General features: G+C 46.1%; 46 protein-coding genes, 1 pseudogene and 1 riboswitch (2 of these 48 running past the window's edge). Of the genes and pseudogenes, 17 read left to right on the top strand and 30 right to left on the bottom strand.

Going from position 1 to position 57,671, the window contains the following annotated elements; genetic code table 11:
- Both bchD and QUB68_RS06570 read right to left on the bottom strand, forming a co-directional pair.
- Positions 1-193: the start of a magnesium chelatase ATPase subunit D gene (bchD, locus tag QUB68_RS06565; RefSeq protein WP_332990537.1), read on the bottom strand. It extends 1,961 nt beyond the left edge of the window; the window shows 193 of its 2,154 coding nt (coding positions 1-193); the start codon lies at positions 191-193; its stop codon lies off the left edge, out of view.
- Positions 194-227: 34 nt separating this feature from the next.
- Positions 228-1,511, bottom strand: a complete 1,284-nt coding sequence (locus QUB68_RS06570) for a sensor histidine kinase (RefSeq protein ID WP_332990539.1) — start codon at positions 1,509-1,511, stop codon at positions 228-230.
- Positions 1,512-1,718: 207 nt separating this feature from the next.
- Here QUB68_RS06570 and QUB68_RS06575 point away from each other — a divergent pair, with 207 nt between their 5' ends.
- From QUB68_RS06575 to QUB68_RS06600, 6 genes are all read left to right on the top strand, one after another.
- The gene (locus QUB68_RS06575; protein WP_332990540.1) at positions 1,719-3,056 is read left to right on the top strand and encodes an SLC13 family permease; all 1,338 of its coding nucleotides are present in this window, start codon (positions 1,719-1,721) and stop codon (positions 3,054-3,056) included.
- Entirely contained in the window at positions 3,053-3,214 is a 162-nt protein-coding gene (locus QUB68_RS06580; RefSeq protein ID WP_332990542.1) for a hypothetical protein, read from the top strand. Before QUB68_RS06575 ends, QUB68_RS06580 begins: the two co-directional genes overlap by 4 nt.
- A gap of 82 nt (positions 3,215-3,296) precedes the next feature.
- A riboswitch (cyclic di-AMP (ydaO/yuaA leader) is annotated at positions 3,297-3,490 on the top strand.
- 101 nt (positions 3,491-3,591) lie between these two features.
- A complete protein-coding gene (gene ntrB, locus QUB68_RS06585; protein ID WP_332990543.1) occupies positions 3,592-4,440 on the top strand; it encodes a nitrate ABC transporter permease in 849 nt (282 codons plus the stop codon).
- Between the two features lie 140 nt (positions 4,441-4,580).
- On the top strand, positions 4,581-6,011 hold the full coding sequence (locus tag QUB68_RS06590; RefSeq protein WP_332990546.1) for an ABC transporter substrate-binding protein: 1,431 nt from the start codon (positions 4,581-4,583) through the stop codon (positions 6,009-6,011).
- Positions 6,012-6,307: 296 nt separating this feature from the next.
- A complete protein-coding gene (locus QUB68_RS06595; protein ID WP_332990548.1) occupies positions 6,308-7,150 on the top strand; it encodes an ABC transporter ATP-binding protein in 843 nt (280 codons plus the stop codon).
- A 46-nt stretch (positions 7,151-7,196) separates the two neighbouring features.
- Positions 7,197-7,985 carry a universal stress protein gene (locus tag QUB68_RS06600; RefSeq protein WP_332990550.1) on the top strand — a complete coding sequence of 263 codons (789 nt, stop codon included), beginning with the start codon at positions 7,197-7,199 and terminating at the stop codon, positions 7,983-7,985.
- Between the two features lie 206 nt (positions 7,986-8,191).
- On the opposite strand, the gene QUB68_RS06605 is transcribed toward QUB68_RS06600, so the two are convergent.
- Both QUB68_RS06605 and QUB68_RS06610 read right to left on the bottom strand, forming a co-directional pair.
- Positions 8,192-8,410 carry a hypothetical protein gene (locus QUB68_RS06605; protein ID WP_332990552.1) on the bottom strand — a complete coding sequence of 73 codons (219 nt, stop codon included), beginning with the start codon at positions 8,408-8,410 and terminating at the stop codon, positions 8,192-8,194.
- Between the two features lie 234 nt (positions 8,411-8,644).
- On the bottom strand, positions 8,645-10,621 hold the full coding sequence (locus QUB68_RS06610) for a S9 family peptidase (RefSeq protein WP_332990554.1): 1,977 nt from the start codon (positions 10,619-10,621) through the stop codon (positions 8,645-8,647).
- Positions 10,622-10,800: 179 nt separating this feature from the next.
- On the opposite strand from QUB68_RS06610, the gene QUB68_RS06615 reads away from it, so the two are divergent.
- On the top strand, positions 10,801-11,724 hold the full coding sequence (locus QUB68_RS06615) for a nucleoside hydrolase (protein ID WP_332990556.1): 924 nt from the start codon (positions 10,801-10,803) through the stop codon (positions 11,722-11,724).
- Positions 11,725-11,929: 205 nt separating this feature from the next.
- Here the strand turns inward: QUB68_RS06615 and QUB68_RS06620 are convergent, their stop codons facing one another.
- The 4 genes from QUB68_RS06620 to QUB68_RS06635 all read right to left on the bottom strand — a co-directional run bounded on the left by QUB68_RS06620 (position 11,930) and on the right by QUB68_RS06635 (position 18,052).
- Complete coding sequence (locus QUB68_RS06620) at positions 11,930-12,439, bottom strand: tetratricopeptide repeat protein (protein ID WP_332990558.1); 510 nt, start codon at positions 12,437-12,439, stop codon at positions 11,930-11,932.
- 47 nt (positions 12,440-12,486) lie between these two features.
- Positions 12,487-14,088 (bottom strand): DUF4335 domain-containing protein, encoded by a 1,602-nt coding sequence (locus tag QUB68_RS06625; RefSeq protein ID WP_332990560.1) that lies wholly within the window; start codon positions 14,086-14,088, stop codon positions 12,487-12,489.
- A gap of 288 nt (positions 14,089-14,376) precedes the next feature.
- Entirely contained in the window at positions 14,377-15,186 is an 810-nt protein-coding gene (locus QUB68_RS06630; RefSeq protein WP_442923047.1) for a DUF3038 domain-containing protein, read from the bottom strand.
- A 166-nt stretch (positions 15,187-15,352) separates the two neighbouring features.
- Positions 15,353-18,052, bottom strand: a complete 2,700-nt coding sequence (locus QUB68_RS06635; protein WP_332991152.1) for an endonuclease MutS2 — start codon at positions 18,050-18,052, stop codon at positions 15,353-15,355.
- A 357-nt stretch (positions 18,053-18,409) separates the two neighbouring features.
- Here QUB68_RS06635 and QUB68_RS06640 point away from each other — a divergent pair, with 357 nt between their 5' ends.
- The 3 genes from QUB68_RS06640 (at position 18,410) to QUB68_RS06650 (ending at position 22,122) form a co-directional block, all read left to right on the top strand.
- Positions 18,410-19,654: a sensor histidine kinase gene (locus QUB68_RS06640; protein WP_332990561.1), complete on the top strand. Its 1,245-nt coding sequence runs from the start codon at positions 18,410-18,412 to the stop codon at positions 19,652-19,654.
- Positions 19,655-20,027: 373 nt separating this feature from the next.
- Positions 20,028-21,548: an acetaldehyde dehydrogenase ExaC gene (gene exaC, locus QUB68_RS06645; protein WP_332990563.1), complete on the top strand. Its 1,521-nt coding sequence runs from the start codon at positions 20,028-20,030 to the stop codon at positions 21,546-21,548.
- Between the two features lie 214 nt (positions 21,549-21,762).
- Complete coding sequence (locus QUB68_RS06650) at positions 21,763-22,122, top strand: DUF779 domain-containing protein (RefSeq protein ID WP_332990564.1); 360 nt, start codon at positions 21,763-21,765, stop codon at positions 22,120-22,122.
- A gap of 210 nt (positions 22,123-22,332) precedes the next feature.
- On the opposite strand, the gene QUB68_RS06655 is transcribed toward QUB68_RS06650, so the two are convergent.
- Positions 22,333-22,884, bottom strand: coding sequence for a DUF2854 domain-containing protein (locus QUB68_RS06655; RefSeq protein WP_332990565.1), 552 nt, complete (start codon positions 22,882-22,884; stop codon positions 22,333-22,335).
- A 319-nt stretch (positions 22,885-23,203) separates the two neighbouring features.
- Between QUB68_RS06655 and QUB68_RS06660 the strand changes: the two genes are divergently transcribed.
- The gene (locus QUB68_RS06660; protein WP_332990566.1) at positions 23,204-23,464 is read left to right on the top strand and encodes a hypothetical protein; all 261 of its coding nucleotides are present in this window, start codon (positions 23,204-23,206) and stop codon (positions 23,462-23,464) included.
- A 192-nt stretch (positions 23,465-23,656) separates the two neighbouring features.
- Positions 23,657-23,827: a hypothetical protein gene (locus QUB68_RS06665; protein WP_332990568.1), complete on the top strand. Its 171-nt coding sequence runs from the start codon at positions 23,657-23,659 to the stop codon at positions 23,825-23,827.
- A gap of 268 nt (positions 23,828-24,095) precedes the next feature.
- On the opposite strand, the gene ppk1 is transcribed toward QUB68_RS06665, so the two are convergent.
- From ppk1 to QUB68_RS06690, 5 genes are all read right to left on the bottom strand, one after another.
- Complete coding sequence (ppk1, locus tag QUB68_RS06670; RefSeq protein WP_332990571.1) at positions 24,096-26,279, bottom strand: polyphosphate kinase 1; 2,184 nt, start codon at positions 26,277-26,279, stop codon at positions 24,096-24,098.
- A 170-nt stretch (positions 26,280-26,449) separates the two neighbouring features.
- Complete coding sequence (locus QUB68_RS06675; protein ID WP_332990573.1) at positions 26,450-26,698, bottom strand: hypothetical protein; 249 nt, start codon at positions 26,696-26,698, stop codon at positions 26,450-26,452.
- Positions 26,661-30,881 carry a HEAT repeat domain-containing protein gene (locus QUB68_RS06680; RefSeq protein WP_332990575.1) on the bottom strand — a complete coding sequence of 1,407 codons (4,221 nt, stop codon included), beginning with the start codon at positions 30,879-30,881 and terminating at the stop codon, positions 26,661-26,663. The genes QUB68_RS06675 and QUB68_RS06680 overlap by 38 nt, the downstream gene beginning before the upstream one ends.
- A gap of 77 nt (positions 30,882-30,958) precedes the next feature.
- A complete protein-coding gene (locus QUB68_RS06685) occupies positions 30,959-31,345 on the bottom strand; it encodes a helix-turn-helix domain-containing transcriptional regulator (protein WP_332990577.1) in 387 nt (128 codons plus the stop codon).
- Positions 31,346-31,501: 156 nt separating this feature from the next.
- Positions 31,502-31,720: a helix-turn-helix domain-containing protein gene (locus QUB68_RS06690; RefSeq protein ID WP_265239067.1), complete on the bottom strand. Its 219-nt coding sequence runs from the start codon at positions 31,718-31,720 to the stop codon at positions 31,502-31,504.
- A gap of 162 nt (positions 31,721-31,882) precedes the next feature.
- Here QUB68_RS06690 and QUB68_RS06695 point away from each other — a divergent pair, with 162 nt between their 5' ends.
- On the top strand, positions 31,883-32,353 hold the full coding sequence (locus tag QUB68_RS06695) for a hypothetical protein (RefSeq protein ID WP_332990579.1): 471 nt from the start codon (positions 31,883-31,885) through the stop codon (positions 32,351-32,353).
- Between the two features lie 301 nt (positions 32,354-32,654).
- Here QUB68_RS06695 and QUB68_RS06700 read toward each other — a convergent pair whose 3' ends face one another.
- The 14 genes and pseudogenes from QUB68_RS06700 to QUB68_RS06765 form a co-directional block, all read right to left on the bottom strand.
- Positions 32,655-34,043 (bottom strand): UDP-glucose dehydrogenase family protein, encoded by a 1,389-nt coding sequence (locus tag QUB68_RS06700; protein ID WP_332990581.1) that lies wholly within the window; start codon positions 34,041-34,043, stop codon positions 32,655-32,657.
- Between the two features lie 225 nt (positions 34,044-34,268).
- On the bottom strand, positions 34,269-35,207 hold the full coding sequence (locus QUB68_RS06705) for a UDP-glucuronic acid decarboxylase family protein (RefSeq protein WP_332990582.1): 939 nt from the start codon (positions 35,205-35,207) through the stop codon (positions 34,269-34,271).
- Between the two features lie 353 nt (positions 35,208-35,560).
- On the bottom strand, positions 35,561-36,682 hold the full coding sequence (locus QUB68_RS06710) for a DegT/DnrJ/EryC1/StrS family aminotransferase (RefSeq protein ID WP_332990583.1): 1,122 nt from the start codon (positions 36,680-36,682) through the stop codon (positions 35,561-35,563).
- A gap of 10 nt (positions 36,683-36,692) precedes the next feature.
- The gene (locus QUB68_RS06715; protein WP_332990584.1) at positions 36,693-37,325 is read right to left on the bottom strand and encodes a sugar transferase; all 633 of its coding nucleotides are present in this window, start codon (positions 37,323-37,325) and stop codon (positions 36,693-36,695) included.
- 17 nt (positions 37,326-37,342) lie between these two features.
- On the bottom strand, positions 37,343-37,594 hold the full coding sequence (locus QUB68_RS06720) for a hypothetical protein (protein WP_332990585.1): 252 nt from the start codon (positions 37,592-37,594) through the stop codon (positions 37,343-37,345).
- A gap of 70 nt (positions 37,595-37,664) precedes the next feature.
- The gene (locus QUB68_RS06725; RefSeq protein WP_332990586.1) at positions 37,665-38,300 is read right to left on the bottom strand and encodes an acetyltransferase; all 636 of its coding nucleotides are present in this window, start codon (positions 38,298-38,300) and stop codon (positions 37,665-37,667) included.
- A gap of 471 nt (positions 38,301-38,771) precedes the next feature.
- A pseudogene (locus QUB68_RS06730) lies at positions 38,772-39,059 on the bottom strand (NAD-dependent epimerase/dehydratase family protein); the annotation flags it as partial.
- Positions 39,038-40,168 (bottom strand): glycosyltransferase, encoded by a 1,131-nt coding sequence (locus QUB68_RS06735; protein WP_332990587.1) that lies wholly within the window; start codon positions 40,166-40,168, stop codon positions 39,038-39,040. The pseudogene QUB68_RS06730 and the gene QUB68_RS06735, both read right to left, overlap by 22 nt.
- Positions 40,169-40,179: 11 nt before the next feature.
- Positions 40,180-41,382 (bottom strand): glycosyltransferase family 4 protein, encoded by a 1,203-nt coding sequence (locus QUB68_RS06740; RefSeq protein ID WP_332990589.1) that lies wholly within the window; start codon positions 41,380-41,382, stop codon positions 40,180-40,182.
- A gap of 69 nt (positions 41,383-41,451) precedes the next feature.
- A complete protein-coding gene (locus QUB68_RS06745; protein ID WP_332990590.1) occupies positions 41,452-42,732 on the bottom strand; it encodes a hypothetical protein in 1,281 nt (426 codons plus the stop codon).
- Between the two features lie 71 nt (positions 42,733-42,803).
- A complete protein-coding gene (locus tag QUB68_RS06750) occupies positions 42,804-43,997 on the bottom strand; it encodes an O-antigen ligase family protein (RefSeq protein ID WP_332990591.1) in 1,194 nt (397 codons plus the stop codon).
- Between the two features lie 45 nt (positions 43,998-44,042).
- Complete coding sequence (locus tag QUB68_RS06755) at positions 44,043-45,242, bottom strand: glycosyltransferase family 1 protein (protein WP_332990592.1); 1,200 nt, start codon at positions 45,240-45,242, stop codon at positions 44,043-44,045.
- Positions 45,202-46,590, bottom strand: a complete 1,389-nt coding sequence (locus QUB68_RS06760) for a lipopolysaccharide biosynthesis protein (RefSeq protein ID WP_332990593.1) — start codon at positions 46,588-46,590, stop codon at positions 45,202-45,204. Before QUB68_RS06760 ends, QUB68_RS06755 begins: the two co-directional genes overlap by 41 nt.
- Before the next feature lie 73 nt (positions 46,591-46,663).
- The gene (locus QUB68_RS06765) at positions 46,664-49,471 is read right to left on the bottom strand and encodes a polysaccharide biosynthesis protein (RefSeq protein ID WP_332990594.1); all 2,808 of its coding nucleotides are present in this window, start codon (positions 49,469-49,471) and stop codon (positions 46,664-46,666) included.
- 549 nt (positions 49,472-50,020) lie between these two features.
- Here QUB68_RS06765 and QUB68_RS06770 point away from each other — a divergent pair.
- The 4 genes from QUB68_RS06770 (at position 50,021) to QUB68_RS06785 (ending at position 55,935) form a co-directional block, all read left to right on the top strand.
- Positions 50,021-52,228, top strand: coding sequence for a GumC family protein (locus tag QUB68_RS06770; RefSeq protein WP_332990595.1), 2,208 nt, complete (start codon positions 50,021-50,023; stop codon positions 52,226-52,228).
- An 882-nt stretch (positions 52,229-53,110) separates the two neighbouring features.
- The gene (locus QUB68_RS06775) at positions 53,111-53,404 is read left to right on the top strand and encodes a hypothetical protein (protein WP_332990596.1); all 294 of its coding nucleotides are present in this window, start codon (positions 53,111-53,113) and stop codon (positions 53,402-53,404) included.
- A gap of 291 nt (positions 53,405-53,695) precedes the next feature.
- Positions 53,696-53,821, top strand: a complete 126-nt coding sequence (locus QUB68_RS06780; protein ID WP_332990597.1) for a hypothetical protein — start codon at positions 53,696-53,698, stop codon at positions 53,819-53,821.
- Between the two features lie 170 nt (positions 53,822-53,991).
- Entirely contained in the window at positions 53,992-55,935 is a 1,944-nt protein-coding gene (locus QUB68_RS06785) for a leucine-rich repeat domain-containing protein (protein WP_332990599.1), read from the top strand.
- A gap of 474 nt (positions 55,936-56,409) precedes the next feature.
- Here QUB68_RS06785 and QUB68_RS06790 read toward each other — a convergent pair whose 3' ends face one another.
- The gene (locus QUB68_RS06790; RefSeq protein ID WP_332990601.1) at positions 56,410-57,255 is read right to left on the bottom strand and encodes a nitrate ABC transporter ATP-binding protein; all 846 of its coding nucleotides are present in this window, start codon (positions 57,253-57,255) and stop codon (positions 56,410-56,412) included.
- A gap of 256 nt (positions 57,256-57,511) precedes the next feature.
- Positions 57,512-57,671 carry the 3' end of an ABC transporter ATP-binding/substrate-binding protein gene (locus QUB68_RS06795; RefSeq protein WP_332990603.1) on the bottom strand. Its footprint extends 1,841 nt past the window's final position, so only the last 160 of its 2,001 coding nucleotides appear in the window; its start codon lies off the right edge, out of view; its stop codon occupies positions 57,512-57,514.

A 57,671-nucleotide genomic window follows, 5' to 3' on the forward strand; every position in this document is an offset into this window, starting at 1 on the left:
CAATTGGTGGGAGTAGGGAATGCAAGGCGCGGGCCATTACTGATTTTGCGGTACCGCGGCGTCCTGCGATCGCAACTCCTCCCAATCCGGGATCGACTGCTGCTAAAAGTAGGGCTAATTTGATGGCTTCTTGCCCGACTACGGCGGTGAGGGGAAAGGCGGTTGTGGAAGGGCTAAGGTTGGCTGCGGGCATAGGATTTTCGGATGTACAAATTTGAACTTAATGTTTAGCTTACTTCTTGAAGAATTTTAACTTCTAGGGGCAGAATCACGGTAAAAGTTGAGCCGACTCCTATTTCTGATTCTAGCTCTATTTTACCTTGCAGCAGTGTAACGAGCCGCGATACTATTGCTAATCCCAGGCCTGTGCTGTCGGGGGAAAAGTGCGGTTTGCCGGCTTCTCCTGCTTGAAAGAAGGGGTCAAATATGCGGTTGGTATCTGCGGGGGCGATGCCGATGCCGGTATCTGTAATTGCGATCGCCCAATTTGCTTCTCCAGCACGGTGGCAACTTAATTCAATGCTACCAGATTCTGTATAGCGAATGGCATTGCTCAGCAGGTTTGTGACAATTTGTTGCAGCCGCTGAGAGTCGGCGATTACTTGTTTTGGGGCGCAGTCGCTGGTAACTGCGAGCTTTAATCCTTTAGCATCAGCCATGGGCTGCATCATTTCTACTACGGTGTTAATTACAGATCGTACATTAGTTTGCCGCAGGTGAAGTTTAATTTTTCCGCTGTCGGCGCGAGAAAGTTCTAGGGCGTCGTTAATCACGCGCAGCAACTGTCTGCCGTTACGCAATACTCGCTCAATGTGTTCGCTGCCGGGGAGGGTATCTTTGATTTCGGATTGCCATTTTTCTTGGCGCAAAAACAGTTCGGAATAACCGATAATTGAGTTGAGGGGAGTTTTGAGTTCGTGAGCTAAATGGTAGACGTTTTCTTGGTTGACGCTGACGAGGCGAGAGAGTTCTTGATTGGTGAGTTTTAACTGAGTTTGGATTTGTTCGAGTTCCCGCAACCTCTGAGCGACGTAGCTATCGAAACACTGGGCAATTGCTTCGTCTACTACGGCATCTATGAGCCGAAAAGCTCTGAATACTTCGGCGGTGGTTCCTGCTAGCAATTCTGCTTCTAAGTGGGAGAATATTACTTGACGCAATAAGTGGTATTCCCGGGCTACTTCTGCGGCGTCGTAGCCTTGTTCTGCTCTGAGAAATCCGTGTTCTAAACTGGCTTCAATTATTACTTTTATGTCGCTGTTTTGATATTGAGAAAGCACTGTGGCCATCGCCGCCAACAGGTGAGGTATGTGATCTTCTATTGCTGAGTGCGGTAAGGCGTCAGCAGTATCAATTTTTCTGTCCTGACGTACTGCTGCAATCCAGTTTTTGACGATAGTATCGGTTTTGTCGGCGAGCACTTGGCTGTAGTCCATGATGTCTGCGTGGGGGTTGAGTTTGGCAGATGTTGCCCATGCTTCATTGTAGTCGAACGATCGCCCGATCGCCATACCAAACTTCGGGCGATCGCGACAGAGCCAAAAGAAGTAGTTTTGATGTAATTTTTTCCCTATGCCGGAGCTCTATTGATGACTAGATCCCAGCTTGTTAGTGCCAAAAATAGCACTTAAACTTATTGACATAATAGCCATAAAGTAGTATAATTCCTCAAACCGAGAGTTGGGAATTTTTAAGTTTTAATTTTGTCAGGGGACTCAATGGAAAACGTGCAAGCTGCGATCGCTGTGGCAACATTTATCGGTGTAGTTTTCTTAATAATTACAGAATGGATACACCTCACAATTGCGGCATTCCTGGGAGCGCTGATTCTGGTGTTTACCCACGTGATGACGTTAAAGGATGCGATCGAATATATCGGTCGCAGTCACGGAACCCTGGGCTTATTTTTCGGAGTCATGGTGATGGTGAGATCCTTTGAACCAACCAAAGTATTTGATTATTTAGCAACTAAAATGGTGTTGTTGGCCAAAGGCAAAGGCAAAAATCTCTTGCTGGGAATTGTCGCAATTACGACGCCTATTTGTGCAGTTTTACCCAATGCTACAACAGTCATGTTGCTAGCACCGTTAATTCCGCCAATGGCGCAAGAAATCGGTGTAGATTTTGTGCCGTTGCTGATTTTAATGGTATTTGTAGCTAACAGTTCGGGACTGCTGACAATCGTGGGAGATCCGGCTACATTCATTGTCGGCGATGCGATTAACATGAGTTTTGCTGATTACCTGGTAAAGTTAAGTTTGGGTGGGGCGATCGCCGTAGGAGTGATATTAGTAATTCTGCCTTGGCTGTTCCGCGAAATTTGGCACAAAGAATTAGATGATTTGGAACATTTGCCGCATCCAACAATTAATCACCCGCGAATCTTAGCAGTGGGTGGCTTAATTATAGCTTTCGTGCTGACATTTTTTGTAGTAGGAGAGTCTCTGCCCATACCAATTTCACCGGCAGCGGTTGCTTTGTTAGGGGCTGCTTTAGCAATGCTGTTGGCTCACCATTCAAAAATTGATTCAGTTAACAATATTTTGCGGGATTTAGATTGGAGTACGCTGTTATTTTTTATGTCGATATTTGTCCTAATTGGCGGCTTGGAAAAAACCGGAATCATCGGCAGTATGTCGGGAATTTTAGCAGCTATTTTAGGTAAAAATATTTTTCTGGGTTCTTTAGCTTTGTTGTTTTTCGTGGGTTTGATGTCGAGTGTAGTGCCAAATATTCCGCTGGTGGTGGCGATGGTACCGCTGCTAAAACAGTATGTTGTGAATGTCGGACTCGCACCGGCAGAGGTGCTGGCTCCAGATTTTGCAGGGCAGTTTCCACCTGCGGTGCTACCGCTATTTTATGCGATGATGTACGGAGCAACTTTGGGGGGAAATGGCACTTTGGTAGGAGCTTCTTCTAATATAGTGGCGGCGGGAGTTTCTGAACTGCACGGGCGTCGGATTTCTTTTCAAACTTTTCTGCGTTACGGGCTTCCTGTGATGGCTTTGCAATTGGTGGCTGCGGCTGTTTATATAACTATTCGGTTTTTGATTTGAAGGAAGAAGGAAGAAGGAAGAGGGAAGAGGGAAGAGGGAAGAAGGAAGAAGGAAGAAGGAAGAAGGAAGAGGGAAGAAGGAAGAGGGAAGAGGGAAAAGGGAAGAAACATTGGTTGGTAAAATCTAAAGTATCTAAAAGAGCCAATATATACTTTTAAAGATATATTGACAAGATTAGAGGCTTGTGATAGTTTAAGTAAAATTGACTAAAAAAGTCAAGCCTAATCCAGTGTTGCGCGATCGCACAAGTTGCAAAGACTAGCGTATCGCTGGAGCGGAGGAACCAATTTTCGGGGCAAATCTCCACAGATTTAACAAGCCAAAGTTAAAAATTGCCAAATTTGAATGTAATTTTTGATTTGGAAATCTAAGGAGAAGGACATCTCTCAGTCCTAGCCCGTCAGCTAACTTCGTCGGCATTGAGAAGAGACTGAAGAGTCAACTTGTCTTCACATAGATAGTTTGACTTCATCAGTGTCTCAGGTTGGTATTGTTCAAGATTCTTGTACCTGCCCTGACTCTGAAGGAGAATAAAATGTCAATACAACTTAATTTAGCTGCGATCGCAGTTGCCGGAGTTGCAGCATGGAAACGAGCAAAACCCGCTGTTATCAGAGATAGTGTATTGTTGCCGGCGGCGGGTTTTTTGGGAATTCTTGGTTTGTGGTGGATTGTTGCCAGCTTCAAAAGCGATTTGATTCCCACCCCGTATCAAGCGTTAATCGCTAATTTAGATTACATATTGCATCCATTTTATCAGCGCGGGCCCGGAGATTTAGGCATTGGCTGGCTGCTGCTAGCGAGTTTGCGGCGGGTGTTGCTAGGATTTTTACTGGGTGCAGTTGTGGCGATTCCAGTAGGATTTCTGATTGGGATGTCGAAACCAGCAATGATGGCGCTGAATCCACTGATTCAAATCTTCAAACCAGTGTCGCCGCTAGCTTGGCTACCCATAGCTCTATCAATTTTTAATTTAGCAGATCCGTCGGCAATCTTTGTCATATTCATCACGTCTTTGTGGCCGACAATTATCAACACAGCCCTGGGAGTTTCTAGCGTTTCCAATGATTATCTGGATGTGGCGCGAGTGTTGGAAATGTCGCAATGGAGGCGGATTACAAAAATAATTTTGCCTGCGAGTTTGCCCTATATTTTTACAGGTTTGCGGATTAGTTTGGGGATTGCTTGGCTGGTGATTGTGGCAGTGGAAATGCTGACAGGCGGTGTGGGAATTGGCTTTTTTGTGTGGGATGAATGGAGTCGTTTGAATCTAAGTTCGGTATTTTTAGCGGTGTTTGTAATTGGCTTAACTGGTTTGTTGCTTGACTATGCAGTTGACAAAGTTCAAGAATTAGTAACGCATCGATCAGTCAAGAGTCATTAGTCAGTTGGCAGTTGGCAGTTGGCAGTTGGCAGTTGGCAGTTGGCAGTTGGCAGTTGGTGGTTGGCAGTTGGCAGTTGGCAGGAATTTTGAGGTCAAAAAAAGACAGCGGATAGTTAACCATTAGAAATTTCAAATTAAATATGAGCAACAAGTTTTCCAATGAATGGAACCGCCGAGAGTTTTTGCAAGGAATCGGAGCGGCGGCGGCGGGAATGGCTTTATCTGGTTGTGCAATTAGCGCGGATCGATCGGCAAAAGGACTCACTGAAGAAGCCGAAGCGGTAAAGCCGATCGTCAATTCCCAAACCTTAGAAAAACCAAATTTAACCGTAGGATACGTGCCCGTTAACGATTGTGCACCATTTGCGATCGCCTGGAAAAAAGGATTTTTCCGCAAATACGGTTTAAACGTCAAACTCAACCGCGAAGCAAGCTGGGCAACCTCCCGCGACGGTCTGATTTTCGGCCGCCTCGACGCCTCGCCAGTCGTATCCGGTGCCGTCACAAACGCCCGCATTGGTGCAGAAGGAGCGCGTCATGCACCCCTGTGCGCTGCCATGACAATTCACCGCCACGGCAACGCCATGACGATGAATAAAGCGATGTGGGATTTCGGTTTGCGTCCGTGGCACGAATACAACGGCAATCTTGAAGAATTTGGCAAACAATTTCGCGCCTTTTTTGACAGTCAGCCGGCAGAAAAAAAAGTTTGGGCAGTGGTTCTGAGTTCGTCGATTTACGAATACTTTGTCCGCTACATATCGGCGGCTGCGGGTGTCGATCCGTTCAAAGAATTTCGGGTAATTATTGTGCCACCGCCGCAGATGGTAACTAATATGAGAATTGGTGCCATGCAGGCTTACATGGTAGCTGAACCTTGGAATACGCGGGCAATTAAAGGCAATTTGGGAGTGGGTTTTACCTTCGCGCAAGGCAAGGAAGTTTGGCAGGGACATCCCGATCGCGTTTTGGGAGTCATGCAATCATTCATTGACGAAAACCCGAAGACTTATTACTCGCTGGTGAAGGCAATGGTGGAAGCTTGTCAGTTTTGCAGCAAGCCGGAAAATCGCAGCGAAATCGCCGCGCTGCTGACTGAGCGATCGTTTACTGGCGCTAAACCTAAAAACGGCGCGATCGACAAATTTACGCGGCCGGGAATAGTTGGGGAATACAACTATGGTGGGTTTGACGAAAAAGACCGCACCATAATATCGGAAGATACAACTATTTTCTATGACATTCCTAAGAATTTGCCCCAAATACCGGGAAATCATTCAACATTTCTGTGGCAGTCTCAGAGTATTTGGTTGATGACTCAAGCCGCCCGCTGGGGACACATTAAGGAGGTGCCCAAAAATGCTGATGAATTAGCTAAACAAGCTTGGAGAACCGACCTTTACCGCAAGATTGTTGCTGAAATGGCGATCGATTGTCCCCTGGAAAACTACAAAGTGGAACCTGCGGAAGTTTTCATTGACAAAAAAGCATTTGACCCCAGCGATCCGGTGGGTTATTTGAATAGTTTTGAAATTCGAGCAAACCGCCCTCAATCTTTCTTTCAGTCTTAATTTATACAGTGCTAGGCGCAGTTATTGTAGTGTCAAAAATTGCCTAAAATCATGAGAAATATCGTTTATAGCTCAGTTTCGATCCCCCTAAATCCCCCTTAAGAAGGGGGACTTTGAGAAGCCTCTTGTCCCCCCCTTCTTAAGGGGGGCTAGGGGGGATCGAGAGCTTAATCGTCAAACACTAGACCGGTACTACATTCGCAGCTCAAATTAACAGGCTTTGCACACCGCACATTACCGCAAGCGCAACCAAAAGAAAATCTAATTAACACTTTACTAATTTTTAGGAGAATACCGTGACTCAATTTACTTCTACATCTACCCCAACCAACGACAAAATTAACAGCAAATCAGCAGATTTCCTGGAAATCAATAACTTGTTCAAGTCTTACAAAAATGCTGATGGCAGCGAGTTTAGCGTTCTAGACAATATCAACTTAAGTATTGGAGAAAACGAATTTATTTCGGTAATTGGTCACTCGGGTTGTGGCAAATCGACGCTGCTGAAAATAGTGGCAGGTTTGGAAAAACAAAGCAGCGGAATCGTGACACTCGAAGGCAAAGAAGTTCGCAAACCGGGAGCCGATCGCATGATGGTATTTCAGCACTACGGATTGCTACCTTGGCTGACGGTGCGGGAAAATATTCGCCTAGCAGTCGATGAAGTTTTGCAAAATCTCAACCGCGCCGAGAAGATTAGCCTTGTCAACGAACACCTAGCAATGGTAAACTTAACAGCAGCAGCCGATAAATATCCCGATCAAATTTCAGGGGGCATGAAACAGCGGGTTGGGATTGCGCGAGCTCTGGCACTTCGCCCGAAAATGTTATTAATGGACGAACCGTTTGGAGCGCTGGATGCTCTGACTCGCGGCAAGTTACAAAAACAGGTGCTGGATATCTGGGAAAATCACAGACAAGCTGTGATGATGATTACCCACGATGTGGACGAAGCTATCTATATGTCCGATCGCATTGTGTTGATGACAAACGGCCCGGCGGCAACAATCGGCGAGATTTTGGCAGTACCGTTTGCCCATCCGCGCGATCGCCAGGAGTTGCGGGAATCTCAGGAATATTACGAACTGCGAAACTATGCTTTGAATTTTCTAGATCGCTACTTTACCCAAGACGAATAACGCCACACGAACAGACAAAACAATTCACTTAAGAGAGGTCAAGCCTGTGAATCTCAAAACAATCTTAGCGCGTTTTGAAAGTGCATTGGGATACCAAAACTTAGCAGAAGAAATGGTGTTGCTGCCGGAGCAAAAAGCGCCCATTTCTCATAAATCAAAATCTCCGAAGTCGGCAAAATCTATCAATTTTATTGTCGCGTATAACAGCTCTCCCAAAAGTCAAACAGCTCTCGACATTACCCTGTGGATTGCACATCAAACTCGTTTAGTCACAACTCAAGAAGTCACGGTGCAAGTCGTCTACGTGCTTGACGAAACGCCCAACAGTTACGAGGACAATGCTTGTAGTTTGGGTGGGGAAAATCCCTGGGCTGCCAATCCGAAACAGTCGGATGGAGAGGAAACATCGGCCCTGAAGTATGCAGCGCCTGCGATCGCTTTACCTCCCGCCGAAATCCAATCTGTATCCCAGCGGAAAACTTGGATCGATCCGCCTTATTTCCGAGCAATTTTTTGTCAAAACAATGAGTACGAGGTTGCAGATAAGTTATTGTGGCAAGCGCGCTGTTTGGCTGAGGAATGGCGCGGTTTATTCAAAGCTCATTTACGCATCGGGCAGGTTGCCACAGAATTGAGAAATGTGGTAGAATTAGAATCAGCAAATTTACTATTTATGGGCTGCAATTCTGGCAATCACCCGCTGATTAGGGAACTAGGAAATAATTTTCCCTGCTGTGTGCTGGGGATTCCTGCGGCACTCAACTATCCGATGGATTTTAGACCAGAAGAAAGTTTGAGCAAGTTGCAGTTAGCTACACCTATGCCTGCACGTTAAACTTGTTGCCACTCAGGGAAAACTACTATTATGTAAGACGTGCAGTGCGCTTCCTACATAATAGTAGTGATACTAAATCCGTCTTGTTAAATAGTTTCTTTATTTCTTAGTCCGCGCGGCCGGGTGCCTGCTGTAGGCTGAGGCGCACTCTTGGTTTGTCTGGTAGCGATTGCAATCGCCTAGTCTGATTAAGGGTTTTTTAATGGTTATCTGATCGCAGACAGTTCGTTAACTAATTTTATCCTACCCCGGCACACAGAGCGCAGGAGGCGATCGATCGAGCGTTTGTCTTCCTCAGTCAAAGTTTCGTCAAAAATAGCAGCCAGCAAACCGTAGCGATCGGCTACAGTAATGTAGCCATTATGATTCACTTCGGCAAACAGCTCGCCCAAAGCAGATGGAATCAGGTTGACAGGAGTTTGCATAGCGATTGACTCTCAACTCGACGATGCGCGATGCTCTTTTCTGCGGTCACAGAGAGCGATCACACCCTAATATCATGTAGGTATATTGCCATAAAAGCTGTGACAATAAACAGCAAAAATTGTGACAGAAAACAGCAAAAATTGTGAACGACATCACATTCAAAATTAACGAATTATGCTATTGCTTGCAGTTGCGTTTGATCGGAAAAAGAGCAACTGCAAACTTAATTTGTGCTATAGATTGTAAATCGGCACTGCTTCCACAGGTTCAGCCAACTCAAACCCAAACACCCGCGAATAGAAATAGAATTCGCCATCAAGAGTTCTTTTAATATTTTCAGCGCGACGAAAACCGTGCTGTTCCCCTTCATAAGCAACGTAAGCAACCGGCAACCCTTTAGCTTTCAATATCTCTACCATCATCTCCGCTTGATTGGGCGGAACGACTTTATCTTCCAATCCTTGAAAAAAGATGACAGGACAAGATAAACGTTCAGCAGAATGAATGGGAGAACGAGCTACATACAAATCTTTGCGTTCGGGATAAGGCCCGATCAATCCATCCAGATAGCGCGCTTCAAACTTGTGAGTATCAGTTGCCAAAGCCTCCAAATCGCTCACTCCATAATAGCTCGCACCGGCCTTAAACACATCGCGGAAAGTCAGAGCGCAAAGCGTCGTGTATCCCCCTGCACTGCCTCCGGCGATCGCCATTCTTTCGCCATCAACTAAACCCTTTTCGGCTAAATATTTAGCACCGTTAGCGCAGTCGTCAACATCCACAATTCCCCAACTATCTTGCAGCCTTCTTCTGTATTCCCGCCCGTAACCCGTGCTACCGCCGTAATTGACATCAAGGACAGCAAAACCGCGACTCGTCCAATATTGAATTCTCAAATTCAGGCTGCTAGAAGTAGCAGCAGTTGGGCCGCCGTGACTTTTGACCACTAGCGGCGGTTTTTCACCCGCAGGTGCAGCGAAATCTTGGTTTTTCGGAGGGTAGAAGAAACCGAAAGCAGTCAAACCGTTTTCCGTGGGAAATTCCAGCGGTTCCGGTACCGAAAGATAACCAGCATCGATGCTTAAATCGCTGGATTTTCGCAGGATTTCCCGCTGACTTGTGGCTAAATTTAGCTTTAGGATAGCACTAGATGCGATCGGCGAACCTGCTAGAAAAACAACCGTTTCTCCCCGCGCTTTCACCGAGGAAATATCAGTGTAACCTGTCTCGATTGTTGTCAACTGCTTTGTCGCTAAATCGAGACTTGCTAAATGCCACTTGCCGTGCTGAGTGTAGGTGCAAATAATTTGGCTTTCCGAGACAACAGCATAGGTAGACATTCCAAAAACCCACTGAGGGAGGCCGAATTCAGCGGCCATTTCGCACAAAGGTTCGATCCCCCCTGCCCCCCTTAAAAAGGGGGGTTCTATTTCTTGTTGTTGCCGCAAGGGGGGATTGAGGGGGGTTCTGTAGAAATTCCACCAATTCGACTTGTCAGAAACAAAGTACAAAACTCCATCTGGCGACCATTCTGGTTGAAAAATCGACTCATCAACTCCGCCGGCAACTAAATGTTTTTCGCCTAAAGAACCGTCAGCATTGATTTCTGCTACCCACAATTCTGTCCCATCCCACGGCATATTTGGATGGTTCCAACAAATCCAGGAAAGTTGAGAACCGTCAGGACTCAAACGAGGGGAAGCATAAAAATCATTGCCTCCAGCATTAATTTGAATGTCGGCGCCGTCATCCAAATTAATGCTAACAATAGTATTGACAGCTTCGCCCTCACCTGCACGGTCTTCGCGCACGCAAATCAGGCGATTTCTTTGCTTGTCAAGAATCACATCTGCGTAGCAAGAATTAGCAGCAGGTGTCAGGGGTTCTGGTTGAGAATCTAATTCTTGACAATAAATCCGCCCGTCGGCAAAATGAGAGAAATAGACCGCACCGCTAGCAACTGCAAAGGAAGCGCCGCCGTATTCGTGAACGCGAGTGCGAACGTTGAAAGGAGGCGGTGTCACGTCACTGATTTTACCGTCGGGAGTGCGCCGCACAATGACGCTTCTTCCTGCTTCCGAGGGTCTTCCTTCTACCCAGTAAATATCGTCGCCGTCAATGGCAATTTGTCCGAGTCCGACAGTTCCTGAAACAATTAAATCTGAGGTGATGGGAGATTTCCAAGAGCCGTAAGGTGATATGGTATTCATATATAGTTTAGGTTGTTTTGTTTGATGCAACAATACAGGAGTTACGCACTCAGACCAAAGAAACCGGGTTTTTGAGCTAATCTGCAAGTTGCAACAAAGTATTTTCGTAAAAACCCGGTTTCTAGCCACGCATAAATTAATATTGGTATTTTACAATAATTCAGTCGCGGGGAAGCAGAATGTCGAAAAAACTTGTACTAATGGATCACGACGGTGCAGTTGATGACTATCTCTCAGTCGTGTTGCTGATGACAATGGAGGAAGTGGAAACTCTGGGAGTAATTGTCACTCCGGCGGACTGCTACATTCAACCAGCCGTGAGTGCAACGCGCAAAATCCTTGATTTGATGGGGCGTTCAGAGGTGCCGGTGGCGGCGAGTACGGTGCGGGGACTTAACCCATTTCCGATGTTGTTTCGGCGAGATTCCTTTGCGTGCGATCGACTTCCCATTTTAAATGAAAAAGCCACCATTGACACGCCGTTAATATCAGAACCCGGACAAAACTTTATGGTGCGAGTTTTGCGGGATGCAACGGAACCGGTCACATTAATGGTGACGGGGCCGCTAACAACTGTAGCGCAAGCCTTAGATATCGCACCAGAAATTGAAAGCAAAATTCAAGAAATTGTGTGGATGGGAGGCGCACTCAACGTTGTCGGCAATGTTAGCAAAGATATGGAACCGGGACAAGATATGTCGGCGGAATGGAATGCTTACTGGGACCCGATAGCCATCGATAGAGTTTGGCAAACTCAAATTCCGATTGTCATGTGTCCTTTAGATATCACTAATAATGTGCCGCTGACTGTGGAATTTTCTAATATCTTATCCAGACAGCGCCAATATCCAATTTCCGATTTAGCCGGACAGTGTTACGCGCTAGCAATATCTCAAGATTACTATTTTTGGGACATTTTAGCGACCGCTTATTTAGCGCATCCAGAATTTTACGAATTGCGAGAATGGGAAACTGAAATTGTTACCGAAGGTATCAGTCAAGGACGGACAAAAGTTAAAAGTGGAGGGCGCAAAATTCAAGCAATGGATCGAGTAGATACGGAAAAGTTTTACAATTACATATTGCAGCAGTGGGCGCGCTAAGAATTACAAAATTTGGTAGCGGCGGGGCTGGTGCCCAATATTTCCGCCGTATAAAACCCGCCCCGATATTCTCTTCTTTTCGCTCTCTTTCTCTGCGCCCTCTACGCCCTCTGCGGTCAATCAAAAAAAATCTCATTCACAACTCAGAACTTTTGAATTATTGCTGGTGTTTTGTATTTGATAATTTTGATTTTCCGTAGGTGAGTTACTTTGTCATGTTTTTGAGGACTTGTTCGAGTGAATTTGCGTCTTGAGTTTTGCCTTGGCTTCTGAATAAATCCCTGGCTTTTTTTACTGACTCTACTGCCTCTGACATTTTATTTTGTGCATACAGGACTTGTGCAAACATATAATGAAATTCTGGGACGTTCGGTTTGAGGCGAATTGCGGTTTGAAAATTGGGAATTGCTTCTGCTAGTTTGTTTTGATTGGCGAGAAGGCTGCCCAAGTTAGCGTAAGCTTCGGCAAAGTTGGGGTCGATTTGAATTGCTCTGCGAAATGCTGATTCAGCACTTGCGGTGTTTTGTTGGGCTGCTAAGTTGATGCCTTCTTGGAAATAGTCATTTGCTCCGGCATTTTGAACTAAACTATTGTTTGGTGGTGACTCTGCTGACCCGATCGCCAAATAAACATTTGCAGCAGAAACTGGAGCAACTGTCAACAGGCTGGCGGCTGCTGCTATGAAAAAATGCTTTTTTTTGAGTTCGTTTAACATTGGCAATTAACCTGGATTTCCAATCTGAATAAGGTGTTTGAGAGGGTTCAATTACTTTCTTCCAAAAATGTTTGTACTCGACCATTCGGTCTCAAAACCACTCGAATTTTAGGGTTTTTGCCATTGGAAACGGCAGAAACAAATGGCTCGCCGACTAACGGCATACTAGCGCGATCGATATAATCTGCTGCTGCTTTTCCCATCGGTACAATACTTTGAATTGAGCCATTTTCATCGATCTGCACGCTGTATTCCAAGGTTTGTTCCATGCCTTCTGTCGGCTTCCAGCGTTCCTCAAAGTAGGTTCTCGCTTCGGAAACCTGAGGAATTGTATCAAATAAAGTGCGGTTTTTCTTGCTGGCGGCGGCTTGGTTGCTGTCTGAGGATTGGGCTGGCCCTTGAGCGTCCTCAAGGGCTGGGAGTTCTGTGCTGGTAGGGGGGAGCATCTGCTGGGGGAGGCGGGGGAAGGGTTGCTGTGGGGGAATGGGAAGTCGGGATGCGGACAGGGGGGGCGGCAGGGGGGGCGGTACGGCGGGAGCTAGTCTCGGCGGTACGGGGGGCAGCAGGTAGGGTACTGCTGCGGGTGCTTGGGGGGCGGCAATTGGCGGCGGGCCCGGAGCGGGATCGGGAATTGTGATGATTTGCCCTTGGGGGAGGGCTGGGGCGCTCTGTGAGGCTGTCGGTGCGCTGCCGTTGGGGGGAAATAGCAGGGTTGGCTGCTGGATGGGGCTGGGTTTGTTGGTGGTTGGGGTTGGGGCGATCGCGATTGGGGGCAAGCTGGGGCTGGGGGAGGTGGCGGCGGTGTTGATGGGGGGGGGCGGCAGGGGGGGTAAACCGGGTGTGGCTGCGGCTGTTGGGGTTGGGGATGTCGCGGGGGATGTTGTGGGGGCGGGAACTGGGCTGGGCGTGGCGCCGGCGACTATCTGGGGCTGTGCTGGTGCGGGGGCGGATTGTGGATTTGTGGGGGCTGAGGCGGTTTGTGGGGAGCTGGCGGGTCGATCGAGCATTTTGACAATTCCCGCCGTCAAGCCCGCGCCGGCGACCAGCATGGCTGCGATATTCAGCCAGGGTACAGCTTTCGCCCGTCTGCGATCGCGGCCGAGGTTGGGGAGGGCCATGATTTCGGCCGCGCAGTCATCTAGTGCTGTGGCCAAGTCAAACAGTTGCAGGGTACTCAGGTGTACTTCCGGCCCGGATTCGGCGGCGCTCAATGAGCCTAAAAACAAGTTGTGGGCGAGCAAGCCGCGGGGTTCTAGGCGGGGGGGAATGGGAAGATAGGAAGTGTTTGGGGCGGCTGCGCCTAGTTCGGAGGTGTTGGGGGGTCGATCGACTGTAACGGCATTACGCGCGACTTCTGGCAAGTCGGTGCCCACAGTACGGCTAGTTTCAGGCTCGATATTGCTTGGACAATCGCGGGATGCGCCGAGGAAGTTTTGGACGTAGTTGCTGACTGCTTCGCGGAGGGTTTCGAGTTGATGGCGATCGCCCCTAAGTGTAACGTGTTGAGTATCTGGTAGCCTGGGGTCGTCGAGCCGCAACTCGAAATTTAAAGATTTAAATACGGGTTGGCCCGCCCAGCGAGATAGAGGCGAACTTTTGGCTGTAATTTCCAGCGTGCAAGTGGGGGGCGTGTACCGTTTGAGAACCATAATTTTGGTCAGTTGTTAGTTGTTAGTTAGTTGTTAGTTGTTAGTTGTTAGTTGTTCGTTGTTAGTTGTTCGTTGTTAGTTGTTAGTTGTTCGTTGTTAGTTGTTAGTTGTTATTTGTTATCAGGAAGAGGGAATAACTATGTTTTCTCTGATATTTGGTAGCATTCTCAACAAGCTTTTTTTACCAACAGGCTTTCCGGCCTGTTCCACAACAAATAAATTTTTTGGTGGAATAGGCATCTTGCCTGTTTCTGATGTTTTTCATTCTCGTTTTCATTATGGCTTGACTTAATTCTTAGCACGGTCTAGGAGAGCCAGCCAGAGCCGCCTGTGACCGCCGGGACTGCTGTAAAACAGCAAATCGATCAGGAGTTTCAGGGCCAAATTAGTTAGTTCTTTTGCCGATAAAGTTTCTGCATCTTCCATGCGATCGGCATAAGTGTTGCTGAACCTATCAATATAGTCACCCAACAAAGCGACTGTGTGAGGTTCGCGGTTTTGCTCGGCCATTTGTTCCAGCAAAGCCACGGCGCGGCGGATTAAAGCTTGGTGCTGTGAAGCTAAATTACAGCTTATCAAAACGAGCGATCGCGCTTCCTCCACATCCAGTTTTTTTCTCCCTCCCTGGCCTTTCCGCAGCGGGTTAGACTGGCGCAGCCGCCACAAAGCCACGCGATCGGCTACCATGGGCTCTAAATTCAGTTCGGCTGCTACTTTGAGCATCGCCTCTGAGCCAATTTCTGCCAGTGCTTCTAGGGCTAACAACACTAAATCCAGTTGGGCTTTAATGTTGTCTAACTGGGTAGGTTCTGGTGCTTTTTGGGTCAATTCTTCCCAGTTGGGAGATGGGCCCGTTTCGTTTGTGGGAGCGGAGGGCTTTACAGTCGAGCGCATGGCTTGGGCACGGGAAATAAGACGGGTTGAGGCAGGATATCGACAGTATGCAGTGCTTTTGTTTGGCGGCCGGACAAAAGCAGATTCTGTTAATTTTTCTCCATAACTCGTTGCTTTGATTCCGGCAATCCTAGTTGCTGGAAGGATTGGAGAGTTGAAAGTTGCGGTTGCAAGTTCGATCGATCGCAACGCCGAAAAACCCATAAATTTTTACCCCCAACCATCCTACGCCGCCCGGTGTCCGAAATCAATTCTGTGTGTTCGGACTAAGCTGTTGTGGCCGAAAAGATTTAACTTTTCGGGCGGGCAGGATGCCCACCCCACAAGAGTTTCAAGCAACATGATTCTAAAAATTTAGATGCACGCCAGCTTATTTGAGATAAACCAACGTCACGCCTCCACCTCCTTCTTTTTGACTAGCGAGCTCGAAGCGGGAAACCTGCGGGTGAGTAGCGAGGAAGTCGTGAACCCCGCGCCGCAACTGTCCCGTACCTTTACCGTGAATTATCCACAGCGCACCGTATTCGACGGCTTTGGACAGAGCTCTGTCGATTTCGATTTCGGCATCGGAGACTCTGGCGCCCCGGAGGTCGATCGAATTATTAGCAGTGCGGATGGCAATTTCAGGATTGGGTTTTGCCGGTTCTGCCGCTGCTTGCTTGGCTTTGGCGGTAGCGGCTGCTTGGGCGGCTGCAACCTTGGCTAATTGAGCTTTTGTTTCCGGTTTTTCACCGTCTAGGGATTCAATTTCTGCCAGTTTGACAGTCATTTTCATAATCCCAAACCGCACGCTCAACTCTTCGTTAGCGTCGGGCCCGCTGAGGACTTCGGCGGTTTGGCCCAGGCTGGGAATGCGGATGCGATCGCCCGTTTTCGGCATAAAACCCGGTTTCGGCTTCGCCGGTGCTTTCCGCGACGGCAAATGTTTTTCAGAAATTTGATTTAAGGTATCTGTCGCCTGTTGGGCATTTTGAGCCGTTTGATCGCCCGCCTGCAATTTCCGAATAATTTGAGCAATTTCTGATTTTGCCGTACCTATCGCCTCATTTACTGCCACTTCCTGAGCTATTTTTAGTTCTCGCTCCCGTTCTTGCAAAGCTGCTGCTTTTTGAGAAACTTCTTTGTGCAGTTTTTCGGTTTGGTGCAGCAGTTGAGTTGCTTCGCGGGCTTTGGTTTCCTGTTTCCGGCGCTGCGCTTCGAGTCCGGCGATGACTTGGTTGACATCAGCCGAAGCACCCCCGACATGGGTTTGAGCTTCTTCGACTATGGATGCTAGCAAACCGAGTCTTTTGGCAATGGTGAGGGCGTTGGAACGTCCGGGAATTCCCCACAGCAAGCGATAGGTTGGCTGCATGGAACTGTCGTCAAATTCTACTGAGGCATTTTCAAAGCGGGCGTCTTGATATTTGAGGGCTTTGAGTTCGCCAAAGTGCGTAGTTGCGACTGTTAATAGCGAATGTTGGGCGAGATATTGCAAGAGGGCGATCGCCAATGCACTGCCTTCTGAGGGGTCTGTCCCCGCCCCTACTTCGTCTAACAAAACTAAAGATTTGGGAATTGGGCATGGGGCATGGGGCACTTGTGCTGAGCTTGTACTGAGCTCCGTTGAAGTGCGTAGCCGAAGTATGGGGGCTGGGGAATTTGTACTGAGCGTATTTGTATTGAGAGAATCCGAAGTAGCCGAAGTATTCGGAATTGGGACGTTTGAATTTTCTGCCTTTTCAGGCTGCAATTTATTACTTAAAACTTCTAAAATGCGGCTGATGCGGCGGATATGCCCGCTGAAAGTAGACAAACTTTGCTGCAAAGATTGTTCGTCACCAATATCAGCAAGAATGTTGTCGAACCAAGGCAATTCTACGGGTTCGCGGGCGGCGACAAACATTCCAGCTTTTGCCATTAAAGCTGCCAATCCCAAGGTTTTGAGGGTGACTGTTTTGCCGCCGGTGTTGGGGCCGGTGATGGCGACGACGCGGATGTGCGGCCCGATAATTAAATCGACGGGCACGACTGCAAAGCCTTGCTCGTGCTGTTGCTGCCAAACTAATAAAGGATGGCGCAACTGGCGGAGGGTGATTGGCGATCGCAAATTGCGAGTTAATACTTGGCTCTGTTCTGCTTGTTCCTCATCTGAATTTTCCTCATCTATATTCTCTGTATTTTTTGGTGCTAATTCTGGCTCTCCCAAATCAATAAATTTAGGAGGATTTGCTTGCAGCCAATAACCGTAGCGCGCTTTAGTGGCAGCTAAGTCTAAAGTTGTCACTACCACCAACAATCTGTCTAAATCTGGTTTGACTGCTGCGACTTGCTCGGTGAGGGCGCGGCGGACTGCTTCTTCTTCGGCTTGTTCTTGTCTGAGCAACTGCCGCATTTGGTTGTTGAGATTGACTGTGTTGTGGGGTTCTACGTACAGTGTCGCGCCGCTGGCGGAGGAGTCGTGAACGATGCCGGGTATGGCATCTTTTTGGGGAGCTTTGACCGGAATTACAAAGCGCGAGCTTCTTTGGGTAATTACCTGTTCTTGGACGGCGTTGGATTGGCGCTGTAAAATGCCTTGCAATATTTGATAAATGCGATCGCGCACTTGTCGCATTTGTACTCGAATTCCTGCTAATTTAGGAGTGGCTCGATCGGCTACTTGAGCGCGATCGTCTATACAGCGGTGGATTTCTTGCTCGATTTCAGGATAAGTCCGCAATTGGGATGCGAGTTCTTTGAGCGTCGGGACATCGGTTGCAGAGTCAACTATCCGGCGCAATTGCCTTGCTCCGGCGAGGGTGGTAGCAATTGCCAGCAATTCTTCGCCGCCTAGCAAACCTTGCAGTTCGGCTCGTTGCAGGGAAACGCCGATGTCTTGGATGCCGTCAAAACTCAAAGCACCGCCAGCGCGGCTCTCTAACTGATAAGCTTCCTGAGTTTGGGCCAGCAATTCTGCTGTTTGAGCTATCGTTGGCGGAATTTGGAGATCGAGGGCGGCGGCGACGCCGAGTTTGGTAGCCGCGAAGGTAGCCAAGTGCTGACACAGGCGCGGCCATTCTAATAGTTCTAGTGTTTCGGCTTGAATCAAAGTTGAGGTGGTGTTGGTAATTGGCATTCCCAGGCGCTGACCGAGAAGGTGAATTTGACGTTACTGTTAATTAATTTTAAAGTTTTTTTATGGTTTTCGGGCGCAACTTGAGAAAGTATCTAGGATAGTTGTCAGTAGTCTGAAAGCAGAAAGCTTTGATCTAAAGACCAATTAGGAAGGCGAGAATTTGCATTTTTGCATTGCTCGTCTAAAATTATACCTTCTACTGAGCTATTTTGGGCTTTGAGGGAGCCGGAATCCGCTGTTTTTTCGAGGATTGAACTATTTTTTAATTTTAAATATGTCCGCGCAATTCTGGCGGTTGTATGCTAAAGAGTAAGTTATGGAGCTGGTGTTATGGCAAAGATTCTGACGATCGCGGATGCTGCGACTTGGGAAGTCGTGCAAGAGTTACTCTCCGGGGAGGGACATGAGCTGAAAGTCGCTCCCGACGGCAAGGATGCTTTTGATTTGGCGAGGGATTTTTTTCCCGATGCGATCGTTTGCGACGGGACTTCGCCTCAAATCAACTGGTTGGAGGTGTGTCGGCTGGTGAAAGCCGATAGAGAATTGGCGACAGCATATTTTGTGCTGGTGACAACACCCGAGCAATTTACAGGGGTGGAAGAATTAGACGCGCCCTTTGACGATTTTCTGTTTAAACCCATAGCTAAGCAGGAATTGTTGGGGCGGGTGCGCGCGGGTTTGCGTGGGCGCGAGTTGAGGCTGGAGTTGGAGCGAACTCAGGAAGAATTGCAACAGTCGTGCGATCGAATGCTGCAAAGGGAAAAAATGTCAAGTTTGGGCGAATTGATATCTGGTATCGCCCACGATATTAACAACCCAATTACTTTTATTTACAGCAATCTAACTCACGTCCAAACTTACGCTACTGATTTAATTGAACTGCTGCGATTGTATCAAAAACAGTTGGTCAATCCCGGAGCGGAAATTCTGCAAAAACAGCAAGATATGGATGTGGAATTCGTGCTCGACGATTTATTAAAAATTGTGAACTCCATGCGTACCGGGAGCGATCGCATCCGTCAAATAATCTTGTCGGTACAGGATTTTTCCCGCAGCGATCGATCGGGCTGGCAGCTATTCGACATTTCTGACGGTTTAGAAAATACCCTGTTGTTGTTGCAGCACCGCTTGCCGGCGCGCGAGGGGCGGCGGGATATCAAGGTGATGAAGGAGTACGGAAATCTGCCGCAAGTTGAGTGTTATGCGGGTCAGCTAAATCAAGCTTTTCTGAATATTATCAATCATGCGATCGATGCTTTGGAAGAGTCGAGTCAAGAGTTGAATGAGTCGGAATCAATTAAATTTAAGCCGGTGATTTTGATTACCACTCAGGTGATCGATGCTCAGCGGATTTCTATTGAGATTGCTGATAACGGCATGGCAATCAGCGAAGATATCACAGCCCAAATTTCTGATTCATTTTTGATGTCGAAACCGGGAGAACACACCAGCGCCTTGGAACTTGCTGTCAGCTATCGGATAATTGTAGAGCAGCACAAAGGGGAGTTAAAATGTTTTTCGGAACCGGGTAAAGGTACTAAGTTTCGGATAGAAATTCCGCTCAGGCACAGTTGACAGTTGACAGTTGACAGTTGACAGTTGACAAAAGAAGGAAGAGGATTGAAGCAATGAATAGTCTTGTTTTAATTTCTCACTCAAAGGGTTCCGGCTTTAAACCAATTATTTCTGGTAAGATGGCGGATTAGGCGGGGGTATTTGTACAGGAATTACGTCTGGTTAGAAACCAGGTTTCTACGAAAATATGGCGACAAGGAACGAGAAATATACGTAGAAACCTGGTTTCTGAGGTATGCGTGCGTAATTCCTATTTTATTGAAACAATGTAAAATTTTGTATATGAAATAACCCAAGTTCCAGAAAATAGACGATAGTTGATATTTAAGAGATTTCACAAGTCCGCGAAAACAAATTTTAATTAGGTAATAAAATGGTAGTAGCAGCACCTGTTCAATCCGGCAGTCAGTCGATTTTTCAAGCTCGTTACGACAACTTTATCGGCGGGAAGTGGGTAGCACCGGTGAAGGGGAAATACTCGGAAAACCTTTCGCCAATTACCGGAAAATCAATTTGTCAAATTCCCCGATCGAGCGCCGAGGATGTAGAATTGGCACTAGATGCCGCCCACGCTGCGAAAGACAAGTGGGGTAAGACGAACCCAGCAGACAGGGCGCGGGTGTTGCACAAAATAGCCGATCGCATGGAAGAAAACCTCGATCGCCTCGCCATCGCCGAAACCTGGGACAACGGTAAACCAATTCGCGAAACCAGACTAGCAGACATCCCGCTGGCGATCGACCATTTCCGCTACTTCGCAAGCTGCATCCGAGCCCAAGAAGGGTCGATCGGCGAACTCGACGAAACAACAGTCGCCTACCACTTCCACGAACCCCTAGGCGTCATCGGACAAATCATCCCCTGGAACTTCCCAATTTTAATGGCCGCCTGGAAACTCGCCCCAGCCCTCGCCGCCGGCAACTGCGTAGTCCTCAAACCAGCCGGGCCCACCCCCGCCTCAATTCTAGTGTTGATGGAAATCATCGCCGACTTAGTACCAGACGGCGTTATCAACGTGGTTAACGGGCCAGGAGCCGAAATCGGCAAAACCCTCGCCACCAGCCCCCGAATTGCGAAAGTAGCCTTCACTGGTGAAACAACCACGGGCCGGCTGATCATGCAATACGCCTCGCAAAACGTCATCCCCGTCACCCTAGAATTAGGCGGAAAATCCCCCAACATTTTCTTTGAGGATGTCTGCGCCCAAGATGACGAATTCCTCGACAAAGCCGTCGAAGGATTGGTGATGTTTGCTTTCAACCAAGGCGAAGTTTGCACTTGTCCCTCGCGGGCGTTAATTCAAGAGTCAATTTACGATCGATTTATGGAAAGGGCGATCGATCGCATCCGCCAAATCAAACAAGACAACCCCCTAGATCCGACAACCGCCCTAGGCGCGCAAGTCTCCGTCAACCAGATGGAAAAAATCGCCGAATACGTCAAAATCGGCCGCGCAGAAGGCGCAGAATGCCTGATTGGCGGCGAAAGAAACACCTTATCCGGCGACTTGCAAGACGGCTATTATTTCCAGCCGACAGTCTTCAAAGGAAACAACAAAATGCGAATTTTCCAAGAAGAAATCTTCGGCCCAGTATTAGCAGTCACCACATTCAAAGACGAAGCCGAAGCTTTAGAAATTGCCAACGATACCCTCTACGGTTTAGGCGCAGGAGTTTGGACGCGCGACATCAACACCGCCTACCGCATGGGCCGCGCCGTTCAAGCAGGCCGCGTGTGGACAAACTGCTATCATTTGTATCCCGCCCACGCAGCATTCGGCGGCTACAAATCATCCGGTATCGGCCGCGAAAACCACAAAATGATGTTGGATCACTACCAACAAACCAAGAATTTGTTGGTCAGCTACAGCCCCAAAGCTTTAGGCTTCTTCTAAGCATTGCGTACTAATTAATCCTAGGGTGCGTCAGGCGGAAAAATTCTGAGTTTCTAGTCAAAATATTCAGTCCTGACGCACCCTACAAGAGACAAGATTGCACTCATTTCCAAATTATCTTGAAATTATCTGCGTTTATCTGTGTTTATCTGCCCTACATCTGCGGTTTATGTATCAATGAATGATTTATGCAAAAAATCTAATCACTTCTAAAATGCAAACAATCCCCAAAGTCACCGCCACCGCAGCCGCCTTGAAACTAATAGACTACCTCAAAACCCAGCACGGAGAATTGATGTTTCATCAATCCGGCGGCTGCTGCGACGGTAGTTCTCCCATGTGCTATCCCAACGGAGAATTAATCGTTGGCGGTGGCGATGTATTGCTGGGAAAACTAGGCGGTTGTCCTTTTTATATTGCAGCGCAGCAATACAAACATTGGCAGCACACGCAGTTAATCCTAGACGTAGTACAGGGGCCCGGAGGCAGCGATTTTTCTCTGGAAGGGCCGGACGGAGAGCGTTTTATTACTCGTTCTCGCTTGTTTTCCGAAATCGATAAATCTGCTATTTAAGATGTTTAAAATTTGGGTGCAAAACTTGTGCGCTCAATAATTTTCTGTTGCTGTATATCATGTCCGAAGAGAACGACCATAATAAAATTCGTTTGTAGTGAGGACTTTAGTCCTCACTACAAACCGTTTTTATTAATGGTAATTTACCGGACATAATATTAGAGGGAGAAACAGAGTTTCTGAATTCAGCGTGCGACGCTCGCAAACTATTTAAGCTTTAGGACTTGTAATTAAAGCCAATTCAATTTTTTCATTAGGCTTTTGAGTCACTTGCGCGCGCAAACCAGGGCCAAAAAAAGTAGCTATTTTTTCTTGCTTTTCTTCCCAGAATTCGATCGGCATTAGCGGCGAATAAAACTCTAAAATCAACCCATAGGCACCATCCACATCAACTTCCCGCAACCCTTGGAGGAGGGGGCGTTCCTCGTCGGTCGGGGCCATTCCCAAGCGTTCCAGGGCATCATCTAAGTGAGCTGGTTGACCGTAGCGAAATCGGGTGACATCTTTGCGGACTTGGTTTTGAGTATCTGTGGCCTGACTTTCTCGCAGCCGGAGAACTTCGCCAGAGGTTGGTTCGGTGAACTCCGCGGGTTCGAGTTCGGCCGCTTTCAGCGCCAAACCTCCCAGCAACAGGGGAATTCCATAAAAAAACCCGGCTAGGTTGAGGGTAGGTTTGTCGGTGAAGTAGGCATAAAAGCCAACTGCTGCTAAAATACCGCCCACCACTAAGGCTAGGCTTGCTAAAGAAGTTTTACGTAACATATTAGTGAGGTAAGTAGTCGGACAAAAATAATATACTTTAATTATTATCGGGCAAGAAGTCTGGAATAAATTTAGTTTTTTTGCCAAAAGACCCGCGAAAACTGCTAGCATCTAGGAGCGCCGAAACTGTGTGCATCCACAATCTTGTCTTCAGATTCAGCAATTTATCCCGCTTTCCATCGAGGCTGCGCTACGGCTGAATATCTGTGTTAAGGGCGCGGCGTTGCTTCCAGAAGGCAGTCGAGATCGGCAGTATGATTAAAGTATAGAGAGTTGAGGTCGCGATCGATCCTCTTGCCCTTTCAACCAATTTTCGGACATGATTAAAGACGAAGACAAACAAAATGCTGGAGCAAACAAGTCGGTTCTAGAGCAGATTAACTCGCTCAAACGCGAAGATGAAAGGCTTTATAATATCTTAGCGATCGATGTCTGGGCCCTAGCCAAGACAATGGATGAATATCAACCGGGATTTTGGTCTGCTTTTATGAAAAACCGCGAGAAGGCCCTGAAGCGCTTTTTAGCTGAAATGATGAAAAACAAACCCACCGATACCAAACGTCCGCCTTTTCTGCGCTGAAGTTAGGCTAAAGTTTTGATGTACAATCAAACTATAACACAGACTTAAAAGTTCTTAGCACGTTCATCACTTACAATATAAAAATAGTGCAGGATTGGCTGGGAAAAGGTAGGTCTGTGAATTAAGAATCCCCGTCTGTACGCAGGGGGGAAAGTCACATATTTTTGTTAATACTAGCAAAGGCCAAAAACCATGGATGTACAGACAATCAAAGAGCGCGTAGCAGAGATCGAAGTCAAGCGGGAATCCCTGGTGCGACTGTTAGACCGATCGGACTTGGGAGCTCTGAGAATCGATGTCAGTCAGGCGATCGAGGAAATTGACGATTTGTTAGAAGAATTTAAACGCACTTTTAACAGTTGACAGTTGGCAGTTGACAGTTGACAGTTGGCAGTTGGCAGTTGGCAGTTGGCAGTTGGCAGTTGGCAGTTGAGAGTTGTCGCGCATTTAATTTGCATATTTCGGTGTATTAAAAACTTTCTGGGGTGGGCATCTTGCTCGCCCTAACAGTTAAAGTTAAATGCAGTACAGCTTAATAGCTAACAATAACTGACAACGACTAACTGCAAATTTGACCAATGACCACTGACCAATGACCACTGACCACTGTCAACTGTCAACTGTCAACTGACTAACTCATCGCCATATCCATTAAAATTTGCTGAGAGCTCACCTCCGGGGAATTAGCAGGAGGCCGCCGCTGAGAATAGTGTCCCGCAGGCTGCAAATCCCAAGCTTGGCGATTGTCCGCCAACATCACACCCAAGATTTCTTGCAACTCCATCAGAATAGTCGGATCTTCCACTTGCACGATCGCCTCTACCCGCCTTGTGAGATTGCGCTGCATCCAGTCAGCAGAACCAATATACACCTCTTCGGCACCACCGTTGAAAAAATAAAACATCCGCGAATGTTCTAAAAAGCGGCCGATAATACTGATAACTTTGATATTGTCGCTAACACCCTCAACGCCGGGACGCAAACAGCAAATCCCCCGAATAATCAAATCAATTTTAACACCAGCTTGCGATGCTTCGTACAAAGCAACAATGATTTGAGGGTCAACTAAAGCATTCATTTTCGCGACAATTCGGCCGCAGCTACCCGTGCCGTTTTCGGCATTCAAGCGGCAGAAGTCGGCCTCGCGGCGGATTAAAGCTAAAAATCGATCGCGCATATTGACCGGCGCCACCAACAATTTTCGATAAGTTATCTGCCGCGAATAACCGGTTAAATAATTAAACAAGTCCGTCAAATCCGCACCCAAATCTTCGCGACAACTCAACAAACCCACATCCGTATACAGTCCAGCCGTTTTCGGGTTGTAATTTCCCGTGCCGATGTGGACGTAGCGGCGGATGCAATTGGTCTCGCGGCGGACTACCATCACAATCTTGGTGTGGGTTTTGAGTCCCACCAAACCGTAAACTACGTGCACTCCCGCTTGTTCTAACTTGCGAGCCCAATTAATGTTATTTTCTTCGTCAAACCGGGCTTTGAGCTCTACTAAAACGGCTACCTGCTTGCCGTTTTCCGCTGCTTGAATTAAAGAACTGACGATCGGCGAATCACCAGAAGTGCGGTATAAAGTCATCTTAATCGCTAATACCGAGCGATCGTACGCCGCCTCAGTAATAAACCGCTGGACAGTCGCCGCAAACGAGTGATAAGGATGATGCAGCATCAAATCCCCCTGGCGGATTGCCGTGAAAATATCCTCACCCTCCTCAACATCCAACATCGATTTGCCTAAAATCATCGGCGATTCCGAGTTCCGCAAACGGGGCGGCACCACCGGAGTCCAAGGCTGGTCTTTGAGTTCCGGCACCGGCAGCCCGATAAAATTCATCAAATCCTTGAGGCCTAGCAGCCCTTCTACGACGTAAACATCCTGCTCACCGATATCCAACTCATCCATCAACATATCTCGCAGTGCAGGCGGCATAATCGCTTGAATTTCCAGGCGCACCGCAGAACCTGTAAATCGGCGCTTGCGGAGTTCCTGTTCTATGGCCAGCAGCAAATCCTCTGCCTCCTCTTCCTCCACAGTCAAATCGGAATTGCGAGTAATCCGAAACGGGTGATATTCCTGAATGTCCATCCCCGGAAACAAAGCCTCTAAATTGTGGGCGATTACCTGTTCTAGAGGTACGCCCGTCCACACAGGAGATTTGCCTTTTTGCTGCCACTGCAAATCCTTTGGTAGCTGCAAAAATCTGGGCAAAACCTGCGGTACTTTGACGCGGGCAAATAGTTCTTCGCGGGTGTCGGGATCTCTGACAATTACTGCTAAATTAAGACTGAGATTGGATAGAAAGGGGAATGGATGACTGGGGTCAACTGCTAGGGGTGTGAGTACGGGAAATACTTGTTCTTGGAAGTAGCGGTGCAAGTAATTTCGCTGTTCTTGATTGAGGTCAATGTAGTCGAGAATGTGGATGCCGTTTGCTACTAATTTCGGCCGCAGGGTTTGGTCAAAATAGGCGTGTTGCTGAGTCACCATCGGCAACAAGCGCTTGTGGATGGCATCTAGCTGTTCTTGGGGCTTGCTGCCGTCGGAGGTCAATTTGCTGACTTTTGCTTCTACTTGCTGTTTCAGGGCCGCTACTCGCACCATGAAGTATTCGTCTAGGTTTGAGCTAAAAATAGCGAGGAATTTGAGTCTTTCTAGGAGGGGCGTGCGGGGGTCTAGGGCTTCGTGGAGCACGCGGTTGTTGAATTCTAGCCAGCTTTGTTCTCGGTTGAAGTAGTATTGGGGGTCGCTGAGGTTGATTTCGGTGTAGGTTTTGGCTGGGGTCTTTTTTTGCTTGGACATGGTTTGGGGGAGTCTTTTGGGGAGGCTCGATTGATGGCGTGTGTGAATTAGTATTGTAGGTTAAAGGCCGAATACGGAGACGGCAGTGCCGTTTCCCTACCATGTTTGATTCGATGAGATGTGATGTCTGGCCGAATACGGAGACGGCAGTGCCGTTTCCCTACCGTATTTTATTCGATGATATGTGATGTCTGGCCACACATTTGCATAATATATCCGTAGGGAAACGGCATTGCCGTGTCCGGCCAAATTCGATCGAATAATACGTGAAGTTCGATCGCACATTCTCCTAATATATCCGTAGGGAAACGGCACTGCCGTGTCCGGCCATATTTCCCATAACATCCGTAGGGAAACGGCACTGCCGTGTCCGCCCCAACATCACGCACCAATCCCCGCAATCCAATTCTGCACCGCATCCAACAAATCCTCTCCATCGGCGGCAAAACCTGTTAATGGCAATTCCAGCGGTGTATCGGTAATCCAGGCGATATGAATACCCATGTGAGAGTCGGCGAGTTTGCGGGTGAAAGACGAAAGCGCATTTTCGCAGGGGCATGAGTGCAAAATTAAGGCGATGTGCGGTTTTTGCAGCCGATTTTTGAGTTGGGGAATTAATCGCTTGAATTCGGGGGCGTTGCGGATTGCGGGGATGTCTGTATCTGCGGGGAAGATTGTTTGATATAGTTGGGTACAGAGTTCTTGGGCGATCGCGCTTATATCGGTTTCGCCTTCTAGGGCGCGAATGTTGAGGGGCACGGGGAAGGCTTTATCTGTGGGTTTGAGTTGTTTTAGGAGTGTGGTGCGATCGGTGTTTTGTCGGTGGTTGTAGGGTATTGGGCAATTGGTGGGTTGAGTGTGCCATGCTTGATAAAAGTCTGGGTAAGTCAGATTTTGGGCACAGTTCCAGATGACTTCGTAGCATCTTTTAAAGCGATCTAAATCGTTTTCACGTACTTCGGAAGTTAGGCAGTCTTTCAATCCTGAGACTGCGATCGCGAAGTGTTTATCTTTCATGATTTCCGGTAATCTATATGCCGCTTTACTCCGCGTACCTTCATCACCTGAATTGCGGATTAACTCAACTAAAGTCGCGACGACAAGTGGGTTGTCTTTGTCTATTTTTTCTAAACTTTCTGCCGCTTGCCAACGAATATGTTCATTTTGATAATTACCGATTAACTCGACTAAAGTGGCGATCGTAACTGGGTTATCTTTACCTATATTTCCTAAGCTATATGCCACGTCGATCAGGGTACTTTCATCCTGACAAGTACGGATGAACTCGACTAAAGTGGCGATCGCAACTGGGTTATCTTTACCTATTCGCCCTAAGCTAGATGCTGCTACCCTACGGATAGATTCATCACCTGAATTGCGGATTAATTCGACTAAAGCTTCGATCGCGACTGGGTTATTTTTGTCTATTTTACCTAAGTTATATCCCGCTAGCCCCCGCAGGATAACTTCATCACGACCTGAATTGCGGATTAACTCGGCTAAAGCGACGATCGCCACGGGGTTATCTTTGCCTATTTGCGCTAAGTTATATACAGCTTGCCATTCGATAGATTCATCACCTGAACTGCGAATTAACTCCACTAAAGCTTCGATAGCAACTGGGTTATCTTTGTCTATTGTCCCTAAGCTAAGTGCGGCGTTCATCAGGGTAAACTTATCACCTGAATTGCGAATCAACTCCGCTAAAGCTTCGATCGCAACTGGGTTGTTTTTGTCTATTACCCCTAAGATATGTGCCGCTTTTATCAGGGTAAACTTATCACCTGAATTGCGAATCAACTCCGCTAAAGCTTCGATCGCAACTGGGTTGTTTTTGCCTATTTTTTCTAAAATTCGTGCCACTTTCCTCCCGGTAGATTCCTGCTGACAAGTACCGATCAAATCGACTAAAGCTTCGATCACAACTGGATTATCTTGGCCTATTTCTTCTAAGCTATATGCCGCTAGACTCCCGGTAGATTCCTGCTGACAAGTACCGATTAAATCGACTAAAGCTTCGATCGCAACTGGGTGATATTTGTCTATTTTCCCTAAGCTATGTGCCGCTAGACACCGGGTCTTTTCATCACCTGAATTGCGGGTTAACTCGACTAAAGCGGAGATAGCTTCTGGGTAATCTTTGTATATTCCTCCTAAGCTTTCTGCTACTTCTATCCGGGTATATTCATCAATCTGATAAGTATCGATTAACTGGACTAAAGCGGAGATAGCCCTTTCCCTATCCGTCTCTTTCATTATCTCCCTTGAACCCTCTCCAAGAAGTGGATAGAGAAATGTTTCCCACTCCTGTTTTTCTTCATTAAAATAACCAAATCCCCACTTAACAATCTGAGATACAATCTCATCAGCAATACTACAATCCTTAAACTCAGCAATCCCCGCAGCCGCCATAAAATACGCCCGATATTTATAAAATCCATCACACCCATCCTCAAACTCAACCAACGCCTTAATAAACGCTTCCTTCTCCTCTTTCCCAACCTCCTCACGCCCCAACCACAGCAAAATAACCTCCTTCCACTGCTTCTCAAAAATGCGATATCGAGCATCAGGATGCTGCGGATTCTTAGGAAAATGATTCAAGAAAAAGTGCCAATCCTCAACCGCCAAAGCCGCAAAATATTCCTGAAAAGTCGGATGATAAAAAGCATAAATCCCTTCCATCGTCTCCGCATCCCTCGCCACCAAATTCAGCCAACCCAAATCGCCAGCCAACTCAAACAGCGATGCACCCATCACCCGATATCCCACACTTTCTCGTAACTGAAACCGCGACGTTTCATTTAACATCCCAGCAAAAGCCAAATTCCCCAAAGCCGCATTCAACTCCTGCTGCTGACTCCAATTCAGGAGCGGTTTCTTCCACTGATACAAAGTAGTCACAAACCGCCGATAAAGCTTAGCCTTAGTGTCCGGCAAATCCCCATCCAACGACTGCCAAGTACCGCACAGCAGCGAACATCTCAGAGGGTTTTTTACTAAGTCTTGAATTCGCTCTTTCCCCGATGCTGCTAATGCTTCCCGTAGCTGTTGGGAAAGCACCCCCCCAGCCCCCCTTGCTAAGGGGGGAGTAAGAGGTTCTACTTCTCCTGTCACCTCTTCTTCCTCTCTTGTCCCCCCCCTTAGCAAGGGGGGGTTAGGGGGGGTTCCAAACCACTTATCAATAAACATTTCCACCTGTTCAGGATAGGAAAACTCCAGAGTACGATAAGTATCAAAAGTATCCAACGCAGAGCCGATCGCATCCCAGACATTCTGCCGACAACTTAGCACAATCCGCGCCCTTTGAACACAGCCGCCAGTTCTAATTTGCCGCTGAATTTCCGCCAAAGGATTACCATCACCCGCAGCCATCTCATCCGCGCCATCCAACACCAACCAAACCCGCTCAGCATTAAACAAAGCTAAAAAATCATCCTTAATATCCGCCGTCGCCTCAGCCTTCCCAACCCTCTTAATTGCCGCCAGCAGCCAACTATCAAATAAATAGGTTTCTAAATCCTTCCCCTGCAAATCTGCCAAAGACACCCAAATCACAATCGCCTCCGAAATTTCAGCAGCAACCCAATTAGCAATCTGCCGCAACAGCGTAGTTTTCCCCGCCCCCGGTTCCCCAATAATTCCTAACCGCTTCCCATTGCTTTTCGGGCTACTTCCTCCCCGCAAAACTTGTTCGAGAAACTCGCTATGTTCAAAGGTTTGAGTTACTTCTTTTTCGCGGTACAAATCCGAACCTTCCTCAGCCGCCAAATCCGGGCGCTTGTCAGGCACTTTGTGCCGTTCCACCAAACCCAGCGGCACATAAACATCATCAATTTGATGGTTGCCAAAAGTTAGCTGATTGCTACTAAGCCGCTGCTGTTCTTTTTCGTCTAAAATCTGCTGACAAATACTCTGCCAGTCAATCGGTTGGTAAACAATCCGGCTCTTTTCGACAATCTCCTCAAGCCAAGCATACATCTCTTGGGTTGTGCGATCGATCCGCGTTAAACTCTGCCCGGTAAATATCTGAAAAACCTTTTCATTTTCCTTGATTTCCTGAGCAAAGTATGCTGATACCAAGGCAAATAACTCTTGCTCTAACTTGGTTTTGTATGGTGCGACATCGCAATTTTCCAGGGCAACTTCCAGCAGTTTTTGCTTAACTGCTGCTACCCGATTCTGCTTTAACTCATCTGTCGCAGTCAGCAGCAATTCTATCTCATCTAAACCCTCAATCGGAATTCCAGACGGGACTGTTTCTTTCTCAACTTGCTCTAACTCTAATTTGAGCTTTTCGAGCTTTCGTTTCAACCAATCAAAATCCCTGCGCCTGTCTTGCAGCGAATAGGCAAAACTGTCTCGGTTAGCGCTATTTTTCGGATCGATTTCCTGTTTGCATTCTGAGGCGATTTGTTGCTGAGCTTTCAGGAAAGAAGTTTTTAGCGCTTTTTCTAAATCGTGATTGACAATTTTCCCGTTTCGTGATACTTGTTTGATTCCAGTCAAACAAAGGTGCTTTGCTGCATCATTAACTTGAGTCCCCAGAATGCCTTGCCAAGCGACTGTGAAAAGCAAGCCCAAGGTAATCGGATCAGACATTTGACGGTTCTCCTGATGGGCTATTGCAAGGGGTTAGTTTGATTATAGGCGATCGACTTTAGTTGCGATCGATGGCTTCAGGAATTTCTCTGCTTAACAGTCACCGTCAGTTGAAAACCGAGTGCATCAAGTAAAGCAATCAAACAGTAAATTTCTGCTCCTTTTTTCTCAGACAATAGTTCGCCCAATTTTGCCAAAAGTGGTGTAGCATCTTCTGAGAGTTCATTCATCCTGTGACGGGCTTCAACAACATCATTTAATGCGAGCTTTAGCACCTCAAAATTCTCTTCTTCCAAGCAAGCCTCAATATAAGGAGCAGCCTCTAAAGGGTCTTTCAGAGATTCAATCAATTCTTCTTGATAGCTGATACTTCTAGATATCATCTCTACTTTTGCGATTAAATTTCCGGTAGGGAAACGGCACTGCCGTGTCCAAATTTCGGGACGATTATCTACTTGTTCCAAGGCACTGCCTGGTAACGCATATCTGGAGGCTCTGCCTCCATTCTACCAGCCGAGGCAGAGCCTCTGAATCTGGGTTCCCAGGCAGAGCCTTGGAACCAGTTTATCAGATTTAAAACTGATATAATCTACACCAAATACTCGATCGCCAAAAAGCACCTACTTTTCCATAATTACCACAAAATCCTCAATCATCACATCAAAAGTGCGGGCCAACTTGTGCACTGCTGCAAAGTCAACCATCGCCATCCCCTGAGAGCGGGCATAATTGCTAATCGTACTGTACCCCACGCCCGATCGCTCCGCAACCTCCTTCAGCGTCCATCCCTTCTCGGCCGCCAACTCTCGAACCCGCAGCCTGACTAAGCCTTTACTCATATAAACTCTTTACAAAATTTTGGATTTAGTATAATATAGCAAAAAGCGATCGCCCCCGGTCAGCGAAACTAAAGACGATCGCCAGTTAAAATTAATCCCGACAGATAATTTCTGTCGATCGCACCCAGCAGATAGATTTACCAACCACCAGATGCACCTACAATGATATCAGAAAATCAGTTAAGATCGTCAGAGATCGGCGAATCAAAAATTATTCACAAATCGTCGATCGTCAATCCGCGATCGAGATTTGTCACCGAAGAAACAGTAGCACTTTTGTTCAACATCACACCCGACCAAATTTACCGAATCGAATGCTGTCACAACATGGTGTACGTGCACGCCAAAGGCCTCAGCAGGTTCGTCAGCTACGCCGATTTCCCCCCAATCTTAGAAGTAAAACCAGCCTGCACCCAAGACTATCTCGGCTGGTACAAACGCTGGAAACGCACCCAAGCACCAGAATTTTGGACTAAATTCTATGCGTACAACTTCAAAGCCGCTGTTTCAGTTGACAGCTTGTATGAATGGGGTAAATTAGTCGCTACAGTTAAATCAGTAATTTCTACCCCAGCACTGCAACAACTACGGGATGTTTACGCTCAAGAAAAAACCTTAATGGAAAGTTTCTAAAGCACGCGGATTTACCTCGATTGTTCGCTACCAGTAAATGTAAGGTGCGCAATGCAAAGCGTGTCAACTTAAGGTCAAACTTAGTACCAGTCTACTGTTTTACTATTAGGCCCCGATCCCCCCTAGCCCCCCTTAAAAAAGGGGGGGACAAGAGCGTTCAAAGTCCCCCTTAAAAATGGGGATTTAGGGGGATCGAGACTCCGCTAAAAGCGAGATTTATCAAGGAATTTAGCGTTAAGTTGACACCAATGGTGATCTTAGGCGCACCCTACGGGATAGAGATGCTACTCAAAACTCTTTCTTATCTTCCAATTCCCACGTATTGGAAACCAGCCGCTTCTAAAACCTTCTTATCTAAGAAATTGCGGCCATCAATCATCACCGCATGATCCATCAACTTCGCCATTTTTTCATAATCTAAATTCCGAAACTGTTCCCAATCAGTCACCAACACCAAAGCATCGCAACCATCAGCCAACCTTTCCGGATCGGTTTCTACCAAAACTCCCGACAAACCATGACGCATTCCAGTTTGAGAAACAATCGGATCGTAAGCTTTAACTCTTGCTCCCAACCGATTCAAATTCTCGATTAAATTTAGCGAAGGAGCATCCCGCAAATCATCAGTATCCGGCTTAAAAGTCAAGCCCAAAAGTCCGACAGTTTTACCTTTAAGAATCTTCAAAACTTGCTGCAACTTTTCAATTGCAATCAATCGCTGGCGTTCGTTAACTTCCACTGCGGCCTTCAGCAAATGCGCCTCATAACCGTAATCTTCAGCAGTATGAACTAATGCTGAAACATCTTTCGGGAAACAAGAACCGCCCCAACCAATGCCAGCTTGCAAAAACTTGCCGCCAATTCGCGAATCTAAACCGATACCTTTGGCTACTTGGGTAACATCTGCACCGACGCGATCGCAAATATTAGCAACTTCATTAATAAAGCTAATCTTAGTCGCCAAAAAAGCATTAGCTGCGTACTTAATCATTTCTGCGGAACTGATATCAGTCATCACCACGGGCACCGCGGGCAAAGACGCATTTTCTGCAAACTTGCGATCGACAATCGGCCTGTATAACTCTAGCATCATATCCATCGCCCGCTGAGAGTTGCTGCCGAGAACAATGCGATCGGGATTAAACGTATCGTGAACCGCGCAGCCCTCCCGCAAAAACTCCGGATTGCTAACCACATCAAATGCCACACCAGTTTTTGCTGCTACTTCCTCACCCGAAACCCCGTCACCGCTTTGAGCTTTTTGACGCTCGGCCAAACCGTCTAATACAATCCTCCGCACCCAATCTCCCGAACCGATAGGTACCGTAGATTTGTTGACAATCACTTTATAATCGCCGTCGAGGTGAGCCCCAATGCCGCGCGCCACCGCTTCCACGTAGCGAGTATCGCTTTCCCCAGTAGGTAAAGGAGGCGTCCCCACCGCAATAAATAAAATGTCCCCGTGAGCAACTCCTGCTGCTAAATCCGAAGTGAATTCTAGATTTCCCGATTGAGAAGCCGATTGCATTAATTCAGACAGTCCGGGCTCAAAAATTGGCGACTGTCCGGACTTCATTAATTTAACTTTTTCTTCGTTGTTATCAACACAAATCACGTGGTGGCCGATGTGGGCCAAGCAAGTGCCGGTGACTAAGCCAACGTATCCTGTACCGATGACGCATACACGCATAGAAATCTCCTCAAAGTTAGTAAACAGTTGACAGTTGATAGTTGACAGTTGATAGTTGACAGTTGATAGTTGATAGTTGACAGTTGATAGTTGACAGTTGATAGTTGTTATTAGTCAGTGGTTATTAGTCAGATTGCAGATTGCAGATTGAGGAAGTCCGAGGGAAGTGGAAATAAGTTAGAAGTAAAAATTCTCCTCCTGTCTCACTTTCCCACTCTCCCCTCTCTAATTGAGATTTCCCTCAATGCGATCGCGAAAATCCTTTATAGTCAACTCTAAACCTTGATCCAGTGGCACAGTTGGCTCCCAACCCAACCAATTTTTAGCAAGAGTAATATCCGGTTGTCGCTGTTTTGGATCGTCTTCCGGCAGCGGTTTAAAGATAATTTCTGCCCCGGGATTAATCATGTTTTGAATTTTCTGTGCCAGCTCCAAGATAGTATATTCGCCGGGATTCCCCAGATTCATCGGCCCGATTTGGTCGCTATTCATCAGTCGAATAAATCCTTCCACCAAATCGGAAACGTAGCAAAAACTCCGCGTTTGGGAACCGTCGCCATACACGGTCAGCGGTTGATTTCGCAAAGCTTGAACGATAAAATTGCTCACAACTCTGCCGTCATTCTCCAACATCCGGGGGCCATAGGTATTGAAAATTCGCACGACTCGAATATCTACCCCATTTTGGCGGTGGTAATCAAAAGATAGGGTTTCAGCTACTCGCTTCCCCTCGTCGTAACAGCTCCGAATACCGATACAATTAACATTACCGCGATAATCTTCTGTTTGGGGATGAACATCCGGGTCGCCGTACACTTCTGACGTGGAAGCCAGAAAAAATCTTGCCTTCACCCGTTTCGCCAATCCCAACATATTCATCGTGCCGATGACGTTTGTTTTAATTGTCTTGACAGGATTGTACTGATAGTGTATTGGGGAAGCTGGACAAGCCAGATGGTAAATCTGATCTACTTCTAGGCGAATCGGTTCTGTGATGTCGTGGCGGATCAGCTCAAAGTATGGGTTGTCCAGCCATTTGAGGATATGACGCTTAGTCCCGGTGTAAAAGTTATCCAGGCAGACTACCTCGTGTCCTTGGGCCATTAAGCGATCGATCAGATGGGAACCGATGAAACCCGCACCGCCTGTGACTAAAATTCTCATGGGGGAAACTGCCGTTCTGTTTAGAGTGTAAGACTGTGGTACAACGATTCAGTCGATCGAATCCAACTTGCTAATACAATAACAAAATTTCGATCGACAATGTAAAGACTTATCGGCAACCTTCATAAAATCTTTAATTAACTTAGCATTTTCAAATACAGTCAACAGAGTGCGATCGCTCCTGCATCTAAGCTACCTAATTTTATTTACACTTCGATATTTCCGAAAAAATACTGTTGACAGTATCTCCCAAGTCAATATATAATTATATCTCTGAATTTTTGGCAATTTTTTAGTTAGCAAACAAAAGATCGAGTCCTTACTACAAACCTAATAAGGACTTGCATTCCTTACTACAAAGCTAAGATCGCGCTGGTGACTCGTTCTAAATCTTCTTCAGTTAAATTCGATCCCGAAGGCAAGCAAAGACCCTGCTCAAATAACTCCTCAGCAACTTCACCTCCGATACATTCGCAGTCAGCAAATACAGGCTGCAAATGCAAAGGTTTCCACACCGGACGCGCTTCTATTTTCTGTTTTGCAAGTGCGAGGCGAACTTGTTCTCGATCGGCACCGAAAGCAGCAGGATTAATTGTCAAACAAGTCAGCCAGCGAGTAGCGCGCCCGAAATCAGCTTCCGGCATAAATTCGATTCCCGGCAGATTTCCCAAAGCTTGTTTGTAAACCTCAAAATTGTGCCGTCTCGCCTCGACTCGATCGCCCAAAACGCGCAATTGACCGCGACCAATCCCCGCTAAAACGTTGCTGAGGCGGTAGTTGTAGCCGATTTCCGTGTGTTGGTAGTGAGGAGCCGGATCGCGTGCTTGCGTCGCCAAGAAACGGGCTTTTTCTACCAGTTTTTGGTCGTCGGAAACTAACATTCCGCCGCCGGAAGTGGTGATAATTTTATTGCCGTTGAATGAGAAAATGCCGATTTTGCCAAAACTTCCCGGAGAACGGTTTTTGTAAGTAGCTCCTAGGCATTCGGCCGCATCTTCAATTAGCGGTATTTCATAGTCATTGCAAACTGCTAAAATAGGGTCAATATCGGCACTTTGACCGTAGAGGTGCACGATCGCAACAGCTTTGGGCAATTTTCCTAATTTGGCTCGTTTGTCCAGGGCTTCTCGCAACAATTCTGGATTCATGTTCCATGTGGTGCGATCGCTATCAATGAAAACAGGTTTTGCGCCTAAATAAGTAATCGGACTCGCCGTAGCAATAAACGTCAGAGTCGAGCAAAAAACTTCATCGCCTGCACTGACACCAATTAATTGTAAAGCTAAATGTAAAGCCGCAGTACCGGAACTGAGAGCAGCCGCGTGACTGGAACCGACAACATCGCAGAATTCCTGCTCAAAGGCATCGACGTGGGGGCCCACGGGGGCGATCCAGTTGGTGTCAAAGGCTTCTTGGACGAACTTTTGTTCTAGTTCGCCCATATGGGGAGTTGAGAGGAGGATTTGTTTTGTCATTGGGGAGACTTCATTCATTACCTTTAAACTCTTCACTTGTAACATGACCTTCTTGGCTGATTTCTTTTTGTCCCAAAACTTTACCTACTGTGAGGAACAGTATTTTTAAATCCAGCCACAAACTCCAATTATCCACATACCAAACATCTAGTTTGAATTTTTCTGGCCAACTAATGGCATTGCGACCGTTAATTTGCGCCCACCCGGTGATTCCGGGCATAACATCGTGGCGGCGTGCTTGTTCTGGGCTGTAGCGTTCTAGGTATCTTACTAATAAGGGGCGAGGGCCAACAAGGCTGATATCTCCTTTGAGAACGTTCCACAGTTGCGGAAGTTCGTCCAAACTGGTGCGACGCAAGAATTGACCGATCGCAGTTAGGCGTTTGTCGTCAGGGAGCAAGTTGCCTTCGGTATCGCGATCGCTCGTCATCGTACGAAATTTGTAGAAGTTGAAAACGCTGCCGTCTTTACCTGGCCGGGGTTGTGTGAACACAACCGGCGCACCCATGCGGATGTAAATGGCGATCGTCACTATTAAAAGTAGCGGAAAAAAAATCAGTAGGGCGATCGCGGCAACTAATCTATCTAATACCCACTTAACTAATCTGCTGAATTTGGTGATTGGCGATCGGTGATTATTCATGGTTCATTGCTCATCATTCATTTTTTACAGACAAAGTAAAGCATTCCTTGTAGGCGTTCATTCGCTAATGTTTCAATTGATTCTGGCATTCTTCCTTGTTTGATCTGATAACCAGAACCCACAGCAACTACTTGAAAACCCACTTTTTTCAAAATCTGTTCAGCCTCCTCAACTTGATACCAATAAGGATAAGGGCCTCGATCCAGAAGGGATAACCAGTTTGGTTTTCCACCAAGCTTCTGCCCAGGAATATATTGAATAGTACCCATCCAACACAATCAAACATTAATTCAGCAAAGTTCGCAAGTAAAGTAACAACATTGATGATAGATACAAATATTAGTGGCAGTAATTAGTATCAACTATTTTGGCTGGGCAACCGTAGGCTAAGCAATGGGAAGGAAGAGAGTGAATAACTACTGAACCTGCTCCACAGGTTGTTTCCTCTCCAATTTCTACGCCTGGACAAACTTTAGTGCCAACACCTAATAAAACACTTTTACCCAAACGAACTTGACCGCAAAGAGAAGAGCCAGGAGCTATGTGGCAATAATTATCAATTATGCAATCGTGATCGATAGTTGTACCAGTATTAACAATAACGTGATGGTTGATTTTGGCTTCAGTGTTGATAGCAGTATTAGCCATAATGACGGTACCAGGAGCAATTTCAACTCCTAATGCAATTTGTGCTGAAGGATGAATTGCAGTTGTGAAAGAATATCCCAAATTTGTGAGCTTCTGAGCTATATACTTACGGATGCGATTATTACCTATAGCAACAATCCATTGACTATTTTCGACATCGATTGTCATCAGTTTTTCTGCTGATGGGTAAATTGGAATACCATAAATTTCAGTAATTTGTGGTGGTGGGTTATCATCAACAATTGCCGTAACTACTTGTCTCTGCCGATATAAAATATCTACAATAACTTTGGCGTGTCCGCCACAACCATACAAATAAATCTCCATACAGCCTCACCGCTACTCGTTTGATATAAAGTTTCCTGCACATTCATTTCAAAGTAGGCATTTTTTTTCTATTTCCAACTATGAAATCCTACTGTACTATCAACTTTCTTGTTGTCCATCATACAATATTTCTGATCCATTAGTGTGATATGCAGGGGGGAATTTGGTATTCAGTAGTTTCTCTACCTTGACCTTCTATATCTTGCAGATAATTCAATCTTACCATACATAGATGCAATTTTTATCCTCATATATCTATGAGTTTTTGTAAAAAATTTATCCCAGATAATATGATTTTGACTGACCAGCCATAATATGATTATTTTGGGTCACAAATGACTGTTTGAATCAATAAGTTTGATTTTAATATCTGGATAATTGTAAGTCTATCGTTAGCGAGAATATACTGGAAAATAGAACCTAATCAGATGCTGAAGTGCTAATTCAGCATCTGATTAAGTTCAGCACACTCTAACCGTACAAAGACTGCACCCATTCCCATTCTTGCTTCAACCCTTCTCTCAAAGAAACCTGTGCCTGATATCCCAAGATTTTCTGAGCTTTTGATACGTCAGCGCTAGTATCTCGCGCATCTCCTTTGCTGGATTCTAGGTAATTGATGCGAATCGGGCGATCGACAATGTTTTCCATAGTCTGAATAACTTCTGCTAAAGCAACTCGACTTCCTCCGCCTATATTGAAAATTTCACCTACAGCTTCCGGCACTTTAGCAGCAGCTAAATTAGCAGCAATGCAGTCTCAGCATACAATGCCTCGTATAGCTTTAGAATATGCGGTACGTCATAATTAATCATATTTTCTCGTCCTCGCTTGCCCATCTGTTTAGCCTCGTCTGGATGGTCTAAAATCCAGGTCATTGCTGATGCTATGCCGTTGATATCTCCCAATTTTACCAGCAAACCATTGCCATTTTCTAATAAATCACGAGTACCTCGAATATCTGTACCGATGACGGGGATTTCCATACACAAAGATTCCATGACGCAATTAGGCAGTCCTTCTTGGGAAGAAGCAATCAGAGTAGCTACCGAGGCACACATCAAAACAGGAATATCTCGCCGCAATCCTAAAAAATGTACTTGCTTTTGAATTCCTAATTCGGATGCTAGTTGCTGCATTTCTTCAAAAATTAGTCCATTTCCGGCCAAGGCTAAGTGTACTTGAGGCCGACCTAGTTTGGCAAATGCTTTTAAAATATCTCCAGGGCGCTTGCGGGGAATAAATTCAGCTACCGACAAAAATAAAGGGTTTTCAGACCCTAGTCCCAACTCTTGACGGACTCCTACGATCTCAGCTTCGGAAATAGCACTGGGATTAAAGCGATCGAGATTTAAACCAGTTCCTGGGATGTAACGGACTCGTTCGGGAGAAATCAGACCATAGCGCTTTGCTGCTGATTCATCCTCCCGATTAACTACTACTAAATAGTCCGTCCAAGGCCCAGCAATCTTTTCCAGTCCCAAGAATATAGCATTTTTGTATAAGGAGCCTCCTTTGTAGAAATGAAAGCCTTGGGCTGTATAGATTACCTTGACTTTTTCCTGCTTTCTCAAATTATTAAGAGCGTAGCGGGTAACAAAGGCAGCTACGGGCGTGGACACATTTACTAAGTCGTATTGCTCTTGCGATAATGCGTGCCGAATTTGTGCAGGAGCAGCAATTAAATTTTTGGGATCTAATGGGTTGCGCGACCATTCTACATCCCAGACGCGATCGAAAGCCTGCACACATTCAAGATTACTTGAAATTCCCTTAGCCATACCATCAACCTGCCAGCCCCGCTCCCGTAAATGGCTTACCAAAGGTAGGAAAAAAGCCCGAAGGGTATCTGGGATAGTTGTAACCATTAAAAGTTTTTTCATGATTTTCGATCTATCCATGCTTCGGTTTGTTCTCGCACACAGCGATAAAACGCATTTCGCTTGGAGCGGAGCACTTCATCTGTATACTCTTTGGCTTTGTTTAAGTTACGGGCTGACATCCGTGCCATGCGATCGCGATCGGTCACTACCTCGCGAATTTTGCTAGCCAAAGCAGCCGCATTGCCCGGTGGCACCAGATCCTCATGATCGAGCAATTCGGGGATGCCGCCTACGGTGGAGCCAATACACGGTAGAGCTCGTGCCATCGCCTCCACCATTGCTCTGGGTAAACCCTCCTGGTGGGACGGCATGATAAAAAGGTCTGCTCGATCCAACTCGGTGCGTACAGCATCGCCAGCAGTCAACTGCCCGCGAAAAAAGACCCGCTCTGCTAACCCCAGGGCTCCAACTAGAGCCTCCATTTCTGCCCGGTACTTGCCGTCTCCAACCCAAATTAACTTGATGTCTAATCCTTCTCGCATACAGATAGCCACCGCTTCTATCGCCGCATCCGGAGCTTTATAGAGTTGAGCTAGCGAACCCACAGCGATCAGGGTCAGCGGGCTGCCTGGAGGCTGGGGCGATCGCCCAACAGAAGCGCAGGTAGCCTCGGGCAATTGGGCCATCGAATAGTAGGTTTTAAAAGCTTCTGGATTGGGCGGATATCGCAATTGAAGAGCTTTTTCTGTAATATAGGCAGCGACATTAGCGTTGGCGCAGTGTTCTCGCAGCCGACGGGGAGACTGCCAGCGTAAGAAGGGGCGCAAAAGGCTTTTGACGGAGCCTGGGGCGAAGACATCGTAAGGATCGGCGATGACATATACGCCGTAGGGACGGTCACTGGCCCGCAGCACGGGTTCGATACAATAAGCAATCTGAGAAGGAGCGTAAAAAATGACGGCATCATTGGCGTTGGCGACAACTGCTTGTCTGGCAGCGTGCTGAACTTGTGGCGCTTTTAGCAGATACTGCCACGGCCCTATGTAGTAGGGAACAGCGACAAATGAAACTCTTTCACCGTCGGCTCGTATCCAGTCTGAAGGCACGGCAGAGACTTCGCGGACGCGGGCTACCGGCACGACTTCCTCAAAAACGTCAAAGTAACGCATCCAGTACGAATGTGCGAACATTGTTTGCGTCCACACTGCTCCGTCGGGAGTGCGATCGAAGCGATGCTCAACAGTTACAATTACTTTCATAAAATTTGCAATTCTCCTAGCATTTTATTCCAAAAGTGCGATAGCTTATTTTGCCAATATTGCTGGCATTCATAAATCGGGGTTGGGCGTTACAGATGTTTGCGTAAGTCCCGATCCAATAGCAAGTCTGTAAACATGAACCTCTAGAGGTTTGAGCGAGCCAAAAAGTTTCCCTCCCTTGAGACTCATACCAGAAGGACGCCCCTGAAACATCGATCGCGCTTCCCTCACCTCGATCGGAAGTTCTAGGGACACTTCTCTTGATTTGCCGTAATTGCTGTTGACAACAACAGCGACAGCTTGGTCTTCGCCTACCCATATCCCCGCTACTATATTAGACATTTTGGTATCAATTTTTTGGAAATCTCCTTCGAGCAATAGTGGACTAATTACTTTTAATTCAGGCACTAAAGATTTGACTCCCTCCCACAAATCCGGGTGGTTTGGCAAATGCCAAGCCGAATCGTGATAAGTGTAGTACAGAATCCCTTTACTCCCGGCAAGCAAGGCTTGATAGGTCATATTGCGCACTTCCTCAAACGTGGGCGCTTGCGATCCTTCGTATTTTTGGGAAGGGTGAAATTGCCAATTGTATGTCTGTAAATTAGCATAAGTAGAGCGATTAAATTTAGAGGTGGCTTCCCACACCTCCGATATATCAGAATAAGTCGCCGGCAATTCTTCTGGTTTCCGACCTTTGATGGGATAAGACTGCCTCGCAATGACATCGGAACAATTCGCAAACCCCTTGAGTTTATTTGAGTAGCCACTAACGTAAGTGATGTGGTTTGGATCTACTGTCTTCGCTTGCTGGTGAGATTTCAAAATATCATCGCCATTCCATTTGCCGTTATCAACATCGTCAGCAATACTCCAGCCGAGTACAGCAGGTTTTTGCTTAAAAGCGTTGACTAAATTCTGGAGGCCGATGGAATTTTGCTCTGTCAAAACATAGACTCCCAGCCGCTCAGCTTCGTCTAGAAAATCTCCGTAATCATCGATGTTAGTAGCCGAAGCATGAATTGTGTTAAATCCAGCAGCAGCGATATCGCGGAGAGCAGACTTTCGTTCTTCCGCTGTTGATTCCCAGGAAACGTGATAGAAACCAAATGGAAAAAATGGTTTCTTATTAATCACTGTAGTACCGCCAGCACGAATCTCTACTATTTTCTGGTTTTTCGGAGTTAGAGCAGCTACAGGTGCGACAATAGCAGGAGAACAATATGAGTCAACATTTGCCATCAGGCTAGAACCGAAAGTAAAAATAATTGCCGACATCAATAAGAGAGAGGGCAGTAGAATCAAGCGACGCCATTTGTTGCCATTTTTTTTACGATTTTTGTAATTCATTCCGTCTTGTTTTCTTTGAATGTCCAGGTCGCAAAAATTGATTTAAATTAGGCATTAGGGAGATTTTTGAGTCATATTTCGGCCTTCCTACTTTTGGTTTCTAGTGGTTTAGAAATCACAATACCTACAGACAGCATATAGGCAAGTGTCATAGCGTTGCCTAATGAGCCAAACATCCCTTCAGCCATAGATAAAAACCAGAAGCATACCGTAATCAGGAAGGGAGCGATCGCAGCACAATCCTCTTTGATATAAGTTTTGAAATAGGCATAACTATAGAAAAAACTCGCGATCCCAAAAGCGACTAGCAAATATGCTGCTATAATTCCATTTTGTCCGATGACTTCAATAATTGTATTATGTCCTCCGAGTCCAAAGTTTAACTGAAAGTAATTGGTGCCGTGACCCACTAAATCTGATTCGTCTAAGGTCTGTCCCCAAATGTGATCTCTTCCGCTCAAACCTTCCTTAGCTTCAAAGTTATTGTTGAGACTCTTGCTAATAGCCTCAATTTGTTCTCCTCCAAATAGCAAGATTGTCGTCACACTCACAGCCACGATGGTTATCATTTTTTTGACTGCTATGGGATTTTTTAAAACCTGCCCAAAAAACAGAGCAAACATAATAAAGCATACCATCATTGAAGTCCGGGAGTTCGCTAAAATTATCAGAATAAAAATGCCGGACAAACCAGCAGCAATCAGCCATAAATACAGCGATGATTTTTTGGCAAACCAAGCACCAATTAGTAAAATAAATAAACCAGCGGACATGGTTGCACAGGTAAATCCCATTTGATTGGAGTTAGCAAATACTCCGCGATATAGTGTACCGTTGCCAGGGGGAGAGGAGACAAGAGAGGTAACAATATAGGGAGTATGACCTAGAAAAAGTCCCATTCCCATGAGGATGTTAGCATTTTCTTTCATAGCTTTTGGTAGAGCATTAAAAAAAACTAATGGGACAGCAATCATCTGCCAAAAACCGTTCGTAAAAACAGCTTTGTCATTGTTAACCAGTCCCGATACGACTAATGCACAGCCGAATAGCATCCACAACAGGAGAAGAGGTCGAGCTTGACGATGAAAACCCCACTGTTTGAACGGGGACATGAGGATGAGAATTAGTAAACTTGAGGCCACTAACAAATAGCGCAATTTAAGGACGGCTGGATCGAGAGGAATATTATAACTTCCCAAGCTAATTAAAGATGTTCCACCAAACAGCACAGATAGCGCGATAACTATAATGACTTGTCGCAACATAAATTGAATAACTGGTTTAATACAAACGATACGATCGGATTGCTGTCAGGAGTTTGAGAGGTTAGCTTCGTAAACCTCTGTCAGGGTTTTGACACTCGCTGCTATATTGAAAGGGCTGTTTTCTACGATAGCTAAGGAATCTGTTTGACTAAGGGCTGCTGATGCGCAATTTCTTGCTGATATAACCGCTTCTGCCCAAACTGATGCGGATTTGGACAGGGGAATTCGTTGTAGCAGAGGTCTGACTAAATCAGCTTCTTGTGGAACAACGTCCGAGAAAATGCAGGGCAGTCCTGCTGCTTGTGCCTCAATTAATACTAAGCCCAAACCTTCATGGAGGGATGGAAAAAGAAATAAATCTACAGCATTTAACATCAGTCGGGGTACGTCCGACCTGTTGCCGACAAAGATGACGCGATCGCCCAAACCCATTTGCACAGCTTTCTGCTGAATATTTGGGCGTAGCGAGCCGTCTCCCATCAGTAACAGGTGCATTTTGGGTTCTTGCTTGATAACTTCTGCTGCAATTTCTAGAAGGAATAGATGATTTTTTTGCGCTTCAAATCTGCCGGCGTGACCGATAACAAAAGCATCCGCAGGAATGCCCAATTCAGCACGAACTACGATCGCGCTGACGCTCGCGCGGAACGATTTCAGATTCACTCCGTAGTAAAGTACCCGCCAACGCTGGTCAGTTTTCCAAGCTGAACTGAATAAATCCGCGACAGCGTTGCGGCTGCATCCCAAACCAACTGTTGCATATCGGGCGATCGACCATTTGCTTAAATCAAGATACAAACGTCGGTACAATCCTGCTTTAGCCTCTGTTGAAGAGGTATCGTTGTGGCTGTGAGCAATGCGGACAGATATTCCTGCCTGTTTTGCTAACCAAAGCACGTAACCGCTGAAGTGATGGACGTGACTGTGAACAATGTCATAGGGCCCGTATTCGCGTAAAATTCGTTTGAAGTTGCTCGCGTACAGCCAAGGTTTTGACGGATCGAGGCACGGGATAATCTTGCTACCAAGAGTGCGCACTTCTTCGTCGTAAGGGCAAGGTTTTTCAGTGTGAACCAAAAAGTCCATTTGAAAGCGATCGCGATCGATATGTCGCAAAACGTGCATCAGCCACGTTTCCAACCCGCCCCGGTTCATCCCACCGACGACATGAAGAATGCGTAGGGAACGATCGCCTTTGCAGTTTTTATTTTCTTTCTGTATATCTGTCGAGCTTGTATATTGCATGAGCGATCGCCCCTAAACTAAAACTTGCTTGAACAACAGCCCCAACGATCAGCGCGATCGCAGCCCCGCGCACTCCCATAGTCGGGATTAACCAGAGACAACTGATCGCAGAACTCCCTGTCACCAAAGCAAACAAAGGCATTTGCACTCGGAAGTACCTAGCAGCCGTCATCCCGTAACCCAAAAACGAAGACATATAACCCATTCCCGCCGCCACCATCAGCCACACAAACAAATCTGCTTGCTGACCGTATTCTGGTCGATAGAGAAGAGTCAATATCTCGCGCCCAGCAACAACAGCTACTAAAACACCCGTCCCTCCCAGGGCTGCACCAACCCCTACCAACTTGAATAGAAGAGTACGAAAAGCAGTGCTATTTCCTGCTGCATAATATTTCGCCAGTCGAGGACTAGCCGACTCCGCCAGCGCGCTCACCACCATTTGTCCAGCTACCATCAGGTAAGATATTGCACCAAAAATACCCAGTTGTCGCTCTCCCAAATACCGCTCAATAAAGTATCGAGGGATATTACTGTTGAGGGAAATCAACATCATCACAAAACCTAAAGGCAAAGCCAGCCATATTAACTTTCCCAAGGTTTTCAAATCCCAGCGCGGGAGTAACTGATTTTTACTTTTTTTTCCATCTTGCCAAGGGGGGGTTAAGGGGGTTGAATTGTCGGTTGAGTCAGAATGATCCCCGACTTCAGAAGCGATGAATCCTGTCTCTAAAAAATTCTCCTCTTCTGTCTTTTGAGAACTCTTCAGGATTAACGCACCGTTGCGAATGTCGCACGCAATTAGCACGACAGCCCAGGCAACAGCTAATCCTACTGCTCCCCCCACAACAGTTTTAGTTATAAGCACTCCAATACTTAAGAATAAGAGCGATAGAGGGCCTTTGATCATGAGCGCGATCGCAATTCGATCCATCCGTTCGTGCTGCTGAATTAAGCCGTAAAACACATCGCTGATCGACTCGAAGGCCTTCGCTAGTCCTATTGCCAAAATCACTAGCGAAGTCTCCCAGCGATAACCAGCTTTCAGCGTAATTCCTGCAATAATCAGCAGCGCTAAACTGGTGCCAATTAGCCTCAGACCCAAATAGTCCGCGAAAACATACTGTTGTTTAGCATCTGTCGCCTGGATAGCCCGGAGTTGCAGATTAGTAAACATGATAACAGGTGCTGTCACCGCCAAACCCAAGGTGAATTGCCCCACCATTTCAGGACTGCCCAATTTAGCAAGCAACACCAACATCCCCCACTGGGAACCCGCATAAACGAGATTACCAGTAAAAGTCCAGGAAAAATTCCGGCGTAATGTTAGTGGTTTGAGCTGTTGCATTCGTAGCTAATTACTAATTGGTCAATTCAAAACCGTAAATCTCTAATCCCAAATCCCTTGACAAATGTCGCCCTTAATTTTTAGCAGTCATAGCACCAATCAATCTCTCCACCTCAGAGCTTTCAACAGGCTTCGAGAAAAAGTATCCCTGGCCGTAGAGGCATTTCAGCGCTTTGAGCTGAACTATTTGCTCCGATGTTTCCACCCCAGTTGCAATCATACCCATATCTAGCTCCTGCGCGATCGCAATAATTTTTTGGAGAGTTTCTAAGTTCCCGCCGTCAGTATCTAGCCCGCTAACCACAGAGCAATCTAGCTTCAAACTGTCGAATTTTCCATACTTCATGAGTATCAAGCGGTGGAGGCGAGTTAAAGATTTATCGCTCAAACCGCAGTGATCGATTTGGAATTGCACCCCTAAAGCTTTGAGTTTAACAAACACAGCGGTAGCTAACTCAGAATTGTCGATCGCAACTTGCTCAGGAATCTCTATCTTCAAACTAGAAGCATCAAGCTTAGTTTCCCTGAGAATTTGGTAAAGTACCTCGCTTAAATCTGGTTGGAAAAACTGTTTGCTAGTCAGATTCACGCTGACACTTAAGGGATGGTCAATATCAAATCGGTGTTGCCAAATTTGCAACTGGCTGCAAGCTTGACGCAACACCCACTCGCCAATAGGCACAATCAAGCCCGTGGCTTCTGCCGCTGGAATAAACTCGTCTGGGGCAAGAAATCCGCGAGTCGGGTGCTGCCAGCGCAACAGCGCCTCAAAAGCAGTAATCTTATGAGTTTTAAGGCATACTATCGGTTGATAGTAAAGGCGAAACTCCTCAAGTTTAAGAGCCTGCCGCAAATCATTCTCTACCTGAACGGATACAGGACTAATGGAATTTGTCTGAACCTGCGAGGAATGTCCTGCGATATCCGTTTTGTCATTGGCTGTATTGGCGTGCAAATTAACCCTTGAATATCCCGGTATGTATTCAGGCACTAACTGCTCTAGCAAAAACACAATTAAATTAGCATCATTCCGATTTGCTGCTTGACAAAGGGCTTCTATGTCCTGCTCAATATTTTCTCGGACAATGCGGCTGGCATTGCCGAGAATCAGAATTTTTTCATGTTGAGTTTTGTCGTAGGTTTCGCCGGGAATAAACAGTTCTTCAAACAATTTTTCTCCCGGCCTCAGCCCCGTGAAGACGATATCAATGTCTTTACCCAACTCATATCCTGAGAGGCGAATTAAATCTTTTGCCAAGTCAACAATTCTGACTGGCTGCCCCATGTCGAGCATGAATACTTGACCCCCGTGACCGAGCACTGCCGCCTGCAACAGCAGTTGCACTGCTTCGGGAATTGTCATGAAATACCGGCTGATATCTGGATGAGTAATGGTGATCGGGCCGCCTTCAGCAATTTGCCGCTTGAAGGTCGGGACGACGCTGCCGCGACTGCCGAGAACATTGCCGAAACGCACAACTACAAAGGGTTTTCCACTTTTTTGGGCAGCTTGCAGTACCAGCATTTCCGCAACTCTTTTGCTGGCTCCCATAATGTTAGTTGGATTCACCGCCTTGTCAGTCGAAATCATCACAAAGTGTTCGACATCGTACTTCAATGCCATATCCAACAGGTTTTTTGTTCCCCGCACATTATTAGTAATGGCTTCAGGCGGGTTTAATTCCATCATCGGTACGTGTTTGTGAGCAGCCGCGTGAAAAACAATATCTGGTCTGACTGTTTCAAACACGTACTCTAAGCGCTCTACAAAGCGAATATCGGCGATGAATGTTGTTAATTGAGGGATATTTATTTTGATTTCGCCTGCTTTTTGGAGTTCGGCAATCACCCTGTTGAGTTCTTGTTGAATGTTGAATACAGAGTTTTCTCCGTGTCCTACAATAATCATTTCCGCAGGTTCTGATTTTAAAACTTGTCGGCAAAGTTCGCTGCCGATCGAGCCACCAGCTCCGGTAATTAGAACTTTCTTGTTTCTGATAAATTCGGAAACTTTCTCGACATCAGTTTGGATGGATTCGCGACGGAGCAAGTCTTCAATTTGTACTTCCCTGACGCTGCCCAAGCTGACGCGGCCGTTGATGATTTCATTGATACCGGGTAGCGTACTGGTTGGCACTCCAATTGACTGACAAATTTCTACGATTTCTCTAATTTCTCTTCCCGGGGCTGTGGGAATGGCAATGATAACTTTAGAGATATTTAACGAGCTAACTATTTTGGGAATTTGATGGCGATCGCCTACTACACTTATTCCACGAATCCGCAAGTTGAGCTTTTTCGGGTCGTCGTCAATGAAAGCCGCGGGGTAAAGTCCTAGCTGCGGACTCCGCTGCATTTTCTGCATCAAAGAAATGCCTGCACTCCCTGCACCGACTATCAGCAAGCGATCGCAACGCTGAAATTTCCGCCGTCTTTGGCTCAACCTTTCGATCGCCGGAATGCTGAAACGAATGCCACCGATCAACAAAAAGCTCAGCATCGCATCCAGCAGCGGCAGCGATCGCGGCAGTTTGTTAACCCCAAAAATACTCAGGTGAGCAAGCTCTTGGAACAGTATAGTTTCTACTGCTAAAGCCACACCGATCAGCACCGCTATTTGTGCCAATTCGTCAATACCGGCATACCGCCAGTAACGCCTGTAGAACCCGAAGCTATAAAATACAGTGAGTTTTACCGCAACGAACAATACCGCAGCTACCGCTAGCCCGTACAAGTAGGGTGCAAGAGTAAAAGAATCGTCTAAACGAATAGCTAGCGCCAATACGGGGGCGATCGCCAAACAAATCGTGTCAATCAATAAAAAATGACGGTTCCTCAATCTCAGCAAACCTTTGCTAATTTTTCTGATTATCCTGTTCATAACACGCCCTACAACAACAACTACAGCTTACGATCGTACCAAATTGCTTCTTTAAAATGTAGAATCTTCCCTCTTGTCTGGGAGAATCCTACTTATCCTACTTATCCTATTTATCTACCTTTGACTGCAACTGCTTATAAGCTATTCCTAGACCCACACCCGCACACATTTTTAACCGCTTCAAGGGAAGAACCTAAAGCAGATCGCTGAAAGCAGATAACATAGAGAATATCTACTATATGCCATTTTTTTGATTCCACTTTGATGTACAGTCTTGATTATCCCACCAACCTCTTTCTTTTGTTCTAGTATTTTCAATACTTTATCAAACCAATAATATTTAAATACCTGTATAAATTGACACCCCTGTTACATGGAATTCGTATAGTATAGACACGCTAAATCTTTCATTTATTTACCGCTACAGATTAATTCGTATTGTAATAAAACTCAATATATTAAAAAAATATAATACTTAAGTATTATTGACATAGACGACGAAATATGATATGATAGAATAATTTTATGTCATAAGTTCAGGAGGAATTTATGGAGTCCGCAGAAACTGGTATAGGGTTTCAGCAATACTGGCAAATTCTGAAGCGGCGTTGGCTGCCAGCCTTAGCTGTATTTGGGTGTGTTCTCGCATTAACTAGCTATAGTGTACTCAAGGAAAAACCCGTCTATGAAGCTGAAGGCAAGCTCTTATTTAAAAAGACAAATCCTGCCTCTGCCTTAACAGAATTGGGAAAAGAAATAGGACAGTTGACTCCCGCGGCAGAGCAAAGCAATCCCTTGACTACCGAAATAGAGTTAATTCGTTCTGTTGAAATTGCAGCAAAGACCATCAACAATCTCCACCTCAAGGATGATAAAGGCAATGTTATAACAATCAAAGATTTTTTGAAAAAGCTGACAGTAACTCCAATTCGTGGAGCAGATATTCTGACGGTTTCTTATAAAGATAGAAAGCCAAAACAAGCGGCAGATGTTGTAGGAAATATGATGAATTTGTATATAGAAAATAATGTCAAAGTAAATCGGCTAGAAGCTGTGGCTGTCCGCCAGTTTATTGAAAAGAAGTTACCTACTGCTGAAAACTCAATGCGGAAAGCAGCAGCCCAACTCAGTGCATTCAAAGAAAACAATAAAGTAGTCAATTTAGAAGAAGAAGCTAGATCGGCGGTGTCAGTTATGGCGCGTTTAGAAACCCAAATAGACGATGCTAAGTCGGATTTAGTCAAAGCAAGTGCTAAGTCCCAAGCATTCCAAACACAATTGCAGATGAATCCGCAGCAGGCATTAACTGCGAGTACCCTCAGCCAGTCTAGTTCAGTGCAGGAAGCTTTGAAAGAATACCAACAGGTAGAACGGCAGTTGAAACTTGAACAAAACCGCTATCTAGACACTTCGCCTATAATAACTAGGCTAGAAACTAAGAAATCTACCCTGAAAGCTCTACTGGACAAGCAAATACAGCAGGTTCCTGGTGGTCAGCAACAAGGGTATGACGGGAATTTGCAGATAGGAGAAGTGAAGCCAAAACTGATCGAAGAGTTTGTCAAAGTCGAGGTAGAACGGCAAGGTTTAGCTCAGCGAGTTTCTATTTTATTAAACGCGCTAGCTAGCTACAAGCAGCGGGTACATAATTTGCCCAAGCTGGAAAAAGAACAGCGCGAGTTATCGAGAAAACTGCAAGAAACCGAATCTGCCTATGCAGAATTGCAAAAAAAACTTCAGGAAATTAGGATCGCAGAAAGTCAGAAAGTGGGTAACGCTCGCATTATCCAAAAAGCTAGTGTTCCTCAAGAACCAATTTCTTCTCGCAAATCTCTCTTGCTAGTTTCGGGTAGTTTGCTGGGAACTTTGCTCGGTATAGCTACGGCTCTAGCTTTAGAATCTCAAGACAAATCTGTCAAAACTATTGAAGAAGCGAAGGAATTGTTTGGGTTTACCTTGCTGGGCGTGATTCCTGCTCATAAATTTGAAAAAAATAGCTGGCTAAATTTCCTGCGGCCTAGTTCTGCTGCTGGGGATTCGGAACCATCTTCTCGACAGATTGTTGTGAAAGATACTCCTCACACTAATGTCAGTGCTGCTTACCGGATGCTTCAGGCTAATCTGAGGTTTCTGAGTTCGGATACGGAACTAAAGGTGATTGTGGTTAGCAGTTCGCTGCCGCATGAGGGGAAGTCTACGGTAGCTGCTAATTTGGCTGCGACGGTGGCTCAATTGGGACGAAAGGTTTTGCTGGTAGATGCGGATATGCACCGCCCGGTTCAGCACCGAATTTGGGAACTTCCGAATCAGGTGGGTTTGAGTAATGTGATTGTGGGACAAGCTGAGTTAAAAAGTGCGATCGCCCAAGTGATGGATAATTTAGATGTGCTCAGTTGTGGGGTGATTCCGCCGAACCCAATGGCTTTGTTGGAATCCCAGCGGATAACTTCATTAATTAAACAATTTTCGGGTAATTATGATTTAGTGATTGTTGATAGTCCTTCTTTAAATGTGGCTGCTGATGCTCTGATATTGGGCAAAAAGGCGGATGGTATTTTATTGGTAGCGCGGCCGGGGGTGCTGTATTCTGGCAATGTGGCTTTTGCTAAAGATTTGTTAAAGAAATCCAGTCAACACGTGCTCGGTATGGTAGTGAATGGGGTGAGTCCTAAGAACGAACCGCACAGTCATTATTATTTTACGAATGAGTCGTACACTCAAGTACAAAGTCCGAGTAAAAATCATAAGAGAGTGTGATTTAGGGTTGATAGGAAAAATAGGGGCAACCACGGTTACGAAAAATAGAGGGAAACCACGGGGGGATTGCCCCTACAAAACGCTATAAATAGAGTAGCTTAGTTTTTGGCGATCGCCTGTACAAGTTGGGTAAGTCTTGTGCGATCGCGCTTCTTAGCACAAACTAAGTGCGATCACGCGATCGCCCTTTTCTTGACTAGCACAAATTAAGTGCGATCGGGCGATCGATATAATCCAAAAGTGCGATTCACGCTCGGGATAGCTTCACTTCACGCCGGAACGATCGGCATCTAGCAGCCTTCGGTACTGCTAGGAACAGCCTCTAGATTGACATCAGCATTAAACACAATGACAAAGTGAGCATTGGGGATTAACTGTCGGATAATCCGCAGATGGCCCTCAGCGTCAGAATGCCTGAAAAAATGGGCTACAGTGATTCGCTGCATATTGGGCAGCAAACGAACTATAGCAGTTGACCGCTCGACAGTGGACAGCTCGCCCTGAGCGAAGCCGAAGGGTTATGCAACTGTCAACCCTTCGACTGCGCTCTTCGGGCAAGCTGTCAACTGTCCACTGTAAACTATCAACTGCTATAATAGTCGGCGGTTGAAACCCCGATTGAAATTAACCGCAATATTTGTAGGGACGGGTTCACCAACAATCTCCAACTCCCACCGACAATCTACATCAACCCGCCCCCACCCAGCCGACTGTTTCCGATCGCACTTTCACGCTCTAAAATAACCCCTGTCACTCCAGCAAACAGTTATGGAATATGGTTTGTCGAGATTCCTTGACGCTCCTGTATTACCAATGTAGTATAAAAGAGTGGTAGAAAAGACCAACCGATCGACACCAGCAAACAAAAATTAGAAAAAACCTATGCAACCCATCAGACAAGGCGACGTAATTCTCACGCCCGTACCGCAAATGCAAGGAGAAAAAAAACCTCACCTAACCCTCGCCGAAGGTGAAGTCACCGGACATTCTCACCAGATCATTGAGGGACAAGCTGAACTGTACGAAAAAGACGGTACTCTGTACTTGCGAGTGCTTTCGCCGACAGCTTTATTGAGTCACGAAGAACACCATGCGATCGCAATTCCTGAAGGTAATTGGATGGTGCGAATTCAGCGCGAATACGAGCCTCAAGGTTGGCGGTATGTCGCAGACTAAGGTTTAACAAACTCATGCCAGCACAAGAGGCTCAGATTCCAGTTTATCGCGAAAAGTGGAGGGCGATCGCGCTTTCGACAGGGCCGATCGAGCGATCGCTGTGGAAATGATTAAAGTGGGTGCTCGTGCGATCGGCACTCGCAGCATTGGATGTCATTTTGTGCGATCGTATTTGTCAAAAACTTGCAGCCACTAAATTAGACACTTGCCAGGGATACATACCCTGTTGAAAATCGATTTCAAGGACAATTTCGACGCATTGGAGCGTCCTTTAGCAGTTTTTTGTTGAAAATGAGCTTTCTGAATACGGGATTGCTTTATGCGTTGCGAGTGCCGCCAGATATGACATCTGCTAAAGAAGCAATTCGCTGGGTAAACTGGGGAATAGAGCCTGACGAATTTAACGTGCAAACTTGAAACTCCCCAACCCTGTTTAACAAGTACAATCCTCAACTCACCAAGATCCAAGAAACCGGGTTTTTTACATAATCTACGGACTGCGATCGAATAATTTTCGTAAAAAACCCGGTTTCTGGCCACCCGTGCGTAAATGCTAGTCTTATATTCTCCTAACTTCAAACAATTTTATGTCTGAACAACAACCAAAAATATCGATAAATCTCAGCAATTTTGCCGATTGGTGCAAGCACAAAGATAGCCTTTCAGAAGCAGCAAGATATACAGTTGAGGTGCTGTTAAAAAAAGCTGGCACTTCTGACATTTATGAAGCGAACCAGATACTGTCAAGTAGCAATAACTTGGATCTGGAAGCCAATCAAATATCAGACATCACACCCCTGCAATTTCTGACTAATTTGACTGATCTGGCACTGTACAACAATCAAATATCAGACATCACACCCCTGCAATCTCTGACTAATTTGACTAAGCTGTATCTGGACAACAATCAAATATCAGACATCACACCACTGCAATCTCTGACTAATTTGACTTCTCTGAATCTGTACAACAATAAAATATCAGACATCACACCCCTGCAATCTCTGACTAATTTGGCTTATCTGAATCTGGCCAACAATAAAATATCAGACATCACACCCCTGCAATCTCTGACTAATTTGACTCATCTGTATCTGCACAACAATCAAATATCAGACATCACACCCCTGCAATCTCTGACTAATTTGACTTCTCTGAATCTGTACTACAATCAAATATCAGACATCACACCCCTGCAATCTCTGACTAATTTGACTGTTTTGTATATCTCCAACAATAAAATATCAGACATGACACCCCTGCAATCTCTGACTGATTTGACTTATCTGCATCTGTACTACAATCAAATATCAGACATCACACTCCTGCAATCTCTGACTAATTTGACTTATCTGAATCTGTACAACAATAAAATATCAGACATCACACCCCTGCAATCTCTGACTAATTTGACTTCTCTGAATCTGTACAACAATAAAATATCAGACATCACACCCCTGCAATCTCTGACTAATTTGGCTTATCTGAATGTAAATTTTCAACCTGAACAGAAGGCTCTAATCGAAGCGTGTCGTCAAAAGTGGGGAACTCTCGCCAACTCTACCGAACCCATCTCTAACCCCAAAGCCGCAGCCGCCGTTAAGTCTGTCTGCGAGATCCTGGGTTTAAAGGCCTCTGAAATAACTTTTTGCAGTAGCCCCAACGGAGGGGTAGCACAAATACCGCTGAAAAGATCCAATGACACTGATTTGATAAAGCGACTTACAAAACGGGTAAAAGATGCGCTGCACCCCTTTTTCTTGATAACAGAATTGCGGCAAGAACTTTCGGAGTTAAGTATATGGGAGGAACAGCTAGAACAACAATTTAACACAGACTTTCCCAATTATTGGAAATATTCAAGACCAAAAGTTACTCCAAAATATTTGGTTGAGAATCTCGCTCTTGCTGAATTCTGTGTTTCCTTGGGCATTATTATCAAACCAGAAGCACAGAAACTTTTTGAATGCCTGAACCAGATTTTAGCAGAATGCGGCTGGATTATTTTGTTAGATGATACCTGCATTGTGTGCTCGCGCCCTTGTCAGCTTAGCCTTGACAGCGAGTACCGCCTCCACGCAGAAGGGGAACCTGCACTGGAATTTCCCGACGGTTACAAAATCTATTCCTACCACGGTGTAACATTACCTGAAAAATACGGACAAATTCACCCCAATCTGTGGCAAGCACAATGGCTTTTAGCAGAAAAAAATGCTGAATTAAGACGAGTATTAATTCAGGGAATTGGTTATGCTAGAATTTGCTCCGAATTGCAAGCAACAGAGTTAGATTGCTGGAAAGAATACACACTGCTCAAAATTGATGCTGATATTGATGGCTTCGATCCTGATGATTTCGATGGCGATGAGGATGCTCCGAAAAAAGAAGATATTTATCTGTTAAAAATGACTTGTCCGAGCACGGGACACATTCATGTTTTGCGAGTTCCGCCTGATGTGACATCTGCTAAAGAGGCAATTCGCTGGGTAAATTGGGATATTGACTCAGAGGAGTTTTCCGTGCAAACTTGAGTAATACCAATTTAAAAAAGTATTGGTACAATCATCAATCTGAGGCCAATTGTTAAGAGTCGCATAGCCACCCGCCGGACACGGCAGTGCCGTTTCCCTACTAAAAACTGCTATCTTGGCAAAAATACTAATCCATAAAACACTAATCAACATTGGCCCTGTGACAGTTAAAATGGTGGAATGCACAAACCATCAATTTAGCAAAAACTGTTAATAACATAAGAAAGAAGCCCACCTTCAGTCAAAGGTGAGCTAAATTCATGCCAGCTTATAGACAGCTAGGCAATCGGGTCTCTTAGCGGATTGACGTAAAAGTTGAGAAAAAGATCCGAATCTTCCGGAAAAACTTATTCCCCAGCAATTAAGCTCCAGTTTACCCGATCGCACCAGCGACATCTCACCCCCAGCGATGTTCCCTGAAATTGGGGAAATACTGGAGCTTTATTTTGCCAGCAATCCCCAATCTCAAACAAATTAAGCGTCCTCATCGTGAGCAAAGCGGCGGAAGAGGAAGTCTAGGGCGTAGTTCCGCAAGTTGTAATATTCGGGATCTTCCATCATTTGCACCCGATCGCGCGGACGAGGAAAAGGAATCTCCAGAACCTCCCCAATCGTCGCTGACGGGCCGTTAGTCATCATCACCAGTCGATCGGCCAAAAACAGCGCTTCGTCAATATCGTGAGTAATCATCAACACCGTACAGCGGTGATCGTTCCAGATTTTCAGCAACTCTTCCTGCAATTCCTCCTTGGTAATTGCATCGAGAGCACCAAAGGGTTCGTCCAAAATCAGTACCTCGGGACGAATTGCTAAGGCGCGGGCGATGGAAACCCTCTGCTTCATACCGCCGGAAATTTGCGGAGGTCTTTTGTCAGCAGCTTCTGTCAGTCCCACCATTGCCAAATGATCTTTGACTATCGCATTTTTTTCGGCCTTCGACTTCTCAGGAAATACAGCATTAACGGCAATATAAACGTTTTCAAACACTGTCCGCCAAGGCAGCAAAGCATAACCCTGAAACACTACCATGCGATCGGGGCCCGGCTTCTCGATCCGTTTCCCTTTAATCGACACGGTGCCCTCGCTGGGATGGCTAAAACCCGACACCATATTTAACAGTGTTGACTTACCACAGCCGGAGTGTCCGATCAGAGTAATAAATTCTCCCTGAGCTACGGTCAAGTTAACGTTTTCTAATGCTCTGTAACCGTTTGGATATACTTTATAAACATTGTCTATCACCAAAAAAGGCTCGCGGCGATCGCTCGGTGAGTGGATCTGGGTGTTGGTGTTCGTCTGGTTGACAGCAGTGTTAAGCATGGGTTTGACAAATGGTTAGTGAGTGATTGGCAATTGCAAATAATCGAGTTTTGAATGGTGAGTTGCGAGTAGAGACTACTGAAACTCTATCTTTTTCTCGTTAGTCTCGAAATCTCTATCCCCCTAAATCCCCCTGATAGTCGGGGGACTTTGAACTCTCTTATTCTCGCTTCATTAGGATGAATTTGAACTCTCTTGTCCCCCCCTTTTTTAGGGGGGTTAGGGGGAATCGAGTTGCTGATTGTCAAACGCAATTCTAAGCAACTCTGCGGCCAGAATCTAGGACAACTTCCGCCATCGTGTAATCGCGTTTAATCGCCAGATTGTTGAGATAGCCGATCGGATCGTCAGCATTAAACACCGTTCCGTCAAACAAACGGAGAGAGCCGCGATTGTAAGTAATGTCAGACATCCCC

Origin of the sequence: Microcoleus sp. A006_D1 (genome assembly GCF_036702805.1) — a bacterium.
Lineage (GTDB): Bacteria > Cyanobacteriota > Cyanobacteriia > Cyanobacteriales > Microcoleaceae > Microcoleus.

Excerpts from the sequence above, each read along its gene's own strand:
- QUB68_RS06570 (WP_332990539.1), bottom strand. The coding sequence starts at position 1,511 with ATGGCGATCGGGCGATCGTTCGACTACAATGAAGCATGGGCAACATCT.
- QUB68_RS06575 (WP_332990540.1), top strand. The coding sequence starts at position 1,719 with ATGGAAAACGTGCAAGCTGCGATCGCTGTGGCAACATTTATCGGTGTA.
- ntrB (WP_332990543.1), top strand. The coding sequence starts at position 3,592 with ATGTCAATACAACTTAATTTAGCTGCGATCGCAGTTGCCGGAGTTGCA.
- QUB68_RS06590 (WP_332990546.1), top strand. The coding sequence starts at position 4,581 with ATGAGCAACAAGTTTTCCAATGAATGGAACCGCCGAGAGTTTTTGCAA.
- QUB68_RS06605 (WP_332990552.1), bottom strand. The coding sequence starts at position 8,410 with ATGCAAACTCCTGTCAACCTGATTCCATCTGCTTTGGGCGAGCTGTTT.
- QUB68_RS06610 (WP_332990554.1), bottom strand. The coding sequence starts at position 10,621 with ATGAATACCATATCACCTTACGGCTCTTGGAAATCTCCCATCACCTCA.
- QUB68_RS06615 (WP_332990556.1), top strand. The coding sequence starts at position 10,801 with ATGTCGAAAAAACTTGTACTAATGGATCACGACGGTGCAGTTGATGAC.
- QUB68_RS06620 (WP_332990558.1), bottom strand. The coding sequence starts at position 12,439 with ATGTTAAACGAACTCAAAAAAAAGCATTTTTTCATAGCAGCAGCCGCC.
- QUB68_RS06625 (WP_332990560.1), bottom strand. The coding sequence starts at position 14,088 with ATGGTTCTCAAACGGTACACGCCCCCCACTTGCACGCTGGAAATTACA.
- QUB68_RS06630 (WP_442923047.1), bottom strand. The coding sequence starts at position 15,186 with ATGGGTTTTTCGGCGTTGCGATCGATCGAACTTGCAACCGCAACTTTC.
- QUB68_RS06640 (WP_332990561.1), top strand. The coding sequence starts at position 18,410 with ATGGCAAAGATTCTGACGATCGCGGATGCTGCGACTTGGGAAGTCGTG.
- exaC (WP_332990563.1), top strand. The coding sequence starts at position 20,028 with ATGGTAGTAGCAGCACCTGTTCAATCCGGCAGTCAGTCGATTTTTCAA.
- QUB68_RS06650 (WP_332990564.1), top strand. The coding sequence starts at position 21,763 with ATGCAAACAATCCCCAAAGTCACCGCCACCGCAGCCGCCTTGAAACTA.
- QUB68_RS06655 (WP_332990565.1), bottom strand. The coding sequence starts at position 22,884 with ATGTTACGTAAAACTTCTTTAGCAAGCCTAGCCTTAGTGGTGGGCGGT.
- QUB68_RS06660 (WP_332990566.1), top strand. The coding sequence starts at position 23,204 with ATGATTAAAGACGAAGACAAACAAAATGCTGGAGCAAACAAGTCGGTT.
- QUB68_RS06665 (WP_332990568.1), top strand. The coding sequence starts at position 23,657 with ATGGATGTACAGACAATCAAAGAGCGCGTAGCAGAGATCGAAGTCAAG.
- ppk1 (WP_332990571.1), bottom strand. The coding sequence starts at position 26,279 with ATGTCCAAGCAAAAAAAGACCCCAGCCAAAACCTACACCGAAATCAAC.
- QUB68_RS06675 (WP_332990573.1), bottom strand. The coding sequence starts at position 26,698 with ATGCGGTGCAGAATTGGATTGCGGGGATTGGTGCGTGATGTTGGGGCG.
- QUB68_RS06680 (WP_332990575.1), bottom strand. The coding sequence starts at position 30,881 with ATGTCTGATCCGATTACCTTGGGCTTGCTTTTCACAGTCGCTTGGCAA.
- QUB68_RS06690 (WP_265239067.1), bottom strand. The coding sequence starts at position 31,720 with ATGAGTAAAGGCTTAGTCAGGCTGCGGGTTCGAGAGTTGGCGGCCGAG.
- QUB68_RS06695 (WP_332990579.1), top strand. The coding sequence starts at position 31,883 with ATGATATCAGAAAATCAGTTAAGATCGTCAGAGATCGGCGAATCAAAA.
- QUB68_RS06700 (WP_332990581.1), bottom strand. The coding sequence starts at position 34,043 with ATGCGTGTATGCGTCATCGGTACAGGATACGTTGGCTTAGTCACCGGC.
- QUB68_RS06705 (WP_332990582.1), bottom strand. The coding sequence starts at position 35,207 with ATGAGAATTTTAGTCACAGGCGGTGCGGGTTTCATCGGTTCCCATCTG.
- QUB68_RS06710 (WP_332990583.1), bottom strand. The coding sequence starts at position 36,682 with ATGACAAAACAAATCCTCCTCTCAACTCCCCATATGGGCGAACTAGAA.
- QUB68_RS06715 (WP_332990584.1), bottom strand. The coding sequence starts at position 37,325 with ATGAATAATCACCGATCGCCAATCACCAAATTCAGCAGATTAGTTAAG.
- QUB68_RS06720 (WP_332990585.1), bottom strand. The coding sequence starts at position 37,594 with ATGGGTACTATTCAATATATTCCTGGGCAGAAGCTTGGTGGAAAACCA.
- QUB68_RS06725 (WP_332990586.1), bottom strand. The coding sequence starts at position 38,300 with ATGGAGATTTATTTGTATGGTTGTGGCGGACACGCCAAAGTTATTGTA.
- QUB68_RS06735 (WP_332990587.1), bottom strand. The coding sequence starts at position 40,168 with ATGGTTACAACTATCCCAGATACCCTTCGGGCTTTTTTCCTACCTTTG.
- QUB68_RS06740 (WP_332990589.1), bottom strand. The coding sequence starts at position 41,382 with ATGAAAGTAATTGTAACTGTTGAGCATCGCTTCGATCGCACTCCCGAC.
- QUB68_RS06745 (WP_332990590.1), bottom strand. The coding sequence starts at position 42,732 with ATGAATTACAAAAATCGTAAAAAAAATGGCAACAAATGGCGTCGCTTG.
- QUB68_RS06750 (WP_332990591.1), bottom strand. The coding sequence starts at position 43,997 with ATGTTGCGACAAGTCATTATAGTTATCGCGCTATCTGTGCTGTTTGGT.
- QUB68_RS06755 (WP_332990592.1), bottom strand. The coding sequence starts at position 45,242 with ATGCAATATACAAGCTCGACAGATATACAGAAAGAAAATAAAAACTGC.
- QUB68_RS06760 (WP_332990593.1), bottom strand. The coding sequence starts at position 46,590 with ATGCAACAGCTCAAACCACTAACATTACGCCGGAATTTTTCCTGGACT.
- QUB68_RS06765 (WP_332990594.1), bottom strand. The coding sequence starts at position 49,471 with ATGAACAGGATAATCAGAAAAATTAGCAAAGGTTTGCTGAGATTGAGG.
- QUB68_RS06770 (WP_332990595.1), top strand. The coding sequence starts at position 50,021 with ATGGAGTCCGCAGAAACTGGTATAGGGTTTCAGCAATACTGGCAAATT.
- QUB68_RS06775 (WP_332990596.1), top strand. The coding sequence starts at position 53,111 with ATGCAACCCATCAGACAAGGCGACGTAATTCTCACGCCCGTACCGCAA.
- QUB68_RS06780 (WP_332990597.1), top strand. The coding sequence starts at position 53,696 with ATGAGCTTTCTGAATACGGGATTGCTTTATGCGTTGCGAGTGCCGCCA.
- QUB68_RS06785 (WP_332990599.1), top strand. The coding sequence starts at position 53,992 with ATGTCTGAACAACAACCAAAAATATCGATAAATCTCAGCAATTTTGCC.
- QUB68_RS06790 (WP_332990601.1), bottom strand. The coding sequence starts at position 57,255 with ATGCTTAACACTGCTGTCAACCAGACGAACACCAACACCCAGATCCAC.